Source organism: candidate division WOR-3 bacterium, from assembly GCA_039803925.1.
Taxonomy (GTDB): Bacteria; Hydrothermota; Hydrothermia; order Hydrothermales; family JAJRUZ01; genus JBCNVI01.
Window position 1 is genome coordinate 1 of record JBDRZL010000014.1, and the last position, 56374, is coordinate 56374.

At 31.4% G+C, this 56374-nt stretch carries 57 protein-coding genes, 2 tRNA genes and 1 rRNA gene; 27 read left to right on the plus strand and 33 right to left on the minus strand.

Annotation, left to right across the window (positions count from 1 at the left end; all coding sequences use genetic code 11):
- Nucleotides 1–175 precede the first annotated feature (175 nt).
- Nucleotides 176–400, minus strand: coding sequence for a hypothetical protein (locus ABIN17_06465; GenBank protein ID MEO0284693.1), 225 nt, complete (start codon nucleotides 398–400; stop codon nucleotides 176–178).
- A gap of 553 nt (nucleotides 401–953) precedes the next feature.
- On the opposite strand from ABIN17_06465, the gene iorA reads away from it, so the two are divergent.
- Nucleotides 954–2684 carry an indolepyruvate ferredoxin oxidoreductase subunit alpha gene (gene iorA / locus ABIN17_06470; protein MEO0284694.1) on the plus strand — a complete coding sequence of 577 codons (1731 nt, stop codon included), beginning with the start codon at nucleotides 954–956 and terminating at the stop codon, nucleotides 2682–2684.
- A gap of 1 nt (nucleotide 2685) precedes the next feature.
- Nucleotides 2686–3279 carry an indolepyruvate oxidoreductase subunit beta gene (locus ABIN17_06475; protein ID MEO0284695.1) on the plus strand — a complete coding sequence of 198 codons (594 nt, stop codon included), beginning with the start codon at nucleotides 2686–2688 and terminating at the stop codon, nucleotides 3277–3279.
- Between the two features lie 517 nt (nucleotides 3280–3796).
- On the opposite strand, the gene ABIN17_06480 is transcribed toward ABIN17_06475, so the two are convergent.
- From ABIN17_06480 to amrS, 7 genes are all read right to left on the minus strand, one after another.
- Nucleotides 3797–4555, minus strand: coding sequence for a CoA-transferase (locus ABIN17_06480; protein MEO0284696.1), 759 nt, complete (start codon nucleotides 4553–4555; stop codon nucleotides 3797–3799).
- Nucleotides 4556–4558: 3 nt separating this feature from the next.
- Nucleotides 4559–5545: a CoA-transferase gene (locus ABIN17_06485; protein MEO0284697.1), complete on the minus strand. Its 987-nt coding sequence runs from the start codon at nucleotides 5543–5545 to the stop codon at nucleotides 4559–4561.
- 30 nt (nucleotides 5546–5575) lie between these two features.
- Nucleotides 5576–6121 carry a translation initiation factor IF-3 gene (gene infC / locus ABIN17_06490; GenBank protein ID MEO0284698.1) on the minus strand — a complete coding sequence of 182 codons (546 nt, stop codon included), beginning with the start codon at nucleotides 6119–6121 and terminating at the stop codon, nucleotides 5576–5578.
- A 100-nt stretch (nucleotides 6122–6221) separates the two neighbouring features.
- Nucleotides 6222–8135 carry a threonine--tRNA ligase gene (gene thrS, locus ABIN17_06495; protein ID MEO0284699.1) on the minus strand — a complete coding sequence of 638 codons (1914 nt, stop codon included), beginning with the start codon at nucleotides 8133–8135 and terminating at the stop codon, nucleotides 6222–6224.
- An 85-nt stretch (nucleotides 8136–8220) separates the two neighbouring features.
- Entirely contained in the window at nucleotides 8221–9783 is a 1563-nt protein-coding gene (gene pruA / locus ABIN17_06500; GenBank protein MEO0284700.1) for an L-glutamate gamma-semialdehyde dehydrogenase, read from the minus strand.
- 118 nt (nucleotides 9784–9901) lie between these two features.
- Nucleotides 9902–10234: a hypothetical protein gene (locus ABIN17_06505; GenBank protein ID MEO0284701.1), complete on the minus strand. Its 333-nt coding sequence runs from the start codon at nucleotides 10232–10234 to the stop codon at nucleotides 9902–9904.
- A 24-nt stretch (nucleotides 10235–10258) separates the two neighbouring features.
- Nucleotides 10259–11545: an AmmeMemoRadiSam system radical SAM enzyme gene (gene amrS, locus ABIN17_06510; GenBank protein ID MEO0284702.1), complete on the minus strand. Its 1287-nt coding sequence runs from the start codon at nucleotides 11543–11545 to the stop codon at nucleotides 10259–10261.
- A 61-nt stretch (nucleotides 11546–11606) separates the two neighbouring features.
- Here amrS and ABIN17_06515 point away from each other — a divergent pair, with 61 nt between their 5' ends.
- Genes ABIN17_06515 through ABIN17_06530 form a run of 4 tightly spaced genes read left to right on the plus strand, consistent with a single transcriptional unit; the run spans nucleotide 11607 to nucleotide 15217 of the window.
- The gene (locus ABIN17_06515) at nucleotides 11607–12785 is read left to right on the plus strand and encodes an acetyl-CoA C-acetyltransferase (GenBank protein ID MEO0284703.1); all 1179 of its coding nucleotides are present in this window, start codon (nucleotides 11607–11609) and stop codon (nucleotides 12783–12785) included.
- Nucleotides 12786–12787: 2 nt separating this feature from the next.
- Nucleotides 12788–14038, plus strand: a complete 1251-nt coding sequence (locus tag ABIN17_06520) for a peptidylprolyl isomerase (GenBank protein ID MEO0284704.1) — start codon at nucleotides 12788–12790, stop codon at nucleotides 14036–14038.
- An 11-nt stretch (nucleotides 14039–14049) separates the two neighbouring features.
- Nucleotides 14050–14316, plus strand: a complete 267-nt coding sequence (locus ABIN17_06525) for a S4 domain-containing protein (protein ID MEO0284705.1) — start codon at nucleotides 14050–14052, stop codon at nucleotides 14314–14316.
- Entirely contained in the window at nucleotides 14309–15217 is a 909-nt protein-coding gene (locus tag ABIN17_06530) for a 4-hydroxythreonine-4-phosphate dehydrogenase PdxA (GenBank protein ID MEO0284706.1), read from the plus strand. Before ABIN17_06525 ends, ABIN17_06530 begins: the two co-directional genes overlap by 8 nt.
- A gap of 62 nt (nucleotides 15218–15279) precedes the next feature.
- Here ABIN17_06530 and ABIN17_06535 read toward each other — a convergent pair whose 3' ends face one another.
- Genes ABIN17_06535 through ABIN17_06545 form a run of 3 tightly spaced genes read right to left on the minus strand, consistent with a single transcriptional unit; the run spans nucleotide 15280 to nucleotide 17855 of the window.
- Nucleotides 15280–15813, minus strand: a complete 534-nt coding sequence (locus tag ABIN17_06535; GenBank protein ID MEO0284707.1) for a YbhB/YbcL family Raf kinase inhibitor-like protein — start codon at nucleotides 15811–15813, stop codon at nucleotides 15280–15282.
- A 22-nt stretch (nucleotides 15814–15835) separates the two neighbouring features.
- Complete coding sequence (gene era / locus ABIN17_06540; protein ID MEO0284708.1) at nucleotides 15836–16735, minus strand: GTPase Era; 900 nt, start codon at nucleotides 16733–16735, stop codon at nucleotides 15836–15838.
- Nucleotides 16713–17855, minus strand: a complete 1143-nt coding sequence (locus ABIN17_06545; GenBank protein MEO0284709.1) for a hypothetical protein — start codon at nucleotides 17853–17855, stop codon at nucleotides 16713–16715. Before ABIN17_06545 ends, era begins: the two co-directional genes overlap by 23 nt.
- 41 nt (nucleotides 17856–17896) lie before the next feature.
- Between ABIN17_06545 and ABIN17_06550 the strand changes: the two genes are divergently transcribed.
- From ABIN17_06550 to ABIN17_06590, 9 genes are all read left to right on the plus strand, one after another.
- Nucleotides 17897–18739, plus strand: a complete 843-nt coding sequence (locus ABIN17_06550) for a hypothetical protein (protein ID MEO0284710.1) — start codon at nucleotides 17897–17899, stop codon at nucleotides 18737–18739.
- Nucleotides 18729–20093: a hypothetical protein gene (locus tag ABIN17_06555; protein ID MEO0284711.1), complete on the plus strand. Its 1365-nt coding sequence runs from the start codon at nucleotides 18729–18731 to the stop codon at nucleotides 20091–20093. Before ABIN17_06550 ends, ABIN17_06555 begins: the two co-directional genes overlap by 11 nt.
- A gap of 2 nt (nucleotides 20094–20095) precedes the next feature.
- On the plus strand, nucleotides 20096–20662 hold the full coding sequence (locus ABIN17_06560; protein MEO0284712.1) for an ATP-binding protein: 567 nt from the start codon (nucleotides 20096–20098) through the stop codon (nucleotides 20660–20662).
- Between the two features lie 49 nt (nucleotides 20663–20711).
- Nucleotides 20712–21050 (plus strand): hypothetical protein, encoded by a 339-nt coding sequence (locus tag ABIN17_06565; protein ID MEO0284713.1) that lies wholly within the window; start codon nucleotides 20712–20714, stop codon nucleotides 21048–21050.
- A 3-nt stretch (nucleotides 21051–21053) separates the two neighbouring features.
- Nucleotides 21054–22949: a V-type ATPase 116kDa subunit family protein gene (locus ABIN17_06570; protein MEO0284714.1), complete on the plus strand. Its 1896-nt coding sequence runs from the start codon at nucleotides 21054–21056 to the stop codon at nucleotides 22947–22949.
- A gap of 148 nt (nucleotides 22950–23097) precedes the next feature.
- Nucleotides 23098–23292 carry an ATPase gene (locus tag ABIN17_06575; protein MEO0284715.1) on the plus strand — a complete coding sequence of 65 codons (195 nt, stop codon included), beginning with the start codon at nucleotides 23098–23100 and terminating at the stop codon, nucleotides 23290–23292.
- Nucleotides 23292–23867, plus strand: coding sequence for a V-type ATP synthase subunit E (locus tag ABIN17_06580; protein ID MEO0284716.1), 576 nt, complete (start codon nucleotides 23292–23294; stop codon nucleotides 23865–23867). The genes ABIN17_06575 and ABIN17_06580 overlap by 1 nt, the downstream gene beginning before the upstream one ends.
- A 1-nt stretch (nucleotide 23868) precedes the next feature.
- Complete coding sequence (locus ABIN17_06585) at nucleotides 23869–24891, plus strand: V-type ATPase subunit (GenBank protein MEO0284717.1); 1023 nt, start codon at nucleotides 23869–23871, stop codon at nucleotides 24889–24891.
- Nucleotides 24888–25226, plus strand: coding sequence for a V-type ATP synthase subunit F (locus ABIN17_06590; GenBank protein ID MEO0284718.1), 339 nt, complete (start codon nucleotides 24888–24890; stop codon nucleotides 25224–25226). The genes ABIN17_06585 and ABIN17_06590 overlap by 4 nt, the downstream gene beginning before the upstream one ends.
- Nucleotides 25227–25233: 7 nt before the next feature.
- Here ABIN17_06590 and ABIN17_06595 read toward each other — a convergent pair whose 3' ends face one another.
- The 14 genes from ABIN17_06595 to ABIN17_06660 form a co-directional block, all read right to left on the minus strand.
- Nucleotides 25234–25755, minus strand: coding sequence for a hypothetical protein (locus ABIN17_06595; GenBank protein ID MEO0284719.1), 522 nt, complete (start codon nucleotides 25753–25755; stop codon nucleotides 25234–25236).
- Between the two features lie 20 nt (nucleotides 25756–25775).
- Nucleotides 25776–26306 (minus strand): hypothetical protein, encoded by a 531-nt coding sequence (locus tag ABIN17_06600; GenBank protein MEO0284720.1) that lies wholly within the window; start codon nucleotides 26304–26306, stop codon nucleotides 25776–25778.
- 40 nt (nucleotides 26307–26346) lie between these two features.
- Nucleotides 26347–27234, minus strand: coding sequence for a hypothetical protein (locus ABIN17_06605; protein MEO0284721.1), 888 nt, complete (start codon nucleotides 27232–27234; stop codon nucleotides 26347–26349).
- 15 nt (nucleotides 27235–27249) lie between these two features.
- Nucleotides 27250–27711 carry a hypothetical protein gene (locus tag ABIN17_06610; protein MEO0284722.1) on the minus strand — a complete coding sequence of 154 codons (462 nt, stop codon included), beginning with the start codon at nucleotides 27709–27711 and terminating at the stop codon, nucleotides 27250–27252.
- A 261-nt stretch (nucleotides 27712–27972) separates the two neighbouring features.
- Nucleotides 27973–31014: ribosomal RNA gene (locus tag ABIN17_06615) — 23S ribosomal RNA — on the minus strand.
- 96 nt (nucleotides 31015–31110) lie between these two features.
- Nucleotides 31111–33600, minus strand: coding sequence for a DNA polymerase I (locus ABIN17_06620; protein ID MEO0284723.1), 2490 nt, complete (start codon nucleotides 33598–33600; stop codon nucleotides 31111–31113).
- Between the two features lie 70 nt (nucleotides 33601–33670).
- Nucleotides 33671–33745, minus strand: a tRNA-Asp gene (locus tag ABIN17_06625).
- A 50-nt stretch (nucleotides 33746–33795) separates the two neighbouring features.
- Nucleotides 33796–34911 (minus strand): SufD family Fe-S cluster assembly protein, encoded by a 1116-nt coding sequence (locus ABIN17_06630; protein ID MEO0284724.1) that lies wholly within the window; start codon nucleotides 34909–34911, stop codon nucleotides 33796–33798.
- 30 nt (nucleotides 34912–34941) lie between these two features.
- Entirely contained in the window at nucleotides 34942–35706 is a 765-nt protein-coding gene (sufC, locus tag ABIN17_06635) for a Fe-S cluster assembly ATPase SufC (protein ID MEO0284725.1), read from the minus strand.
- A 13-nt stretch (nucleotides 35707–35719) separates the two neighbouring features.
- A complete protein-coding gene (sufB, locus tag ABIN17_06640; protein ID MEO0284726.1) occupies nucleotides 35720–37123 on the minus strand; it encodes a Fe-S cluster assembly protein SufB in 1404 nt (467 codons plus the stop codon).
- Between the two features lie 56 nt (nucleotides 37124–37179).
- On the minus strand, nucleotides 37180–38262 hold the full coding sequence (locus ABIN17_06645; GenBank protein ID MEO0284727.1) for a hypothetical protein: 1083 nt from the start codon (nucleotides 38260–38262) through the stop codon (nucleotides 37180–37182).
- Nucleotides 38247–39185, minus strand: a complete 939-nt coding sequence (miaA, locus tag ABIN17_06650; protein MEO0284728.1) for a tRNA (adenosine(37)-N6)-dimethylallyltransferase MiaA — start codon at nucleotides 39183–39185, stop codon at nucleotides 38247–38249. Before miaA ends, ABIN17_06645 begins: the two co-directional genes overlap by 16 nt.
- Nucleotides 39175–40809, minus strand: coding sequence for a DNA mismatch repair endonuclease MutL (gene mutL, locus ABIN17_06655; protein MEO0284729.1), 1635 nt, complete (start codon nucleotides 40807–40809; stop codon nucleotides 39175–39177). The genes miaA and mutL overlap by 11 nt, the downstream gene beginning before the upstream one ends.
- A gap of 126 nt (nucleotides 40810–40935) precedes the next feature.
- Nucleotides 40936–41781: a hypothetical protein gene (locus ABIN17_06660; protein MEO0284730.1), complete on the minus strand. Its 846-nt coding sequence runs from the start codon at nucleotides 41779–41781 to the stop codon at nucleotides 40936–40938.
- A gap of 82 nt (nucleotides 41782–41863) precedes the next feature.
- Here ABIN17_06660 and ABIN17_06665 point away from each other — a divergent pair, with 82 nt between their 5' ends.
- The 6 genes from ABIN17_06665 to ABIN17_06690 all read left to right on the plus strand — a co-directional run bounded on the left by ABIN17_06665 (nucleotide 41864) and on the right by ABIN17_06690 (nucleotide 46261).
- Nucleotides 41864–42736, plus strand: a complete 873-nt coding sequence (locus ABIN17_06665) for a mycobacterial-type methylenetetrahydrofolate reductase (GenBank protein ID MEO0284731.1) — start codon at nucleotides 41864–41866, stop codon at nucleotides 42734–42736.
- Entirely contained in the window at nucleotides 42733–43653 is a 921-nt protein-coding gene (locus tag ABIN17_06670) for a hypothetical protein (protein MEO0284732.1), read from the plus strand. The genes ABIN17_06665 and ABIN17_06670 overlap by 4 nt, the downstream gene beginning before the upstream one ends.
- The gene (locus tag ABIN17_06675; protein MEO0284733.1) at nucleotides 43654–44808 is read left to right on the plus strand and encodes a hypothetical protein; all 1155 of its coding nucleotides are present in this window, start codon (nucleotides 43654–43656) and stop codon (nucleotides 44806–44808) included.
- A 9-nt stretch (nucleotides 44809–44817) separates the two neighbouring features.
- On the plus strand, nucleotides 44818–44949 hold the full coding sequence (locus tag ABIN17_06680) for a hypothetical protein (GenBank protein MEO0284734.1): 132 nt from the start codon (nucleotides 44818–44820) through the stop codon (nucleotides 44947–44949).
- A 26-nt stretch (nucleotides 44950–44975) separates the two neighbouring features.
- A complete protein-coding gene (locus tag ABIN17_06685) occupies nucleotides 44976–45614 on the plus strand; it encodes a class I SAM-dependent methyltransferase (GenBank protein MEO0284735.1) in 639 nt (212 codons plus the stop codon).
- A 74-nt stretch (nucleotides 45615–45688) separates the two neighbouring features.
- Nucleotides 45689–46261 carry a PD-(D/E)XK nuclease family protein gene (locus ABIN17_06690; protein ID MEO0284736.1) on the plus strand — a complete coding sequence of 191 codons (573 nt, stop codon included), beginning with the start codon at nucleotides 45689–45691 and terminating at the stop codon, nucleotides 46259–46261.
- Between the two features lie 5 nt (nucleotides 46262–46266).
- Here ABIN17_06690 and ABIN17_06695 read toward each other — a convergent pair whose 3' ends face one another.
- The 7 genes from ABIN17_06695 to ABIN17_06725 are packed head-to-tail and all read right to left on the minus strand — an operon-like array spanning nucleotide 46267 to nucleotide 50321.
- The gene (locus ABIN17_06695) at nucleotides 46267–46638 is read right to left on the minus strand and encodes a DUF5683 domain-containing protein (protein MEO0284737.1); all 372 of its coding nucleotides are present in this window, start codon (nucleotides 46636–46638) and stop codon (nucleotides 46267–46269) included.
- Nucleotides 46635–47366: a tRNA pseudouridine synthase A gene (locus tag ABIN17_06700; protein ID MEO0284738.1), complete on the minus strand. Its 732-nt coding sequence runs from the start codon at nucleotides 47364–47366 to the stop codon at nucleotides 46635–46637. The genes ABIN17_06695 and ABIN17_06700 overlap by 4 nt, the downstream gene beginning before the upstream one ends.
- Nucleotides 47363–48049: a twin-arginine translocase subunit TatC gene (tatC, locus tag ABIN17_06705; protein MEO0284739.1), complete on the minus strand. Its 687-nt coding sequence runs from the start codon at nucleotides 48047–48049 to the stop codon at nucleotides 47363–47365. The genes ABIN17_06700 and tatC overlap by 4 nt, the downstream gene beginning before the upstream one ends.
- On the minus strand, nucleotides 48049–48666 hold the full coding sequence (locus ABIN17_06710) for a DUF4159 domain-containing protein (protein MEO0284740.1): 618 nt from the start codon (nucleotides 48664–48666) through the stop codon (nucleotides 48049–48051). The genes tatC and ABIN17_06710 overlap by 1 nt, the downstream gene beginning before the upstream one ends.
- A complete protein-coding gene (locus tag ABIN17_06715) occupies nucleotides 48651–49178 on the minus strand; it encodes an HAD-IIIA family hydrolase (GenBank protein MEO0284741.1) in 528 nt (175 codons plus the stop codon). Before ABIN17_06715 ends, ABIN17_06710 begins: the two co-directional genes overlap by 16 nt.
- Nucleotides 49175–49762 (minus strand): RdgB/HAM1 family non-canonical purine NTP pyrophosphatase, encoded by a 588-nt coding sequence (rdgB, locus tag ABIN17_06720; protein MEO0284742.1) that lies wholly within the window; start codon nucleotides 49760–49762, stop codon nucleotides 49175–49177. The genes ABIN17_06715 and rdgB overlap by 4 nt, the downstream gene beginning before the upstream one ends.
- A gap of 4 nt (nucleotides 49763–49766) precedes the next feature.
- A complete protein-coding gene (locus ABIN17_06725; protein MEO0284743.1) occupies nucleotides 49767–50321 on the minus strand; it encodes an SPOR domain-containing protein in 555 nt (184 codons plus the stop codon).
- Between the two features lie 71 nt (nucleotides 50322–50392).
- On the opposite strand from ABIN17_06725, the gene ABIN17_06730 reads away from it, so the two are divergent.
- From ABIN17_06730 to ABIN17_06740, 3 genes are all read left to right on the plus strand, one after another.
- Nucleotides 50393–50836 carry a hypothetical protein gene (locus tag ABIN17_06730; protein ID MEO0284744.1) on the plus strand — a complete coding sequence of 148 codons (444 nt, stop codon included), beginning with the start codon at nucleotides 50393–50395 and terminating at the stop codon, nucleotides 50834–50836.
- 190 nt (nucleotides 50837–51026) lie between these two features.
- A tRNA-Met gene (locus ABIN17_06735) sits at nucleotides 51027–51098 on the plus strand.
- Between the two features lie 13 nt (nucleotides 51099–51111).
- Nucleotides 51112–52320 (plus strand): aspartate aminotransferase family protein, encoded by a 1209-nt coding sequence (locus tag ABIN17_06740; GenBank protein MEO0284745.1) that lies wholly within the window; start codon nucleotides 51112–51114, stop codon nucleotides 52318–52320.
- Here ABIN17_06740 and ABIN17_06745 read toward each other — a convergent pair.
- A complete protein-coding gene (locus ABIN17_06745) occupies nucleotides 52300–53823 on the minus strand; it encodes an ATP-dependent DNA ligase (GenBank protein ID MEO0284746.1) in 1524 nt (507 codons plus the stop codon). The genes ABIN17_06740 and ABIN17_06745 overlap by 21 nt on opposite strands.
- A 112-nt stretch (nucleotides 53824–53935) precedes the next feature.
- On the opposite strand from ABIN17_06745, the gene ABIN17_06750 reads away from it, so the two are divergent.
- From ABIN17_06750 to ABIN17_06760, 3 genes are read left to right on the plus strand one after another with little or no spacing between them, the layout of a single operon-like run.
- Nucleotides 53936–54415, plus strand: a complete 480-nt coding sequence (locus ABIN17_06750; protein MEO0284747.1) for a cytochrome P460 family protein — start codon at nucleotides 53936–53938, stop codon at nucleotides 54413–54415.
- A gap of 24 nt (nucleotides 54416–54439) precedes the next feature.
- The gene (locus ABIN17_06755; GenBank protein ID MEO0284748.1) at nucleotides 54440–55006 is read left to right on the plus strand and encodes a helix-turn-helix domain-containing protein; all 567 of its coding nucleotides are present in this window, start codon (nucleotides 54440–54442) and stop codon (nucleotides 55004–55006) included.
- A 41-nt stretch (nucleotides 55007–55047) separates the two neighbouring features.
- The gene (locus tag ABIN17_06760; GenBank protein MEO0284749.1) at nucleotides 55048–56244 is read left to right on the plus strand and encodes a T9SS type A sorting domain-containing protein; all 1197 of its coding nucleotides are present in this window, start codon (nucleotides 55048–55050) and stop codon (nucleotides 56242–56244) included.
- Nucleotides 56245–56374 lie beyond the last annotated feature (130 nt).

The window sequence follows — 56374 nt, forward strand, 5'->3', positions numbered from 1 at the left end:
TTTAATCCAAAATTTAAAAATAGATTTTTGATTACCCATAATTATTGGGAAAATAAAGAAAATAATTTTTTAATTTTAAATTCTCTTGGATTCAAGATTAAACTACATTTCTTTTTCTAAAGAAGAAAATAGAAAAGTATTAGAAATTATTAGACATTTAAGATAATTCAATTAATTAAACTCTTTTAATAACTTCTGATAGGAGTATTTCAAGTCTCTTATTCCCTTCGTCAATCATTCTCTGTGTCTCCATTATAAATTTTTCAAGTCTCTTATTCCCTTCATCAATCATTCTTTGTGTTGCTTCAATCATCTTCTTCGCCCTTTCATCCTCTTTTTGTATAAGTTTGTTTGTAAAATAAGATAAAATAAAGGGTTGAATTAAAGCAAGAGCTCCCAAAATAAATGCAAGAATATTTATTGTTTCGGCTGTAATATTTTAATTTTAAAATAAAGATTTATTTAGGGTCAAAAACTAAAAATTTTTTAATCATAAAAAAATTCAAGATGCTTAAAAAAAGGCTTTTTAAATTGTTATATATAATAAGACCCTTATAAATTGGTTAAATAAAGATCAGGGAAATATAAGGGTGCTGAATTTGAACTAAACCCTAAAATACTATATGATAATTTTTTTTTTCATTATTATGTCTCTTGTTACATGGATATTTAAATATTATTAGTTTTAAGCAAAAATATGAACAATTCTTGCTACGGATAGGCTACAAAATGTCTTTTTGTATCTTATTAGACTGGGTTAATAATGAAAAGAAATAAAGTTTCAAATGTTGTAGGGATCTTCGTGATTTTACTCTGTCTATTTACCTATCCCTTTTTAGATGCTAACTTCCACAAATACTCTATTTTAAACTAAATTGAAATTTGAAAATCAAAAATCTTTCCTTTATTATTTATACTACTAACTTTTTTATTGCAAAAGATGGAGGGGAATTGTGAAAAATAAATTATTTTTATCAGGTAATGAAGCACTTGCAAGAGGTGCCTGGGAATCTGGTGTAAGTGTTGCTGCCAGTTACCCGGGAACTCCCTCTACTGAAATTCTTGAAAATCTCGCAAAATATAAGGAAATTGAGGCGGAATGGTCAACAAATGAAAAGGTGGCTTTTGAAGTAGCATTAGGGGCAGCAATAGGAGGAAAAAGAGCAATAGTATCAATGAAACATGTAGGTCTTAATGTTGCTGCTGACCCTTTATTCTCCTCTGCCTATTCAGGTATTAATGCTGGATTTGTAATTGTTACCTGTGATGACCCTGGAATGCATTCCTCTCAGAATGAACAGGATAACAGAAGATACGCCAAATTTGCAAAAATACCCCTACTTGAACCTTCTAACCCCCAGGAAGCTTATGATTTTGTTAAAATTGCCTTTGAATTATCTGAAAAATTTGAAATTCCTGTTTTAGTTAGATTAACAACAAGGGTCTCCCATACAAAGGGAATTGTTTTTGTAAATGAAAGAAAAGAGATTCCTTTAAAGGATTATACAAAAAATTTTTCAAAGTTTGTTCTTCTTCCAGCAAACGCAAAAAATCGGCATAAAATTCTTGAAGAAAAAATTTTAGAATTAAAAAAACTCTCCTCAAAAATTGAAATAAACAGAATTGAAAAGGGTAAAAATAGTCTCGGTATTGTTACTTCAGGTGTTTCATATAATTATGCAAAAGAAGTATTTGAAGATGCATGGTTCTTAAAACTTGGGATGGTTTTTCCTTTTCCTGAAGAACTTTTTAAAGAATTTTACAAAAATGTTAAAGAAGTTATAGTTGTTGAAGAAAATGAACCATTTATTGAAGAGGAAATAAAAATCCTTGGATTCAAAGCTGAAGGGAAAAAATATTTTCCTATTTTAGACGAACTTTCCTGTGATATTATTAGAAAGGGATACAAAAATGAAGAATTACCTCACCCAGAAAACTTTGAAACTGTTAAAAGACCACCCCAACTCTGCCCAGGTTGCCCTCATACAGGTATTTTTTATTCTCTTTCAAGGTTAAAAGTAACTGTTTTAGGTGATATTGGATGTTATACCCTTGGAGCACTCCCTCCACATAACGCAATGGATACATGCATCTGTATGGGGGCATCAATTGGAAATGCTATTGGTTTTGAAAAAGCAGGAAAAGAGAAAATAGTGGCTGTCATAGGTGATTCAACATTCCTTCATTCTGGTATAACAGGTTTAATTGACGCAGTTTACAATAAGGGGAAAATGACCCTTATAATTCTTGATAATAGAACAACAGCAATGACAGGTCATCAGGACCACCCTGGAACAGGAATAACTGCAAAGGGAGAGAAAACAAAAGAAATTAATATCTATGACATTGTAAAAGCAATAGGAGTTGAGGAAATTTATGAAGTTGATTCTTACAATTTAAAGGAAACATTAAAAACCATTAAAAAAGCTGTTGAAAGTAAAAATTTAAATGTTATAATTTCAAAAAGACCCTGTGCCCTCTTAAAGGAAGTAAGAGAAAATTTTTCAAAAAAACCTAAAATGAAAATTGATGAAGAAAAGTGCCTTGGTGAAAAATGTAAGGCATGTATAAGACTTGGATGCCCTGCAATCTCAGCTTTAAATGGTAAAATTTCTATATCACCCCTTTTATGTGTAGGATGTGAAGTCTGTAAAGAAATTTGTCCTAAGGGGGCTATAAGTTAAAATGGAAAAGAAAGAATTCAATATAATAATATGCGGTGTCGGAGGTCAGGGAATTTTACTTGCTTCTGAGATACTTGCTCTTACAGCAATGGAATCTGGATTCGATATTAAAAAAAGTGAAGTCCATGGAATGTCTCAAAGAGGAGGAAGTGTATTCTCTCATGTAAGGATTGGGGAAAAAGTTTATTCACCAATTATTGAAAAGGGCAAAGGAGATATCTTACTTTCCTTTGAAAAAGCTGAAACCTTAAGATGGGTTCATTATTTAAAAAGGGATGAACCCTTAATAATAATGAGTGATTTAGAAATTATACCACCACTTGTTTCTCTTGGGCTTACAAGTTATCCAAAGGATGTTGAAAAAAAACTTAAAAGTATTTCTTCCAAACTTTTCATAATTCCTGCAAAAAAAATATCAGAAGAACTTAAAGATATAAGAGTATTAAATATATTTTTTCTCGGGTTTCTTTCCAATTTTTTACCCTTTGAAATAAAAACATGGGAAGAAATAATTAAAAGTAAAGTTCCAGAAAACAAACTTGAAATAAATTTAGCTACCTTTAAAAAGGGTAGAGAGTTTTTAAATAACTTTTAGTAGTTTTCAAATTTTTATAAAATAGGGAAAGGTTGGAATTAAATTTAAAATTTTATTTTATTGTGCAGGTTCTCCTTCAATTTCTACTGTAAGAGTAACAACTGTAAACGAGCTCGTAAAGAAAGAAATTAAATAATCTATAAAACTTACATAACTTTTTGCCTTAACATTTTTTAAATTATATTTCTGAATTATATCTTCAGGTGAGTTATCTGTGAAGGGAAATAAACCACATAAAGTATACCAACCTCTTTGTGAGGTTTCAATTTAACCGGTTCTACCTCCCTATTAATTTTACTTCTTTTTTTGGTGATGCAACATATTTAACACTATAAAAGGCTATAAACCTAAAAAAACTAAAATTAATCTTTTCATCTATCACCTTCATCCTTAATATAAGAAATATTTCGCAGGCTAAAGCCTGCGCCTACCCTTTTTCTAACATTTATTTCCTTGATCTTATAATTCTATGGTGCCTACAACCTTTAGGGTGTGAAATATTTCGCTTCTTGATATTTCAAATGTAATATCTTTCTTTATCCACTTCCTCTCTTAATATTCTAAGTTCCTCCTCAGTTGGCTCAGGTGTCACCTCAAGGGGTTCCTTTACAAGGAGTTCAAAACCTGTATTTTCTTTAACCTCTTCAAGCATAACACCTGGATGAAGAGAAATAACACGCATTCTCTTTGTTTCTTCATCAAAATCAAGAAGAGCTAAATCTGTCACAACTCTATAAGGACCTGTTCCTTCTGGTAAACCACTTTCCTCTCTTTTTCCTTTTCCTCCTAAATATCCGGGGGTTGTTATAAAATCAACTTTTTCAACAAATCTCTTTTTTTCATGTTTCATTATAATAATTGTTCTCCAGCAAAGGGAACCTACATCATTTCCTCCTCCACTACCGGGCAATCTTACCTTTGGTCTTGAATAATCTCCTATAACCGTTGTGTTTAAATTTCCGTAAGGATCAATTTGAGCACCACCTAAAAACCCATAATCAATAAAACCCCTTTGAGCAGATTCCATAATATCACAAATTCCAGTTGCTGCAAGTGCTCTATAAAAAGTTCTTCCCTCACCAACTGCTCTTGGTAATTTTTTTAAGTTAGCCCCAATTCCTCCAAATTCAAATATTGGAATAATATGGGGAGCATGAAGTTTTTGAGCTAAAGAAGCTGCAAGCATCGGAATACCTGTTCCTATAAAACATGTAGAGTAATCTTCCATTAACCTTGCTGCAACACAAATCATAAGTTCAGTTTTTGAATATTTCATCTTTTACCTCCCCATTTTTTCATATTTTAATTTCATCAATTTTTCAATTCCAATTTTTTCAAGGTATTCCTTATGATTTTTAACAGAATATACATACTCATCCATATATTTTTTTGTCCCTTCCTCTGTTTCGCACATCCTTAAAAACATCTTTAAATGTTCTTCATCCCTTTCATATAAATAAACCATCTCACCTGGATGGGAACCAAAAGGGGCATAAACAACAGCATCAGTAAGAAAATAGGGAATGATTGTTTTTTCTGGATACCTTCTTATTTCGTCAGTTGAAACAATCTCTTCTGTGCTTATTATGAGCCTTTTTGAAGCTCTTGCCATTTCAAAGGCAAATCCAGAAATACCTTCTATAACACAGTTACCATATTTATCAGCCTTATGAACATGTATAATTCCCACATCAAGAATTAATGCAGGTAATAGACATAACTTTATACCTGTAAAAGGACACTTTATTACTTTTGCTGCTGAATATTTGAAGGTATCACTGCCAAGCATACTTCTAATAGGGATAAAGGGAACACCCATAGCAGCAGCTTTAAATCTCCAGGCCATTGCAGCATTAGACCATTCAACAATTTTTACTTTTCCATTTTCAGCAGCCCTTCGGAATATAGGTGATAAACCTAATACTTCATAACCTATATATGTTACATCCATTGCAGTTACAAGATCTGCTGCCAAAAGGTAATCTATTTCAAGTAATCCCTGACCTGCAAGACGCAAATCCTTTTTCCCCTGTCTTACAATTTCCCTTATTATTGAAAGGGGAGCTCTGACAGTTCCATAAAGTTCAACTCCTATATAATCTCCATCTTTTATAAATTGACTAACAGCCTCCTTCTCATCCATTACTTTTTCAACTAAAGCTCTCCTTTTTTTCTCTCTTACAAATTTCCTAAATTCCTCCACATCCGGTTTTTGTATTAATTCACCAATTCCCTCTTCTACAATTTCAATTGTTTTATTTCCCATTTTCCACCTCCTGATTTTTTAATTATACAATTATTTCTTTTTTGGTTTCATTATAACAACAATTTGCCTATCTCCCACTTTTTTAATTTCCCCCTCAGGTTCTGCAAAATCCTTTACTTTTTCAAAGAACTTTTCCATTATTGCCTTACCCTGAGTATCAACTAAAACTATCTCCCTCCCCTTAAAAAATAACCTAACCTTTACCTTATGACCAGTTTCTATAAATTCTCGCATCTTCTTAATTTTAAGCTGAAGATCATGTTCACTTGTGGATGGTCTGAATGAAATCTCTTTTTCTTCTGCAGTTTTTGTATGTTTCTTCTTTTTTTTCATTTCATATTTGAATTTTCCATAATCAAGTATTTTACAAAGTGGTGGATTGTCTGTTGGAACTATCTCAACAAGGTCAAGACCCTTTTCATAAGCAAGTTCAAGAGCTTCCCTTGTCGGCATTACCCCTAAAAACTTTCCATTCTCATCAACAACCTTTATCTCTTTTACCTTTATTTCTTCATTTATCCTATAAGGCTCTCTATCTCTTGCAACCGGACCTCTTGGATACCATTTTCTTCCCATAAAATAAAAATAATTTTTTGAAGGAATTGAACCTAATTAAGAAATTTTTTCGAACTTTAATCAAAAAGAAAATAAAGAAAATTTTTTAAGGAAATAGAACCTAACTATTTTCAAGTTCTCCTTTGATTCTTGAAATAAATTCTTCAATACTCATTGAACCCAACTCCCCTTCCCCATGTTTTCTGACTGACACTGTTTTATTCTCCTCTTCTTTTTTTCCAACAACAAGAATATATGGAACTTTTTCAATTTCTGCCTTTCTGATTTTATATCCAATTTTTTCATTTTCATAATCAATTTTACACCTTAAACCCTCTTTTTTTAAAATATCTTCAATTTTTCTTGCATAATCAAAGATTTTTTCACTTAAAGGTAAAATTCTTACCTGCTCAGGAGAAAGCCATAAAGGGAAATTTCCCTCATATTGTTCAATTAAAACACCAAAAAATCTTTCAAAGGAACCAAGTAGTGCCCTGTGTATCATATAGGGTTTTTTATCCTTTCCATCACTATCTCTAAAAGTTAAATCAAATCTTTGAGGTAAATTGAAATCAAATTGAATTGTTGTACATTGCCATTCTCTTCCTATAGCATCCCTTATTAAAATATCAATTTTCGGGCCATAAAAAGCACCTTCACCTTCTGCAATCTCAAATTTAAGAGAAGCTTCTTTTGCTGCTTTTATAAGAGATTCTGTCGCCAAATCCCACATCTGGGGTGTTCCCACATACTGCTCAGGTCTTGTGGAAATATAAACCTTATAATCCTTAAAACCAAACTTTGAAAGAACAAATAAGGCAAAATCAATGACTCCTTTTATTTCATCTTCAACTTGATAGGGTGTACAGAATATATGGGCATCATCTTGAGTAAATCCTCTTACCCTTGTTAAACCATGTAAAACACCACTTCTTTCATATCTATAAACTGTTCCAAACTCAAACAATCTAAGGGGTAAATCTCTGTAACTCCTTAATTCATTTTTATAAATCTGAATATGAAAGGGACAGTTCATCGGTTTTATAAAATAAGAACCCTCTTCAGAAAATTCCATTTCAGGATACATGTTCTCTCTATAAAAATTAAGATGCCCTGATATTTCCCATAATTTACTTTTACCAACATGAGGAGTATAAACAGGAAGATAACCTCTTTTTAAATGTTCTCTAAAAAGAAAATTTTCTATTTCTCTCCTTATAAATGCACCTTTTGGAAGCCATAAAATAAGACCTGCCCCAACATCCTCTGAAGAAATAAAAAGCGAAAGTTCTTTTCCCAGTTTTCTATGATCCCTTTTTTTTGCTTCTTCAATTTTATTTAAATAATCCTTTAAAAGCTCTTCTTGAGGAAAAGAAATCCCGTAAATTCTTTGAAGAACCGGACCTTTTTCATTTTTTCTCCAGTAAGAGGATGAAGAGGAAAGAATTTTAAAGGACTTAATAAGACCAGTCCTTACAAGATGTGGACCTGTACATAAATCAATAAAATCACCCTGTTTATAACAACTCACTATATCATCTTTGATTTCATTTATAAGCTCAATCTTAAAATCCTCACCTCTTTCTTTAAAAATTTTAAGAGCCTCTTCCTTTTTTATTTCAATTCTCTCGACTTTTAAATCTCTCTCAATGATTTCTTTTGCTCTTTTTTCAATCTTTTCAAGGTCTTCTGGAGTAAAGGTTTTGTCACCCATAAAAAAATCATAGTGAAATCCATTCTCAATGGGAGGTCCTATTGTTAATTTTGCAAAAGGAAAAAGTTCCTTAACTGCCTGAGCCATCACATGCGAAGAAGTGTGCCAAAAAGTCTCTCTTCCTAAAGGGTGTTCAAAATCAACAAGTTTTATCTCTTTTTCAGTCCCTTTAATTATGTAACTTAAATCCTTTGGATTTCCGTCAACTATAGCAGCAAGAAAATTTTCATCTTTAACAAAATCAATAATTCTCTTTCCTTTATTTTCTCTTATTATTTTTTCATCTAAAATTTTTTTATTTCCTCTCTCAATCTTTTCCATGACGTGAAATCAATAAATAATAAATCATCTTCATATTATAATTTTAAAAACTAAACTTTTTCAACAATATTTTTATAAGTATCCTTTAAAAGCTAATCCTTTCTGAAACACTTTTTCCCTGTAAGAAAAGTAATAGATAATCCCTTCCACCTGCCTTTGAATCCGTTCCTGACATATTAAATCCACCAAAGGGATGAACATCAACAAGAGCACCTGTGCATTTTCTGTTAATATATAAATTACCAACAAAAAACTCTTCCTTTGCCTTTATTATGTTCTTTCTATTTAAAGAGAAAACTGAACCTGTTAATCCATAATCAGAGTTGTTTGCAATCCTTATAGCATCGTCAAAATCCTTTGCTTTTATAACAGAAAGAAGAGGACCGAAAATTTCCTCCTGAGCTATCCTTGCATTTTCATCAACATCATAAAATATTGTTGGCTCTATGTAAAAACCTTCCTCTAAATCTGCTTTTTTACCCCCAGTTAACAATTTACCTTCCTTTTTTCCTATCTCAATGTAACTAAGTATCTTTTTCTCAGAGGACTCATTTATAACAGGTCCCATAAAGTAATTTTCCTTTGCTGGACCTATCTTTATCTTTTTTGTTTCCTCTTTAAGCATTTCAATAACCTTATCATAAACATCCTGATGAACTATAAGTCTTGAACAGGCAGAACACTTTTGACCTTGAAAACCAAAGGCTGAAACAATGGTCCATTTTACTGCATCGAGAAGATCTGCTTCACTATCAATAATTATTGCATCCTTACCTCCCATTTCTGCTATTACCCTCTTTAACCACTTCTGACCCGGCTGAACCTTTGAAGCAAGTTCATAAATATAAGAGCCCACCTCCCTTGAACCTGTAAAGGCAATAAACCTGGTTTTAGGATGAGCAACAAGAGGGTCACCCACCTTAGAACCTGAACCAGTAAGGAAATTGAGAACACCTTTCGGGAGACCTGCTTCATACATGAGTTCTACAAATTTATAGGCAATTAAAGGTGCATCAGAAGAAGGCTTCAAAATAACACAATTACCTGTAACAATTGCAGCAGTTGTCATTCCAAGAGTAATAGCAAGGGGAAAATTCCAAGGCGGAATTACTACTCCAACACCAAGGGGAATATAAAAATATTCTGGAATTTCACCCTCAAAAGGTGTTAAAGGCTGAAATTCTCCGTACCTTACAGCCTCTCTTGCATAGAATTCAAGATAATCTATAGCTTCTGCTGTATCAGCATCTGCTTCAGCATAATTTTTTCCTACTTCAAGAACCATCGTAGCAGAAAATTCGTGTTTCCTTTTTCTTAAAAGATAAGCAGCCCTCAAAAGAATGCTTGCCCTTTCTTTTGCAGGAATTCTTTTCCATTCTTCAAAAGCTTTCCAGGCAACTTCAAGTGCCTTTTCAATGTGTTCCTTTTCAGCAATTGAAAATTCTCCAATTACTTCGTCTTTTTTAGAAGGATTTATACTTTTAAATGTTTCTTTTGTATAAATTTTCTCTCCTCCGATTATTAATGGATATTTTTTTCCAAATTCTGATTCTATTTTTTTAATTTCATTTTGAAAAATTTCAATATTTTCCTTTTTAGTAAAATCGGTAAAAGGTTCGTTTTTAAAGGGTTTAACATTAAAATTCATTTTATTCCTCCTTTAAGATGATTTAAGAAAAGAAAGAAGGAATTGAACCTTAAAGATAAATTTTATTCAATTAAAACATTAACTTTCAAGATTTATTATGAATTAATAAAGTTAATCGCTATTTTTTACCTTTCTCTTTACCCTTTTTAGCTGGATACTTCATTTTGTAATAAGAATGTTTAAGCCAGGGTTTTTCCTCCTCTGTTTCTATTACTACATAATCATATATCTCAATATCCTTCGGTTTTTCAATCACTTCTACCCATTTCCCTCCTTGAAAAATTATATAAACATTTCTTTCCGGATGGTAATATATTTCAAGTGAAGGATAATACCAGTAAACAATTTTTTTTCTTAAACCGTAAGCCTTAGCATGAGGTGGTGGACCATGATGCTCATAAACTGTTACACACGATAAAGTTATAAATAAAATTAAAAATAAAATTCTCATTTAAATATTTTATTCCAAAATTAATTAACTTTCAAGAATTTTAAAAAAACCTCTGATATTTTCACCGCAATTAAAACACTTTCCATTTATGATCCTGTTTTCAATAATATCAAAAATATACCTTTTTATCAACAAAGTTCCACATTTATGACAATAAGTATTTTCGTATCTATGACCTGGAACATTACCTATATAAACATAATAAAGACCTTCCTCCTTTGCTATATCCCTTAAAATTTCAAGCCTTTTTACGGATGTTGGCGGTGCATCAAATTTATAAGCAGGGAAATATCTTGTTAAATGATAAGGAATATCTTCTCCTATTTCGTCTCTTATTCTCCTTGCAATTTCCCTTATATCCTCTTCCCTGTCATTATAGCCTTCTATAACAAGGGTTATAATTTCAACCCAGAGCCCCTTTTCTTTTGCAATTTTTATATTTCTCCAGATCTTTTCTAAATCAGCACCACAGTATCTTTTAACAAATTCTCTGTTACCCTTTATATCAAAGTTAATAGCATCAAGACCTGAATCTATAAGCAAATTTAAAGCTTTTTCTGTCATATAACCATTTGAAACAAAAGTATTGTAATAATTTTTCTTTTTTGCAAGCTTAAACAAATCAAGAGAATACTCAAGTAAAAGAGTTGGTTCATTGAAAGAAATACTTGTCCCTTCACATTTAAATTTTTCCATTAAATCAATAAATTTTTCTGGAGAAATAAATTTACCTTTTCCGATATTATATGGAGCCTTACTTATCTCATAATTCTGACACCAGGGACATAAAAAATTACAAGACCAGGATGAAGCTGTTAAGGCTTTTGTTCCAGGGTAAAAATGAAAGAAGGGCTTCTTTTCAATTGGATTTACACATATAGAAGAAATATCACCATAAATAAGTGTATATACTTTACCTTCAACATTCATTCTTGTTTTACAGAAACCAACATCTCCCCTTTTCAATTTACATCTCCTTTCACAAACAAGGCATATCGTATAATCACCTCTAAATTCGTATATGCTTTCTTTCACCCTCTTTTCATTAATTATCTTAATTGGACTTATATCAATTGTCTCAAAAATTGGATAGAAAGAAACTCTATCACCTTCTTTTATTTCCCTATCTAAAAAAGAATTTTCACCATTTACAAGAATAAGGTGAACCTCTCTTTCTTTTATTCCAAAAATTTTTAAAATATCCCTTACCTTTTTCCCTTCTTCTATTTCAATTTCAAACTCTCTTTTTCTTAAATCCAAAGGAAGATAATCACTTAACTCTTCATAAAACCTTACCTTTACTTTTATCATTAAAATATATTAAAATAAAGTTTTATCAGGTTCAAACCCATGAAAATTCCATAAATTTAAAATGAAAGAAATCTTTATTGTTTCAGCTGTTAGAACACCAGTAGGAAAAATACTCGGTAATTTATCTTCTTTTTCTGCAACAGACCTTGGGGGTATGGTAATTAAAGAAGCAGTTAAAAGGGCAAATATTCCAAAGGAAAAAATTGATGAAGTTATAATGGGCTGTGTATTACCAGCAGGGCTCGGACAAGCACCCGCAAGAATAGCAGCAATAAAAGCTGGTTTAAACCCAGAAATTCCCTCCTTTACCATCAATAAAGTATGTGGTTCAGGTCTCAAAGCTATTATGCTTGGAGTTCAAGCAATAAAAGCAGGTGATATAGAAATTGCTGTATGTGGCGGGATGGAATCAATGACAAATGCACCTCATCTTACTTATTTGAGGGCAGGAATAAAATATGGAGAAGCTAAATTAATTGATCATATGGTTTATGATGGATTATGGTGTTCTTTTAATGACAAGCATATGGGTAATCTTGCTGAATATACTGCAAAAAAGGCAGGAATAAAAAGAGAAGAACAGGATAAATTTGCCTATGAAAGCCACATGAAAGCTGTAAAAGCTCATAAGGAAGGCAAATTTAAAGAAGAAATTTTACCAATAAGTATTAAAACAAAGGAAGGTGAAAAGATAATAGATAGGGATGAATCTGTAAGAGAGGATACTTCCCTTGAAAAACTTGCTGCTTTAAAGCCTGTTTTTGAAAAGGATGGAACAGTCACAGCTGGTAATGCACCTGGTCTAAATGATGGTGCTGCCTGTGTTATAGTAGCTTCAGAAAAAATGGTAAAGGAATTAAATTTAAAACCTCTTGCAAGGGTAATTAGCTATTCTTCAAATTTTGTTGAACCAAAAGATTTATTTTTTGCTCCAATAGGAGCTATTAAAAAATTAACTGAAAAATCTGGATTAAAAAATCCCAATGACTTTGATTTGATGGAGATTAATGAGGCTTTTGCAGCTCAAATTCTTGCTGATATAAAAGCCCTTGATCTTGATATAAATAAAATAAATGTTCATGGAGGAGCCATTGCAATAGGACATCCAATAGGAGCTTCGGGAGCAAGAATTCTTGTGACTCTCATTTATGCTCTCAAACATTATAATAAAAAGAAGGGATTTGCCGCTTTATGTCTCGGAGGCGGTGGTGCTGTTGGGTTATCAATTGAAATAGTTTAAGAATGATAAAAATTTTAATATTATTTTTTTCTCAGATTCCAGTTTATAGTGACCGAATAATAGCAATTGTTGATAAAAAGCCAATTCTTGAAAGTGAACTTAAAGAGATGGTTGATTTTTTCAAAATTTTAAAACCTGAAATTGAAAAGGAGGAAGAAGAAAATTTAAGAAAAAAAATTTTAGAACAGTTAATAGAAAATGAATTAATTCTTTATGAAGCCAAAAAGGATACTACAATAAAGGTTACCCAGGAAGAAGTTGAAAGTTTTATAGAAAATGAAATCAAAAGAATAAAAGAGGAGTTGGGAGACTCTATTTTTAAAGAGGAACTGAAAAAAGAGGGATTAAATGAAGAAAAGTTAAGGGTAAAATACAGAGAACAGGTTGAAAGAAATCTTTATATTCAGAAATATATATCAAAATATATAGCACCAAAAATCAATATAACTCCTACTGAACTTGAAAATTTTTATAAAAAATACATAGACTCAATTCCTGAACTTCCTGAAGGATTTGAACTTTCCCATATATTTATTGCGATAAGACCTTCTGAAAAAATTATTGAGAATGCCAGAAAAAGAGCAGATGAAGTTTTTAAGGAACTTAAATCCGGAAGTGATTTTGGCTATATTGCTTTAAAATACTCTGATGATAAAGCAACTGCTGTAAATGGAGGAGATATAGGTTTTATTCAAAGGGGAACTTTTCCACCTGAAATAGAAGAAAAAATATTTTCCTATAAAAAGGGAGAAATAATAGAACCAATTCAGGGTGACCTTGGATTTTTCATCTTTCAGGTTGTTGATAAAAAAGAAGATAAAATCAGGTTAAGACAGATTGTTATTGCTACCCTGCCATCTAAGGAAGATACATTAAGAGCAAAAGAAAAAGCAAAAGAGGCATTTTTATTTGCAAAAGAAAAGGGATTTGAGGAGGCAGTAAAAAAATATTCAGAAGACCCTTTAACAAAAGATAGAAAGGGTTACCTTGGATTTGTTCCCATAGATAGATTAAGGGAAGAGGTAAGAAGCTCCCTTTTAAAGGCTGAAAATGGTGAAATTTTAGGACCCTTTTATCTTGATTTTGGTTATCATATTTTTAAAAGAATTTCCTATAACAAAGGAGGAAAACCTTCCTTTGATGAAGTAAAATTCATGATGCAGAATCTTTTATTTCAAAAGAAAGTTCAGGAATTACTGAAAAAGAAGGCATCTGAAATAAAAAATAAGGTTTATGTTGAAATATTTTATTAATAATTTTAAATTTGCGAATAGATAAGTTAATACAGATTTTAAAATTTATAAAGAGCAGAAATTATGCAAATTTAGCTTGTAGAAAGGGTTATGTTTATGCTAATGGAAAAATTGTAAAGGCTTCTTATAGAGTAAAAAAAGGGGATAAAATCAAAATAGATTTAGTTGATAGATGCATTGAATTTGAAGTGCTTGATTTACCACAGAAAAATTTTAAAAAAGAGGAACTTGAAAATTTCATAAGAATCATAAATTACACTTATAAAAAGAATGCATAAAATTTTTATTGCACCAGGTGACCCTTTTGGTGTTGGACCTGAAATTTTAATAAAATCTTTATCAAAAATTAAATTAACTTCTTTTGAGATTATAATAGGATCAGATCCTGATTTTTTTATTAAAAAAACAAAGGAGTTTAAAATTAATTTAGATAATAAAAATATTTCTTTTGATGGAATCTATAAAATTAAAAAAGGGGAAAAAAATTATCCCACATTAAAAGGTGCAAAATTCAGTATAGAATCCTTAAACTGGGCAATAGAAAAAGTTAAAAAAGAAAAAGGTGTGCTTTTAACAGGTCCTGTTTCAAAGGAAATGATAAGAAAATTAATTCCAAATTTTCTTGGACAGACAGAGTACATATGTGAAAAAATAAATAAAGATCCTTCTGAAGTAATAATGAGTTTTTATTTTAAAGATAAATTTCTGGGACTTTTTACACAGCATATACCTTTAAAGGAAGTATTTAAGTTTATTGACCCTGCCTTTTATTTAAAAAGATTAAGAGTTTTTAAAAGGGAAATTAAAAAAATTATCAGAAAAAATCCTAAGATAGCACTTTTATCACTGAACCCCCATGGTGAAGAATTTGGAGAGGAAGAAAAATTTTTAAAAAATTATATAAAATTCAAAAAAAATTTAAAAGGTTTTTTTCCTTCAGATTCTTTTTTTGGATACTCCCTTTATAAAGATTTTGATGCTATATTTGCTTTTTACCATGACCAAGGGACAATTCCTTCAAAAATTTTAGGACCTTCAGTGCACCTCTCTCTTGGATTACCCTTTTTAAGAATTTCTCCTGACCACGGACCCGCCTATAATATGAAAGGAAAAGCAAATTATAAATCCATTCTAAATTGTTTTAAATTTATTAAAAAATATTTTACTCTCTTTGAATAACTTTTTAAAGTAACCTATCTTTCTTTACCAGCCGCTTTTAAGTCAAAATCTAATAGAAATTTTTATTTAGTTCTCTTATATTTTCCCATCAACTCTCCGTATCCGATTATATGCCCCTCCATTGCTTTTAGAACTTCTTTTTTTGTAGCACCTGGTTTTAAGTCAAGGGTAGTGTCAAGGGCGTATAATTTAAAAAAATATCTGTGAGTTCCATAAGGCGGGCAAGGTCCCCCATAACCAAGTTTATTCCAGCTATTTTTACCATGTACTGCTCCATTTTCAAGTTTTTCAAGAGGTTGAATACCTGGGGATAATTTCTTAACATCCTTAGGTATATTAAAAAGTATCCAGTGATCCCATGTTCCCATTGGTGCATCAGGATCATCACATATAAGAACAAAGCTTTTTGTTTCTTCAGGAATTTTTTCCCATTCAAGAGGTGGTGAAATATTTTCACCATCACAAGTATATTTGACTGGAATCATTTCACCATAACCAAATTCTGAACTTTTTATAATTATTTCAGGATAAACTTGTTTAGAAGTTTTTTTTGATAAACCCCCAAAAATAAATATAGGAATAAAAAAATGCATCATTTAAAACCTCCTTTAAAAAATTTTAACTTATATACCCTATTTTTTTCAAAAAATTAAGGTCACTCCTCCAACCTTCTTTTACCTTTACCCATATATCTAAATAAACACTTTTAAGAAGTTTTTTCTCTATATCCTTTCTCGCCAAGGTTCCTACCTTCTTGATTTTCTCTCCACCTTTTCCTATTATAATTCCCTTTTGAGATTCCTTTTCCACATAGATTATAGCCTTTATGTAAACCCTCTTTTCTTCTTCCCTCCACTCCTCAATTTCAACAGCAGAAGAATAGGGAATTTCTTCACCGTAAAGATTAAAAATCTTTTCCCTTATTAATTCTGCAACAAAGAATCTTTCAGGTTTATCGGAAATTTCCTCATCTTCATAAAACTTTTCTCCATAGGGTAATAAATCAACAATTGCCCTTTCTACAATATCTATTCCATCTCCTTGTGATGCTGAGATAGGAATTATTTCTTTAAAAATATTCTCTTTACTATATATATCAATAACAGGTAATAACTCATTTTTGTTTATTGTGTCAATTTTATTAATAATAAGTATAGAAGGTTTCCCTGAACTTTTAATCATATCAATTAGCTTCCTTTCAATACTCCCTATTTCAGGAACAGGCTCAACCATTAAAAGAATAACATCTGCATCCTCTATAACCTTTTTTACCTCTTCAACCATTGTCTTATGTAATTCATACTTAATTTTATCAAGCATACCCGGAGTATCATAGAAACATATTTGATATTTTGGAGTTGTTTTTATTCCCAGTATATTTACCCTTGTTGTCTGGGGTTTTGGAGTGATTATAGAAACGAATTCTCCTATCAAAGCATTTAATAGGGTAGATTTACCTACATTTGGTCTTCCAACTATTGAAACAAATCCAGATTTAAAATCTTTTCTGGATTCCAAATTTCACCTCCTTTTTTAAGGGAAAAATTTCCTTTTCCACATAATTATACTGTATATAAATGCAGTATTTTTTATTGTTAATATAACCTCCCTTAAATTTATTTACCATAAATTTATCTTTTATAAAATATATACCTTCTGGTTCAAATACAAAATGCCTGTAAGTGATTTTAAATTTTAAAAAAAACAGGTCAATATTATCACTGAAATTTTGGTATTTAATAAAAATTCTATTTAAAAATACAAATTCAAAAGAAGTTAATTCTAAGTTACTTGTCTTTTTTTTATAAAAATTATTACCTTCAAGAAAAAAAGCATCAAAGTAATCCTCAAAGAATTTTTTATAACTTATATTTAACAAAATCCTTTCAAAAATTATTTCCATTTGTGAATAAAAAAGTGAATTTATTTGGCTTTCCGTATTTTCAAAAATAAATGGAATTGTTTCAAAAATAACCTCATGTTCTCTTATTGAGTTAAAAAAATTCACTTTTTTCAAAAAACCCGTTTTAAAGGAAACATTTTTATTTAAATAGAGTATATTAAAAGAAGGGGAAATTTTGTTTTTATTTAAGTATAAATAAAAGGGCAAATAAAAACTTTTTATTTCGGGCATAAAATAAATGTAGTAAATAAATTTTTTCAAAAATTTGATCCCAAAACCTTCTTTTAAATTTTCAAAATATAAATCCCCTACGAGCTCTTCATCAAAGGTTAAAAATTCCTTAAATTTTTTTTCATAAAATAAGGGGAATTTTACATTAAAAAAGAATTTTAATTTTTCAAAATTAATCAAATAATTAAATTTAATATCCTGAAAATACTCTGTGTAATTATTAGCCTTCCTGAAAAACCCATCTAAACTTATAGTTGTATCAACTGTTTTTTTAAATAGAACAAAACGAAAATTAAAAGAATTAAATTCCCTGTAATTATAATAAGAGAAAAAGAAATCAAGGAAGGGAAATCTTTTATTAGCTTCAAAGTCAATAGAATTTAAAAAATTTAAATTGAATTTTAGGCTTTTGTTTAAAATCTGAATGTTTTTCAATCTATTTGAATAATACTCATAAAGGGAGAAAAAGTCTTGAGTAAAAATTACAAAAATTAATATTTTCATAATTTTTTGAAGTTTTAAATATAATACTATAAAATTTTAATATGAGAAAAATAATTAAGATGTTATTCTTAATATTTATAGGGGGTAAGATATGGGGTGAAATTCTTATAATAGACGGAATAGGCGACGAAAACATAAATAATAAGATAAAAGAGGTATCTAAGGATAAGTTAGTTTTTATAAGACCAGAAGATTTTAAAAACAGTATTGATGGTTATAAATTGATAATCTTACTGGGAGACAGAGCTTTAGAATTCTACAAAAAAAACAACTGGGATAAACCCTGTGTAGTAGGGTATGTAAAAAATCCAATTTATGAGATTCCGATAACAGGTACAGGTTTAAGGTATGGACTCCCTCACACTCTTCTTTTTACAATAATTTCCTCATCTATGAAATGGGTAAAAAGAGTGGGAGTAATTTTTCCCTATGAATATTCTGAGTCAAACTATGTAGAGGAATTAAAGAGAATTTCAAAAACTTTCAATATAGATATAAAAATTGTTTTTGTTCAGGGAAAACAGGTTAAAAAAGCTTTTTCAGAATTATCCGGTATTGATCTTTTTTTACTTTTACCATGTGAATTTACTCTTGATGAAAATTCTGCAAGATACTTTATTGAAGAATTTACAAATCTTAAAATACCTGTTTTTGGATTTGAAAAAAAACATGCTGTAATGGGAGCTTTAATGAGTTATGATATTGAAAAAAATTATTTAATAGAATTTCTTAACATTATTAAGCTTGTATCTGAAGGAAAAGACCCTTCTACAATTCCAGTAAAATATCCTCAGAACTATGAGATTTACATAAAGAAAAAAACAAAAGATATACTTAAACTTGAGGTTGATAAATTAGCTCTTAAAAATGTAAATGAAATTTGAGGTATTAATTTTAAACTGTGTTAATTTGAAAAATGAAATGGAAGCTTTGAAATACATAAAGAATTTTCTTGAAAGGGAAGCCATTGATGCCACTATAAATATAAGAATGAATGGATATGAAATAACAGTTTCTCCATTTAATGATATTTTAATTAAAAAAAGTTTTGATGAAAGAGGTATAAAAACTTTTATAGAAGGAGAACTGGATAAAAAATATGAGGATTTAGTAACATTTCTTTTTTCATACTATATAAAAAAAAGAGAAGATGAGTTAAAAAACAAAATACAGAATTCTTTAAAAAAAGGTTTAGAGGAAGGTGAAAAATTATTATTTAAGCTTGAAGGATGGGAGAAAAATATACTTGAAACAGATCCCCTTTTCTTTCTTTTCTTGAATTATAAAAACCTCTCAAAAAATTTGGAAGAAAAAAAAGATCTTTATTACACTTTTTCTGATTTAAGCACTTTTACTTTTTTTAAGATTATTAATTGTGAAAGAGAGGAACATCTTAAAGAAATTCTTTACTATACATTAAGAAAGTTACTAATTGAGGATTTTGAGTATTTCTTTTTATTTTTTGAAGATGATATTTTGCCTATCAATTCCCTTTTCTCTTCTTTTTTTATGGATGATTTTTTTTATGATGATTTATGCAGGAATAAAATTAGGAAAAACATAAAACAAATTCAATACAAGAATAAAAAATTATACCTTTTTTATTCAAACCTTATAGAAAAAGAAATAGGAGTTTTAGGAGTATATACTAACAAGGAAATTAGCAGTGAAATGAATATTTTCTTTACCTATTTATCTACTATTACTCTTTATTTCTATTTAAAAAGAAATATAAAAATTGCATATAATTTTACAAAAAGGATTCTTCCTGTTATAAACATCAAAGCAGCAATTCTTAAATATAAAAGATATGATGAATTAATTGAAAATTTAACAAAACCTATTCATAAATTTAATATTGTAGAAACCGTAAAGGAGGTATTAAATATACTTGACTTTGAAATTGAAAGAAAAAAAATCAAGGTAAATATTGAAAAAGAGGAATTTATATGTGAGGGAGATAGAGAGCTTTTAAAAATTGCTTTACTAAACTTATTCAAATACTTAATTTCTTTTAACAGGATCAGGGGTTATATGAGCATTTACTTTAGAGAAGGTGAAATGCTGATTGAAGATTCTGGAATAGGATTAACAAAGAATGACCTTGAGCTAATTTTAGATCCCCAGGATATAAATGAACCATTATCCCTTTCTGGAATTATATTTAAAACCCTTGGTTATGATATTCAAATTGATGTAGAAAGGGGTATTGGAAATAGAATAAGAATAATTTTTTAATCATGTTACCCATTTATATGTACGAGTTTTTAAAGAGACTGGGCTTTCAAGAAAATCATGAAATAATAAAAAGAGAAATGGATCGGCTTTTAATTTTACAAAATATAATAGATGGTAAAATTATTCTAAATAATAGAAAAATAAATCTCTTTGATTTTATGAATAATTTTTTAGAAAGAGAAAAAGAAGATGGTATTGTTTTTGATTTAAATCTATTCTCTCCTCCTCAAACCTTAGAAATAACTACTGATTCAAACTACTTTGATATAATTTTGAAAGAATTGATAGACAATTCAAAGGTTTCCATATCCAAATCAGGTCTTATAAAAATAAATATAAACAAAAGAAATTACAATATTTTAGAAATAATTGACTCAGGAACAGGTATTCCGAAATCTGATATTAAAAAAATTTTTACTCCATTCTTTGTTACAAATTTTCATCTTTTTAAAGGACACCTTGGGATTGGGCTTTCAATAGTAAGTGGTTTATTAAAATTTATGGGTGCAAAAATTGAAATAAATTCAGAATATTCAAAGGGTACGAAAGTCACTCTCTATTTGATTTAAAGTTTATAAAAAATTTATAATTAACTTTTAAAAATTAAAATAAATCAACATGCATAATCACAAAATAAAAATAAGAGAAAATCTTTTTTACCTCTTGAAAGAAGAGGAGGAGAATTATCCTTTTATAGAAGAAAAATTAAGAGAAAAAGAAGAATTGATTAAAAGGGAAAAACTTGAAGGAGAAAGAAAACTAATTAAATTCAGAGAGGAAATGGAAAAGAAAAAGGAAGAATTGATAAAAAAAGGAATTTTAAAAATAGAGGAAGAATGTGAAAAAATTTATGAGGAGGGTAAGAAAAAGGCTAAAGAACTTATAGAAAATATTGAAAAATATAAGTGGGAAGCACTTAAAGTTTTTGAGGATGTAATTTTTAAAGGAGAAATCTAAAGTATGGCAACTTTAAGAATGAAAAAAGTTGAAATAATTGGTGAAAAGGAAAGACTTGATAAATTTTTAAGAAAATTACAAGAATTATCAGTTCTTCACATTGAGGATAAAGAACTTGAGGAAAGTATTGAATTTATAAAACCTGCTATTTCAGAAAAGGAAAAAGAAATCTTAAAAAAGATTGATAGAGCTATCGGTATGATTGAAGAAATAAGAAAGGAGGAGATGATTTCTTCCCATAAGATTGAAAAAAGAGAATTTAAAGACATTGAAGATTTATTTAACAATTTGGAGGAAATTTATTTAAAATATAAAAAAATAAAAGAAGAGGAAAAGAAGCTTATTGAAGAGAGAAATTTATATTTTTCCTTTACAAAAATACTTGAGGTTTTTGAAGAACTTATAGAAAAGGAGGAAATACATATACCTGAAAATTTTGAAGTTAAAGGCTTTCTTTTACCAAGGGAAGAACTTATTCTTTTATCAAGAATTAAGGAAAACTTTGAAAAGGATTATGGTGAAAAAGTAAAAATATTTGAGAGGGTTATAAAGGGAAATCAAATAGCAATTCTTATAATCTATTCTCCGGAAATAAAAGATGAGTTAAGAGAAAGGTTATGGAGGGAAGGTTTACCGGAAATAAGTTTACCAGAGGATATTGGAAAATTATCCTTTAAGGAAATGCTTAAATTTTTGAGAAATAAACTTGAAGAAATTCCCAAAAAATTTAAGGAGAATGAATTAAGAAAAAAAATATTTATTGATAAAAATTTAAATATCCTTTTTAACAGTTTCTATATATTGCAGGATATAAGGGATTTATTGAAAATAAAAGAAAAGGGCATATTTGTTACAAGATACTTTTTTTATTTAGAGGGATTCTTACCTGAAAAGGATATAGAATCTTTGAGAGAAATTGTAAAAGAAGAAAATGTTTATTTAAAGGAGACAAATCCTATGAAAGAAGAGTATAAGAGAGTTCCTGTAATACTAAAAAACCCTTCTTTCTTTAAAAATTTTGAGCCTTTTATAGAATTTTTCTCATTACCTGTATATAGAACTTTTGACCCAACATCAGTTTTGGCAATTTTCTTTCCGGTATATTTTGGATTCATGCTTGGTGATATTGGTTACGGTTTTCTGAGTTTTCTGCTTTTTCTTTTACTTTACTTAAAGTTTAATAAAAATGAATTTATAAAGAGGATAAGTTTTGCTTATATTTTGGCAAGTATTTTTACAATTTTATTTGGTTTATTGTATATGGAGATGTTTGGCGATTTGCTTGAAAAAATTGGGTTTAAACCGATTTTTCATAGAGTTCATGATGCTAATACATATCTTTTAATTGCAATTAGTTTTGGTTCATTTCAGGTTATACTTGGTTTTATTCTTGGTATTTATAATGCTTTAAATCTTGGGCACGGAAAGCATGCAATAGGTGTTTTTTCCATGTTATTGGGTCTTTTATCACTTCTTTTACTTGCTGGAACAAGTCTTAAGATACTTCCAGATTATTTATCATCAATTCTTCTTATTTTTCTATTTTTATTTATGATAATGTCCTTTAAGTTTCATGGTCCTGCAGCACCAATTGAAATATTTTCTGCTTTTGGTCATATACTTTCCTTTGCAAGGCTTATGGCTATAGGACTATCTTCTGCAATAATAGCAGTGATAGCAAATAAATTTGTAAGTATACTTCCGTCCATAATTATAGGAATCTTAGTAATGTTTTTATTTCATGTTCTTGCTTTTATACTCGGAATTTTTGACCCGACAATTCAGGGATTAAGGCTTCAATTTGTTGAATTTTTTACAAAATTTTATGAAGCAGGTGGAAGGGAATATAAACCTTTATTTAAAAGATTAAAAGGGGTTCCACTCCCAGAAATAAAATAAAATTATGGAGGTAAAAATGAAAAAACTAAAATTCCTTATGTATACAATATTCTTCATGGTAATCTCATCAGCAATTCTTTTGGCAGAGGAAGTAGCTCATGCTGCACAGGAAGCAGGTGGAGATGACTTTTCAAAACTACTCGCTCATATAGGTGTTGCTCTTGCTGTTGGTATACCTGGTCTTGGAACAGGTTGGGCTCAATCAAGAATTGGTGCAGCAGGTGCAGGAACAATTGCTGAAAGACCTGAAACAGCCATATGGATTATAATAATGCTCGCGATACCTGAAACAACAGTTATACTTGGATTTGTTATAGCCTTTATGCTTATGGGTAAAATTTAATGACTCTTAAGGAATTTGTAAAGGGAAAAATAAATAAAATAATTGAGGAGATTGAAAAGGAGACTTTTTTAGAAATAAAAAAAATTAGAGAAGATTTGGAAAAGGAAAAAGAAACTATAGGGGAAAGAATGTTAAAAGAAGTAGAAAATTTTTTAAAAATTGAGAGAGCTAAAAGGATAGCTGAAGTAAAGCTTAAAGCACTAAATGAAGTTTTGTTATCAAGAAATACTATTTATGAAAGACTTTTAGATATTTTAAAAGAGGATATAGAAAGGAGAAGGAAAAATGGAACCTACAGAGAATTTTTTGAAAAGCTTTTTTTAGAAGCTCTTACAGATTATGGTGAAAGAGAAGGAAAAATTATCTGTTCTCCACAAGATTACGAATATACAAGGGAGCTTGTTGAAAAAATGGAACTACAATTTGAAATTCAAAAAGATGAAAGTATATTTGCAGGTGTTATAATAGAGCGGAAAGATGGTAAAATAAGGGTTTTAAATACTCTTGAATCAAGATTAAAAAAAGCAGAACCATATTTAATGCAGAAACTTTTTAATCAGATTTTTAAAATTTAGTATGGATGATTTTGGGTATATAAATGCAAGGATAAGGGCAAAGAAGGAAAAACTTTTAAAAAGACAGGAAATTGAAGAATTGCTACAGGCTGAAAATTTTGAAAAGTTTGTTGAAAACCTTCAAAAAACGGAATACTCAAGGGATATTGAAAGGGGAGAAATTGATTTAGAAAAGGTATTAAGGGGAATTAACAAAAACTTTTCAGATACAATTAAAGGTATAATGGAATTTTCTTCAGGAAATCCGAAAGAGCTTCTTTATATTCTCCTTTCAAGGTTTGTTGTGGCAAATATAAGAGCAATTATAAGAGGGAAAATGAGGAATATTAAGCCTGAGGATATTGAAACAGCACTTTTTCCTGTTCTTGAATTGGATGAACCAAAATTAAAGGCTCTTCTTTCAAAGGAAGAAACCTCAGAAGTTCTTGAATTACTTTTAACTTTTAGAATTCCCCTTCCTTTTGTTATAACAAGTAAATTGATCAAAAAAGTGAGGGAAAAGGATATTGAATTTGTTGAAAATTATTTAGAAAGTTCATATTATAGTTATGCATTTAGCAAGGTAAAAAGGGGAGATGGCGATAAAGAATTTATAAGGTATATGTTAAATTCTTGGGTTGATCTTAAAAATATAGTAGGTATTTTGCTCTATTTAAAATACGGCATAAGCCCCCTCGGTAAAATTGAACTTCTTCCTTATGGGTTTTTAACTGAGAATCAGAGGAAAGCCCTTTTAAAGGCTCAGAGTTTAAAGGAAATTTCAGAAATTTTGTTTTCTACGAAATACAGAGAACTTTCAAAGTTAATAACAGAGGGAGATATTATAGGTTTTGAAAAGCGTTTTGAGGAGGTATTGAGTTTATGGGCAATAAAGGGTTTTTTAAAGGACCCTTTATCAATTGCTATACCACTTGCTTATATAATTTCAAAATACAATGAGGTTGTAAATTTGAGAATTATTGCCTTTGGAAAGTATCATGGTTTAGAAACCTATGAAATAAGGAAGGAGATACTTTTAATATGAAGGAAAGAGAAAAAGAGATTAAGGTTCTTGCTTTAACGGAGGAAGGTTATGATGCTGGTTTTAGACTCGCGGGTTGTATTACAAGGAAGGTAAAGGATGAAAAGGAGCTTTCTAAAATTTTGGAACATTTTATTGAGAACGGTGAGTTTGGAGTGATACTTGTAGAGGAATCTTTATATCAGAAGATAGAGGAGAGAAAAAGGAAAAAGTATGAAGAATTATCTTTTCCTTTAATAGTTGGTCTAAATTTAAAACCTGAAGGTAGACTTGATCCGGCTGAACACATAAGGGAGTTAACGAAAAGGGCAATAGGTTACAGTTTAAAGATAAAGTAAATTTTTATTATTTTGAAAAAGTTCCTAATTCTATAAGAATTATATAAAAGCGGTCGCGTAAAAAGAAGTATCTGTATCTTTCAGAAAGTGGAATATTTATAGGATAATCCTGATAGGAAAGGGCAATAAAAAAATCTTTTGATGGAATTTTGTATCTAAGCTGTATTAATGGAAATGAAAATAAGAATCTGGTATAAAGATTTGGAATATTGAGTGGATAAGGAGAGTAAGCACTTACATATGTAAAGTTTCCTATACCACTTCCTATTTTCAGTTTTTCATTAAAAAAAGTTTTTGATAATTCAAAGGAAGATATAAATTCAAAGGCGAATTCAGGAGATTTATCTGAGATTTTTTCTATAACTCCTCCGCTTCTAATTAAGAGTGAACCTCCCATGATAAATTGTCTCAAAGGTTTTTCAATTTTTATTCCATAAAAGGGGGAATTAATAGGCTTTTCTGGCCAATAAAAAGGTGTAAAATTTATCCAGAAGTTTAAAGAAGTAAAAAGAATTAGGATAAAGTTCATATTATTCCTCCTTTATATATTTACAGGGAAAAGCCCCATTTTAGTAATATTAAATTAAAGAATGGGTAAGGTGGTGTATTTCCTTTTCCTTTAATAAATGTGCAAAACTTATATGTGATTCCAAGGACAATGGGTGTATTTTGAAATTTATGTTGTATATTGAGAGATAATGGTGTAAAAAAGAAGAAATTTTTAATAACTGGAGGATAATATTCTGTGGGAAATTTATATATGAAATTGCCTCCTCCGATAGATAGTTCAATTTTCTCATTAAAAAATTTTTTTGAAATTTCAAAAAGAATAATATATTCAAAACTCCAGAATGAAGTAAGAGTGAAAGTATCTTTTATGGTTGTATCTCTTATTACTTTACCTTTAACTTTTGAGGATGTTTCAAAAAATCTTGCCATAATTGAGCTTCCTATATAAAATTTTTTGACAGGAAATTCAAAACCGATTCCCCAGAAAGGTGAATTGGCATATAGGTTTGGGGAATATATAGAGTATTCATTCCAGAAGTTTATAGAAAGAAATAAATATATAATAAACATTTTGGGGTTTTTTTAGGGAGGGGGAATTGAACTCCAAATTTTAAGGACTCCAATTCTGGTAAAAATAGGGCTTAATTAAAGCACCACCTACATCTTCACTTGGAATTTGCCACATTCCAGGCACCCCTCCCTGTGTCCACTCAAAAAGTCCATAAACAAGCACAGCGCCGATAAAATCATCATCATTCCAACCCCAATCTTCTTCCCACACTTCAATATATACTCCATACCACCGCCATGATTCCGGTCCGTTAAACCTAAAAAGCGATTTGCCCCTCCAATCATATCCCCATATTCCCACGCGTTCAGGTGTTTGATACCATCTATTTAGATAGTCCACGCCCGGAAATTTAGTGTATGTCGGTTCCCATACCTGATCCCACACATTATATGTATAAATTTCCATTGGCCCCGTTTCGCATCGTTGACTAATATACATACCCCTCATTAAAAGTCTCACAGTATTCTCTTTTATAATAACCTGACTATTATTTTCCCCTATATTTGAACCATAACCAGTTTCCACTGGAGATTCCTCCACCCGATATTGGTAAATGCTACTTTCAGGAGGTTCTGGTGATACAAAAAGAATGGGATAATTTGGTAGGTTAAAAAGATCTATATATATTTTTTCTCCTTTAGAATTAAAACCTAATAGTGTATCCCACTCTGTATCATCTTTCAGAGTAGTCCAATAAGTAACATAAGGGGAAATTTTAGCAGGATTTTTTATCCAGGTTGAGTAATACAAAGTATCTAAAAATTGAAGTGATACTGTAGGATAATGTTTTACTAAACCACCTATACACTCTTCTAAATAACCGGAAACTAAAGACATTTTTTTCAGTATTGTTTCCCCTGTCGATGTAACACTCTGAATATAGTCAGAAAAATATAAAGAATGTTCTTTATAAGGCGAAGATGTCATATAATCTGAAAGAATTTAACGATTCTCTTCATTCAGTAAAGCCATTGCAAGCGCTTGTGAAACTGCTGAAAGTGTGTCCTCAAGTGTAGGTTGGGGAACACGAACTTCACAAGCAATAGGTCTTCCAAAAGGGTCGTATTTACATTGAATTACTTCAATCTTTTGAAAACTAAAAGGAGAAGAATTTAATAAAGAAACCATAGATGGTTCAATTTCCATAATAGTATCAGGTTGAATAACTCCTAAAAGTACACTTTCAAGAAGAAGACCGAGTGTTTGTCTAAAAGGACCAGTAACCTTTGATTCTATGAAAGGGATTACATCATTTGTAAGTTTATTCTGAGCAGAATTATAATTTTCTCTTTCTACCATATTTTTCACGACATCAACTTTATTTATAAAGGCATTTCTTGTTGCCTCAGGATCAAAGTTACCATACCCATTCCTTACCCATCTCAATATTGTATTTATGCACATAAGCGAAAATGCACTTCCCTATAAGGATCTCCACTATAGGTTTCTCCTGTAATAAAAGTAAGGTAATGAAATACATAATCTTTTAACACCATATTTTGTGGCAGTGAGCTTTTAATTTGAATTTCTGGAAATGTTTTTCTTCTGACAGCTGGAGAATAAAATTAAACTTATTAAAACCTCTATAAAAAAGTTATAATCTTTTAAATTTATTTTTTTTCATTTCATTCCCATTTCTTCTAATTTTTAAAATTAATGGGAAGGGTTTTGAAGGCGAACGGTCGATTAGGACCGCTCGGCTCAATCCCTTACGGGACTTACACCTGCGGCCTATCAACCCGGTAGTCTTCCGGGGACCTTCAGGGGCACCTCATCTTGGGGTGCGCTTCCCGCTTAGATGCCTTCAGCGGTTATCGCTTAGAGGCATGGCTACCCAGCTATGCCCCGGGCGGGACAGCTGGTACACCAGAGGCCTCCCCACCCCGGTCCTCTCGTACTAGGGGCAGCACCCCTCAAGTGCCCTCCGCCCGCGGTGGATAGGGACCGACCTGTCTTACGACGGTCTGAACCCAGCTCACGTAGCCCTTTAATGGGCGAACAGACCAACCCTTGGGAGCTTTTTCACCCCCAGGATGGGCTGAGCCGACATCGAGGTGCCGAACCGGGCCGTCGATATGAACTCTCGGGCCCGACTAGCCTGTTATCCCCGGGGTACCCTTTATCCGCTGAGCGACGGCCTTTCCACACAGGACCGCCGGATCACTAGGCCCCGCTTTCGCGCCTGCTCGGCCTGTCGGCCTCACAGTCAGCCCCCCTTCTGCCCTTACACTCAGCAGCCGGTACCGTCCGGCCTGAGGGGAGCTTTGGGCGCCTCCGTTACCTTTTAGGAGGCATCCGCCCCAGACAGACTGCCCACCTGACCTTGTTCCTCCCTGCGATCCAGCAGGTGAGGTTAGAGTTTCGACATAAAAAGGGTGGTATTTCACCGGTGGCTCCACCTGCCCTGACGAGCAGGCTTCATAGCCTCCCACCTATCCTACACATTTTATGTCAAAACTCAGGGCCAGGCTGCAGTAAGGGTCCACGGGGTCTTTCTGTCCCTCCGCGGGTAGGTGGCATCTTCACCACCACTACAACTTCGCCGGGCCCCTCGCTGAGACAGCGCCCCAGTCGTTGCGCCATTCGTGCGGGTCGGAACTTACCCGACAAGGAATTTCGCTACCTTAGGACCGTTATAGTTACGGCCGCCGTTTACCGGGGCTTCGGTTCAGAGCTACCTCCCTGGTTTTACCCAGGGGCTCACCCTTCCCCTTAACCTTCCGGCACTGGGCAGGCTTCAGGCCCCATACTTCCTCTTACGAGTTAGCGGAGCCCTGTGTTTTTGTTAAACAGTCGCCAGGGCCGATTACCTGCGACCTCTTTCCGCTACTTGCCCGCGAAGGAGCTTTCACGTACTCGAGGCCCCCCTTCTCCCGAAGTTACGGGGTTAACTTGCCGAGTTCCTTAGCGAGGGCTCACCCGCGCGCCTTAGCACATTTATGCCCGCCTACCTGTGTCGGTTTGCGGTACGGTCACCCTGGCTTCATAACCTGCGAGGTTATTTCTTGGCAGTGTGGGAACACCCAGTTCCCGGGGTTACCCCCGGTCCCCATCACCCCTCAGGCTCCAGGCCGGGATTTCCCTCGGCCCTTCACAGCCCTAAAGGCTTAGACCCGGTAATCCGTTACCGGGCTGGGCTATCCCTCCTGCGTCACCCCCCAGGCTCCACCAGGGTGGCAGGGGAATATTAACCCCTTTCCCATCCCCTACGCCTTTCGGCCTCAGGTTAGGGACCGGCTAACCCTGGGCGGACGAACCTTCCCCAGGAAACCTTAGGCTTACGGCGTCCCCGATTTCCACGGGGATTATCGCTACTGATGCCCGGATTCTCACTTCCCAGCAGTCCACCCTGGTTTACACCAGAGCTTCAACCCGATGGGAAAGCTCCCCTACCGCTCCGGGATTTAACTCCCGGAACCCGCAGCTTCGGTGGCAGGCTTAAGCCCCGATACATTTTAGGCGCAGAGGCGCTCGGCTGGTGAGCTGTTACGCACTCTTTAAATGATGGCTGCTTCTAAGCCAACATCCCAGCTGTCTTAGCGCCTCCACCTCCTTTCACACTTAGCCTGCTCTTAGGGACCTTAGCCGGCGGTCTGGGTTGTTCCCCTCTCGCGGATGGAGCTTATCCCCCACCCGCTGACTCCCGGGAAGCATCTGGCAGTATTCGGAGTTTGGTTGGGTTCAGGGTTTCCCCCTACCCCATCCAGTGCTCTACCCCTGCCAGACTCATTCCCGAGGCTATACCTGGATATATTTCGGGGAGAACGAGCTATCACCGGGTTCGGTTAGCTTTTCACTCCTACCCACAGGTCATCCGAGGACTTTTCAACGTCCACCGGTTCGGGCCTCCACTCTCTGTTAAGAGAGCTTCACCCTGCCCATGGGTAGATCACCCGGCTTCGCGTCTGCACCCACTGACTTAGCGCCCTTTTCGGACTCGGTTTCCCTCCGGCTTCCCCCGTTTTACCGGGGTTAACCTCGCCAGTGAGTGCAACTCCCGGGCTCATTAGGCAAAAGGCACGCCGTAAGATCAGAAGGGACCCAAATCCTGGCAAAGCCAGGACTAAAGGCACCCCCTTCCAACCCTCCGACTGATTGTAGGCGCCTGGTTTCAGGTTCTATTTCACTCCCCTCACCGGGGTTCTTTTCACCTTTCCCTCACGGTACTTAGTACACTATCGGTTGCCGGGACGTATTTAGCCTTGGAGGGTGGTCCCCCCTGATTCCCACAGGGTTCCACGTGCCCCGTGGTACTCGGGAACATAGCCCAGAGAGTCCCTCCCCTTTCGCCTACGGGGCTGTCACCCTCTATGGCTCCACTTTCCAGAGGATTCGGCTAAGGAAGAGATTTGTAACTCTCCGACCCATCCGTGGCTGGGTCCGGCTATGTCCCACAACCCCAATCCGACCAACACCCACGGGCTTTTACAGCCGGATTGGTTTAGGCTCCTCCCCGTTCGCTCGCCGCTACTAAGGGAATCTCATTTTGATTTCTTTTCCTCCGGGTACTGAGATGTTTCACTTCCCCGGGTTCGCCTCCCCTGAAAAATCAGGGGATGATCCCGGTTTACCGGGATCAGGTTACCCCATTCGGGAATCCCGGGATCAAAGGCTGCTTGCGCCTCCCCCGGGCTTTTCGCAGCTTGCCACGCCCTTCATCGCCGCCCGACACCGAGGCATCCACCAGACGCCCTTACTACCTTCAAAACCCTTCCCAACCTAATTTTCAAATAACAGTGTAAAATATCATCCCCAAAATTAGGGTATTATAATTATACAATTTTTTATCCCATTTGTCAAGCATCATTCCCTCTTCGCATCAAACCAGTTTCTACCTACCCCCACCTTTACTTCAAGTGGCACTTTTAAATTATAAACTTTTTCCATACAATTTTTCAATACAATCAAAAAATCATCTACTTTTTCCTCTTTAACCTCAAAAATTAGCTCATCATGCAACTGTAAAACAAGTTTTATATCTTTTGAATTTTTAATCACTTCTTTATATATGTTTATCATGGCAAGTTTTATAATATCTGCAGCTGAACCCTGAACAGGAGTATTTACTGCCATTCTTTCACCCTGCTCCCTTACTTCCCTCTTTGGATGAAATAATTCAAAAATCTTTCTCTTTCTCCCGAATATTGTCCTCACCTCCCCTTTTTCTGTTGCTTCTCTTATAGTATAATCAATCCATTCTTTAACCTTGGGATATGCTCTAAAATAATCCCTTATAACCTCTTCTGCTTCCTCATAAGAAATAGATAGTTCCTTTGATAAACCATAAGGAGATAATCCATAAAATATCCCAAAATTAATAGTTTTTGCTTTTCTTCTGTCTTCTTCTGTAATTGAAACTTTACCCAAGATATTCTTGGCAGTTTCAGCATGAATATCTCTTCCTTTTATAAACGCTTCTATCATATTTTCATCACCGGAAAGATGAGCAAGAATCCTGAGCTCTATCTGTGAATAATCAGCTACAACAATCTTAAAACCTTGAGGAGCAATAAATGCCCTTCTTATATTTCTTCCTATCTCTGACCTTATAGGTATTGTCTGAAGATTTGGATTTACGCAAGTTATTCTACCTGTCTGTGTTCCTATCTGTTTAAAAGTAGCATATATTCTACCTGTCTCAGGGTCTATAAGTGATTTCAAAGGTGTTACGTAAGTTGATAAAATCTTAAATAATTCACGATATTCAAGTATTTTTCTGGGAACAATATGTTCCTTTGCAAGTTCTTGCAAAACAGCTTGGTCTGTTGAATACCCTGTTTTTGTTCTCTTTTTGGGCTTTAATTTAAGTTTTTCAAATAAAATTTTTCTTAGCTTAAAAGGTGAATTTAAATTGAATCTTGTTCCACAGATACTGAATATTTCCTCCTGAATAAGTTTTAATTTTCTAAGAATATCAAACTCAAGATCTGTAAATATTTTTCTATCAATTAAAACACCCGAAAGTTCCATCTCTGCCAACACTCTTGTTAAAGGATTTTCAATTTTAAAATAAACCCCATCAAGTTCCTCCCTGAAAATCTCTTCCATTAATTTTGGAATTATCCTCTTTATCACATAAAGAATTTCAACTTCCCTTTTTGAAGGTAAATCTGATAATCTTTTACCAAGAAATTCAAGAGTAATGGTTTCTTCATCTGGATCGGGTTTTTCAGGATACATAAGTTGATAGATTATTATTGGATCATAAACCTTTGCCCTCACATCAATTCCTTTTTTTAAAGTTCTCTTATAAAACTTTTTTGCATCAGGAACAAAAATCTCATTATTTTCATTAATTACAATATCCTTAAAATCTTCATCTTTTATTTTAAAAGCCTCTTCATAAAATCCCACTATATATCCATCTCTCAAATGCACTGCAATTGGGAACCTATTAACTTTTTCATAATCTTCCTTTAATTTTATATCAGGTAAATAGGTAGAAAATTTTTTCATCAGAGTTCTGAACTCAAACATTCGGAAAATTTCAAATAATTTTTCTAAATCTGGTTCCTTTACTTTAAGTTCCTCCATATCTAAGTATATAGGTACATCAAGTTCAAGGTTTATAAGTTTTTTATTAACCTCTATTATATCCCTGTTATTTTTTATAATTTCTACAACATTTTTATCTGATATTCTCGAAGGTTCTTCTAAAATTTCTTCAAGAGAATATTTTTCAAGAATTTCTTTAGCTCTTTTTTCACCTATTCCTGGGACACCAGGAATATTATCTATTGAATCCCCTATTAAGCTAAAATAATCTGAAAGTTTTTCCGGGGGAAGTCCATATTTCTCCTTAACCCTTTGAGGGTTATAAAGAATCTCTTCTTTTGGTCTTGTATCAAGGACCCAAATATTTTCATTTACTATCTGCAAAATATCCTTATCCGATGTCTGAATTAATACTTTAAAACCCTCTCTCTCTGCTTTTTTAGCAATAGTGGCTATAACATCATCTGCTTCATATCCTTCAATTTCAAAAATTTTTATTTTTAATGCCTTTCCAAGCTCCTTTATCCATATTAAACTGAAAGTGAGTTCATCCGGTGCTTTTGGTCTTGTTGCCTTATATGCTGAATAAATTTCGTGCCTCTTTGTTTTTCCCTTTGCATCAAAAACAAGAGCAGCATGAGTGGGTTTATATTCTTCAAGAAGCCTTAAAAAAGAATTTGTAAAAGCAAAAATAGCAGAAGTATTCTCCCCCTTTGAATTTCTTAATGGATTTTTTTCAAAAGCAAAAAAGGCTCTATAAGCAAGGGATGTCGCATCAACAAGTAAAAGCAGGGACATTCTGAATAAATTATATTAAAAAATTATTGAATTTATCACTTTTAAAGGAAATTTAATAAAAAAAAATTAACGGGGACGACGGGACTTGAACCCGCGGCCTCCGGCTCGACAGGCCGGCGTTCTAGCCAAGCTGAACTACGTCCCCGTTAATATTAATTATATATTCAAAACTAAATATTTTTCAATATTTTAATTTTATACTTTTATCAAAGATAAATAGTCTTTTACCCTTTCTTTAAAACCTTCTTCCGCACCATCTAAATTGGAAAGTAAATAAGATTCAACATACATCCTTACAGCTTCTTCCCTACTTAATCCCCTGGAAATCATATAAAAAAGTTTCTCCTCAGAAAGAGGACCAGAATTTACTGAATGAGTGCATCTTAAATCATTTGAAAGAATTTCAAGAGAAGGAACAGGAAGAAAACTTGCACTACTTGAAAGCAAAAGGGCATCACCCTCAACAAAAGCATTTATTTTCTTTAAATTTTCCTCAACCCTTGCAAGACCATAAAAACAAACAGTGGATTCATCAAACAAAATACCCCTTGAATATTCTTCACCACTTGTATAACTTTTCCTAAATATAAGGTCATTCCTTAAACTTAAAAAATTTTTCTTTTCCCCTACAAAAACATCCTTAACAAGGGCTTTCGCACCTTCACCTTCAACAAAAATATACTTATCAACCTTTGAATAAGGATTTCTGAAATAAGCAGAAAATATTTCTGTTTCAGAATCCCTTCCCAGAAACAAAAATAAAGAATTAAAAAGGTAGGAAATATTAGAATTATGAAAATTATATAATTTTAACTTTGAAGAATCATCAAGAAGAAAAATAAAAAGATTATGTGAAAAAAAGTTCCCTTCATTTTCCTGATTAATTTTAAGTTCTAAATAAGAGGAATTAAGTTTAAAAATATAAGTCTGAAAACTGTAAGTAGAATTTAAAGGAGAAACTGAACTTAAATCAAATTTTTTTTCTCTATTATTTAATTCAAGAAAAAAACCTCCTGTGGGAAAAATAAAATGAGTGGCAATCAGTCTATCCTTTTTCAATTCAAAAACCTTTAAAAAGAGATCATAAGCAACTTTATTATCAAGAAAATCGGGAAATAGAAGAATACCATCTAAATCTGATAATTCGTCTCTTATAAGAATATCTTCTTTTACTTTTAAATAATCTCCAAAAGGAATATTTCTTAAATCTGTATACCTCTCACTTGGAAGAGGAAGATCCTTTAAACTACTAAAGACCTCTTCCCTTTTCTTTAAATATTCAAAGTTTTTAATTTTTATTTCTGTTAACATAGAATTTACCTTATTTTAGAATTTTAAATTTTAAATATTAGAATTCTCAAAAACTTTGTATCCAGTTTTCTCAACCTCCTGAACAATCTCAAATCCACCTTCTTTTACAATTTTCCCATTTACCATTACATAAACCTTATCAGGTTTTACATAATTTAAAATCCTCTGATAATGGGTAATAAGTAAAGCGCCAAAATCAGGTGATCTCATCAAATCAATAGCCTTTGCCACAATACGAATTGAATCAATGTCAAGACCTGAATCAACCTCATCAAGAACTGCAAATTCTGGTTTTAAAAGAAGCATCTGTAAAACCTCAGCCCTCTTCTTTTCACCTCCTGAAAAACCAACATTCAAATCCCTTTCAGCAAAATTATCATCAAAACCCAGAAGTTCCAGTTTCTTTTTTAATTCCTTTTTATATTCCAGAAAATTCCTTGGGTAAGACTCCCCATTTTTCTTTTTCTCTTTAAGAGCAAGAATACTTCTCCATACGAAATGCTGAAAAGTTATTCCTTTTATTTCATAAGGATACTGAAATCCAAGAAAAAGGCCAAGCGAAGCCCTTTCATCAGCTTTAAGTTCTAAAATATTTCTACCCTTAAAAATTATTTCTCCTTTTGTAACCTTATATTTGGGATGACCCATAAGAACAAACCCAAGGGTTGTCTTACCAGAACCGTTTGGTCCCATTATCGCATGAATTTTTCCCTTTTCAAGAAAAAGATTTAAACCTTTTAAAATTTCTTTATCTTCAACAGATACATGAAGATCTTTTATTAAAATACCTTCCATTTTTGCCTCCTTTTTAACCAATTGAACCTTCCATTTCAAGTTGAATCAATCTATTTAATTCAACCGCATACTCCATGGGAAGCTCTTTTGTAAGGGGTTCAATAAAACCAAGAACAATTAGGGCAAGGGCTTCTGACTCCGGAATACCCCTTGAAGTTAAATAAAAAATCTCTTCCTCAGATATTCTACCAATACTTGCCTCATGACCCAAATCAACCTCTTCCTCCTTAATCTCCATATAAGGATAAGTATCAGACCTTGATTTTTCATCAAGAATCAAAGCATCACAATTTACATTTGACCTTACTCCCTTTGCTCCTTTTATAATTCTTACAAGCCCCCTATAGGTTGTCCTTCCACCGTCTTTGCTTACACTTTTTGAAATAATCCTGCTTGAAGTATAAGGCGCAAGATGAATTGCCTTTGCTCCTGTATCCTGATGCTGACCTTTTCCTGCATATGCTACTGAAATTATTTCAGCTCTTGCTCCTTTTTCCTTCATTATAACACATGGATACTTCATTGTAACCCTTGAACCCATATTACCATCAACCCATTCTACAACTGCATCCTGATAAGCAATAGCTCTTTTTGTAACAAGATTGTAAATATTGTTAGCCCAGTTTTGAATTGTGGTATACCTGACCCTTGAACCCTTTTTTGCTATAATTTCAACAACAGCAGCATGCAATGAATAAGAAGAATACATAGGCGCAGTGCAACCTTCAATATAATGGACAAAGGAACCTTCATCAGCAATAATTAGAGTCCTTTCAAATTGACCCATGCTTGCAGCATTAATCCTAAAATATGCCTGCAAAGGAAATTCAACATGAACACCAGGTGGAACATAAATAAAACTTCCACCACTCCAGACTGCTGAATTGAGTGCAGCAAACTTATTATCAGTTGGGGGAACAACTTTACCAAAATACTCTTTAAAAAATTCAGGATACTTTTTTAGAGCAGTATCTGTATCAAGAAAAATAACACCCTTTTTTTCAAGATCTTTTCTTATGTTATGATAAACAACTTCAGAATCATACTGCGCTCCAACTCCTGCAAGAAACTTTCTCTCTGCCTCAGGAATTCCAAGTTTTTCAAAGGTATTCTTTATGTATTCAGGAACATCCTCCCAGGAAGTACCCTTTCTATCAGTCGGCCTCACATAATAAGATATTTCATCAAAGTTAATACCTTTTAGATCTGCACCCCATAAGGGCATTGGCTTTTTTAAAAAAATTTCAAAAGATCTTAACCTGAATTCTCTCATCCAATCAGGCTCACCTTTTATAGAACTTATATCCTCTACAACTTTCTTGGTTAATCCCTTGGGTGCAGTATAAAGATAATCAACTTCATCTCTAAAATCATACTTCTTTAAATCTATAGTTAAAACATCTTTTAAATTTTCCATTTTGTTTCCTCCTTGTATAAATAAAATATACAGTTAAATTTAAAATTATTCAAGATTTAAACCTTTTCAAAATTTTTTGCTAAAACTGCTAAGGAACGAAAGTAAAAAGGATATTTTTTATCATTAATAACTTCTATATATTTTTCAGCCTTTTTAAAATTTTTGAATTCTATCAGAGTAAGAATCTTTAAAAGAAGATATAAACCCTTTTCCTCATAACTTGAATTTTCAAGTTCTTTTTCAGCTAAATCATAAAGTTCTTCTGCTTCATTTTTATCCCCGTAAAATCCCTTTATGTAAGCAAGCCATGAAAGAGCAAGACCTCTTAAAGTTTTCTCCTCAAAAGGTAAGTAATTTAAAATTCTCCATGACCTTCTCTCCACTTTTTTAAATTCCTCCGCATCCACTGAAAGAGGATTTGAAAGTTTTAATCTCACTTCTATGGAAAGTCTCGGTGCTCTTAAATTTAAAAGGGTTTCCTCAAGAATTTTTTCAAGTTCTATTGTCTCATCTTTTTTTCCTTCTTCAAACAAAAGAAGTGCCTTTTCAAATAAAACATAAGCATAAAGAAGTTTTGACCTTTCTGTGTATTCTCTAAATAAAATTTTAAGCATATCATTTGCTCTTGTCCATTCACCCCTTATCCTTGCAATCTTTGCTCTCCATAATGTTGCCCAGCCTTCCTCTTCAATTAAACTTGTCCCCCTGAAACTGATCTCACTTTCTGTAAAATGTCTCTCAGCCCTATCATAATCACCTTCTATAAACAATATTTTACCAAGAGAAAAATTGATCTTCCCCCTTTCCTCATCTGTTAAACCTTTCTGGTTTAATACTTCATTCAATATTTTCTTCGCCTTTTCAAACTGGCCTTTTTCCCTATATAACCTTGCCTTAAGCCTTTTAATAGAATTCAAAATTGAAACACTACCATCTCTCTCTATTATTTTTTCACACTCTTTAAGAATTTTTTCTGCTTTATTATAGTCCTTCAAATCAAGAAGAACACTTATATAATCAGGATAAATCTCAATATATTCACCCCTTGTAAGTTCAATAATTCTCTCAAGAATATCTTTTGTCTCTCTTAAAAGACCCTTTTTGTAAGCCCTTTTTGCCTCTTTTATAAGTCCTTCCATATTTCCTCCTTTAAAATTTTTTTAATTTTCTCTTTAACATCATCCATTTTTTCATCTTCCATTTTATAAAAAAAAGGATTAATATTAAGATAATTTTTAAAAAAATTCAACTGTCTCTTTGTATATTCATAGGTTCTTTTCTTAGCAAGATTCACCGCCTCTTTCAAATCTTCTATTTTGCCCATTATATATAATATAAGTTCCTTATATCCATGCGCATCAAGAGATTTATACTTTAAATCATACCCTCTATTTAATAAATTCTCAACTTCTTTTAAAAAACCCTTTTCCATCATTTCATCAAACCTCTTATTAATCCGCTCCCTCCTTTTTTCCCTTTCCCAGTATATGGCAAAATAATATGGAACTATTTTCTTTTCACCCTTTCTTTTATATAACTCTGACGGTTTTTCTCCTGTAAGTTCATAAATCTCTATTGCCCTTTCAATCCTCACTCTATCATTTGGATGTATTTTTAAAGCCCTTTCAGGATCAATTTTTTTCAACAATTCATAAAGCTTTAATGTTTCTTCCTTTTTTAACTTTTCCCTCAATTCAGAAGGAACAGGTGGTAAAGAAATAAAATCTTCAAAAAGAGCCTTTAAATAAAGTGTAGAACCTCCCACAACAAAAAATCTTTCACCTCTTTTATAAAGCTCAACAATTATTTTTTCTGCATCTCTTGCATAATCCCCTGCACTGTAATATTCATCAGGATACTTTATATCAATCATAAAGTATTCAACTTCCCTTCTCATCTCCTCTGTTGGTTTTGCTGTTCCTATATCCATTAATTTATAAACTTTCTTTGAATCACAAAGAATTATTTTTGTTCCAAGCTCTTTTGCCAATTCAAAAGCCAATTTATTTTTTCCTGAACCAGTATGTCCTATTAATGCAAAAACCCTTATTTTATCTTCCAAATTTTTTATCAAGTTCATCCTTAGTAATTTGGATCATGACAGGTCTTCCATGGGGACAGAAAAAGGGATCATCAAGAGAAAAAAGTTCTATTAGAATATTTGTCATTTCTTCCTTTCTTAAAATATCACCTTTTTTTATGGCACTCTTACAGCTAATCTCTTTATAAACATTTAAGGGGTCAAGCTTTTTTTCCTTTTTTATTGAATTAATTATTTCTATAAAATTTTCCTTTGAAAACTTTTTAATAAAATCGGGCAAACCCTCAATCTGAATCTCCGTGGCTCTTATTTCTCTTATCTCAAAACCAATATTCTCCAAAACAGGTTTTATTTCCTTAAAAGTAGAAAACTCTGTAGGAGAAAGCTTCAAAAGAATTGGAAAGGCTATATAATTTGTTTTAAATTTTCTTGAACTTAATATCCTTTCATAAATAATTTTCTCATGGGCTGTATGCTGATCTATTATTAGTAAACCTTTTTCAAACTTTACAACTATATAAGTGTTTTCAAATTGCCATATATCCTCATAAATTAAAGGCTCCTTCTTATCTTCTCTTTTTTGCATTTCACCAAATTCAAGCTGTTTAACATCTTCCTTAAATTTATCCCCACCTAATTTTATAAGAAGTTCCATTTTTTTATCACTTGTACTTTTTTCCTTAACAGTGCCCCTTACTATATTTACAATCCTAAAAGGAAAACCAAGTTTGGGTGAAAACTTAACCTGTAACTTCTGAGGATGAATATTAAAATCAACTTCTTCAGGGTTTATAAAAAGAAAAAGAAATACATCAGGTGATTTAAACCTATCTGTATAAATATTAGAAAAGGCTCTAATAAAAGAATTGTCAAAAAAAGGTCTTCTGTTAACAAAAAAAAATCTTTGAGGAGATTCCTTTAAAAATTCTGGTCTTGATAAAAATAAAGTAAAGGAAAAATTCTTTTTACTTTCTTCAATCTCAACCAATTCCTTTAAAAATTCCTCACCAAAAATTGAAGAGATTCTTTCTTTAAAACTATTAACAGAAGGTAAATTAAATATTGTTTCCCTTTCATCTTTTAAAAGAAATTCCACTTCGGGATTTGAAAGAGCATACTTCATTACAACTTCTATAATTTTTTTTAATTCCTGACTCCCAGTTTTTAAAAATTTCCTTCTCGCAGGAACAGAATAAAAAAGTTCCCTCACCGTGACAGTTGTACCCTTTGGATGAGCACAGGGTTTTAAATATTTCTTTTCTCCACCATCTATAAAAATCTCATTACCCTCAAAATTTATATTTATAGAACTTTTAATGATAACCCTTGAAACTTTTGAAATGGCAAAAAGTGCCTCCCCTCTAAATCCATAAGTTGTTATTCTTTTTAAATCCTCTGGCTTTTCTATTTTACTTGATGTAAAAGGTAAAAAACAGAGAGAAAGATCCTCTTCATCCATTCCCTCTCCATCATCTTTTACCTCTATCAACCTTTTTCCACCATCCTCAACAAAAATCTCAATTTTTTTAGCACCTGCATCAAGGGAATTCTCAATCAATTCTTTTACAACTGAAGATGGATCATCTATTACTTCACCTGCTCTTATTTTATAAATTAATTCTTTTTCTAATCTCCTTATTTTCATAATTTTTAAGATTTTTATTTTTTTAAATTTTAAAACACTTCATTAACTAAATACTAATAGCTAAAATCCCAAAACAATTTTAACTTTACCTCCTTTTTTATTTTATATGTAAGCACTTTAAGTCTTTTACCTTCTAAAAATTCTTGGATTTATGGTTATACCAAACCCGAATCTTGGAGAAAATCTCGGAGAACCACCTAAAAAGTGCTCAAGCTTTGTTAAAGCAAAATTTACAGAAATAAGAGGACTTACATACCTTCCTCCAACATTAAAATCCCTTCCATCAAAATCAAGTAAAATATGGAAATTTTTACTAATAATATAATATGCACCCCAGAAAACACCAAAAGTAATATCATGCTTTGTCTTACCACCAGTTAAAATATCAAAATTAAAATACTTTGAACGAGAACCATACCCTACAAATCTTCCCCTACCAAGACCAAATGTGCCAACAATTTTATAAGTAAAATGTTTTGAAAAAACAAGGAACAAAGAAAAGTTTTCTAAATTTCTCCTGTAATCTCCTTCCTTCCAATCCTCCCAGTAATAGGAATTATCATCATTATATCCACCTTCAGGTGGATTTGAGCCAGTTGAACTTATATATTTTCTGTATGTAATATCATAAATACCCACTGCAACAGCTGGTGTAACACCTATTTCAGGCATTATCCTGTAAATTAAATCAATAGCATAATCACTTAAGGTATAAACTTTTAAAGTAAAAAAGAAATTTCCTAAGGACATTGTTCCATACATATCAAAATCAAAGGGCTTTGATGGATCATAATTCTTGATTTCATAACCTGACTTAATCTCCCTCCTTAATCCAAAATGCGCATAAAGAGAAAACTCAGAATAAAAGGGTGTAGAAGGCAAAATAGCTGTTGGAATATCAATCTGAGAAAAGGAATTCTGAAACTCTCCGTATATTAAAGCCCAAACCAAAAATAAAGTTAACTTTTTCATTTTACTTTTTTTAAAATAAGGATTTGAACCTTTTTTATTATAAGATAAATTTTTTTATTTGTCAAGTATTATAATAATAAGGATGAAAGAAAAAATAATCTTTGAAGTTATCCCGCCTCCCTTTGATTGGAATGAAGAAAAAATTCTAAATTTTTCTGAAAAAATTAAAAGAATAATGAAGGAAAACAGAATAAAGTTTTTAAATATTCCTGAAGTTATAGATGAAAAAACAAGGGAAAAAGAAAGAAGTGTTCCCTATAAAGAAAAAATTGATAATTTAGAATTTTCAGAATATCTTAAAAACAATTTTAATTTTGAACCAATAATAAATAAAATTTGTGTCAGAATAAGCAAAAAGGAATTTGAAGAATGGGTTAAAAAAGTATACAAAAAAGGAATAAGATACATTGTTTTAGTTGGCGGAGAGTCAAGTAAAATAAAATACCCTGGATATTCGGTTATAGAAGCCGCAAAATTCATTAAAAAAAATTTTCCTGATATAAAACTTGGAGGAATAACCATATTTACAAGAAATAAGGAACCTTACCGAATTCTTGAAAAAATGAAAGCAGGTATAGACTTTTTTGTATCTCAAATTATATTTGAAACAAGCAATATGAAACAGGTTTTAATACACTTATGGAGACTCACTAAACTTGAAAATATAAAATTCCCTGATATATACATTTCCTTTGCCCCAGCACAAAAAATAAGGGATATAGAATTTATGAAATGGCTGGGAGTAGAATTTCCTACTGCAATAAATTTTTACATAACAGAAAAGGAGAGAAAAGTTGAATCAAGGACTTTTGAAGTCATTGAGAGAATGCTTGATGAGATATTTGATTTTGCTAACAAGGAAAGGTTAAACTTGGGTTTTAATGTTGAACATGTTATGTACTCAAATCTTGAACTTTCCGAAAATATAATAAAAAAAATTAAAGAGAGAATATGAAAATAATATTACATGGAAATTACCCAAGAAGTGAAAAACTTGTTGAAGCTACAAGAGACTTTGAAAGAGGAAGAATTAAGGAAGAAGAATTAAAAAAATATTTTAAAGAAGATATTTTAAATATAATTAAACTCCAAAAAAACTGGGATTATATCTTTAACGGTCATTTTTATTTTCAGGATTTATTAAGACCATTTTCTGAACTTGTTTATGAGGTTGAAATTGACGGGCTCAAAAGATTTTATGAAACAAATTTCTTCATGAGAAAGCTCATCTTTAAAAAATTTGAAATAAAAGAAAATAAAAAATTTTTTGAACACTACCTTTTATGTGATGGTCTTTTTAATAAAAAAGAAAATCTTACATTTACCTTTCCCTTTTTATTTTTTTTCCAAGAATTTTCTGAAAATATCAAATTAAAAGAAATAGGAGAATTACTATTAAAGGTAGTTAAAGAATTAAATGAATGGGGAAACAAACTTTTAATTTTTTATGAACCCACTTTTGGCTTTAAAAATATAAATGAAGAAGAAAAAGAAATTTCTTTATGGTTTTTAAAAGAATTAAAAAAATTTAAAAATTTAAAATTTGCTTTACATAGTTTTTTCTTTGATGTAAGTAATGATTTGGATTTTATTTTCTCCTTGGATTTTGACGGATACGGATTTGATTTTTATAATAACTCAAGAGATTTTATTTTGAAAAACTTTCCGGAAAATAAATTACTTCTTGCAGGAATAATAAATACAGATTCTACACTAATAGAAAAAAAAGAATTTATTGAAGAATTTATTGAAAAATCAATCAATTATGTAAAAGAAGAAAATATTTATGTAACCACAAACTGGTCTCCTGAATTTCTTCCAAGAGAGATTATGGATAAAAAAATAAAAAATTTAATTAAAGGAGAAAATTAAATGAAAATTTTAACTCATGAGATTGGTTCCCTTGCTAAACCCTCTTTCAGAGTTAAAGCTTTCAGAAAAATAAAACTTACAGATTCTGATATAGAAGAAGCAGAAAAATGGGGACATTTTCTTGAAATTGATGAAAGGAAAGAGTTAATTGATATCCTTTCAAAGAGAGAAAACTTTACAGAAGAGGAAAAAGAAAAAATACTCCACTTTTCTTCCCTTTATGCTATAAGACTTCTTGAAAAGGCAGGACTTGACCTTGTTTATGATGGAGAGCAGCATAGAGTGGAAATGTATGAGTATCCCGTAAAACACATAAGAGGATTTGAATTTAAAGGTCATGTTAGAAGTTTTGATAACAAATATTACAGGAAAGCTTCCTGTGTCTCAATCCCTACTTTAGTATCTCCCTATCATGATGAAGAATTTGAAAGAATAAAAAAATTAGCAAAAAAACCTGTTAAAATTCCTGTAACAGGAGCATATACAATAGTGGACTGGTCTTATGATGAGTACTTTTTAAGAAATATAAAACCAGGTGAGGGTGATATAAGAGAAAAAAGAAAAAAAGCAAGAAAGGAATTTTTACTTTCAATTGCCAAAAATTGTATTTATCCTGTTTTAAAATCCCTTTACGAAAAAGGAGCAAAATACTTACAGATAGATGAACCAGCAGCAACTACAAAAAGGGATGAGATAGATTTATTTGTATTAACAATGAAGGAAAGTATAGGTGATTTAAAAGGAAAGGTATTTTTTGGAACTCATATATGTTTCTCAGATTACTCTCTTTTATTTCCAAAAATTTTGGAACTTGAAGGAATACTTAATGAGGTTCATTTTGAATATGCAAACAGAGATACAAGGGAAATAGGTATTAATCCTGAAAAAAGAAGGGGTTATGAAATACTTAAAGAATTTAAAAATACAAAATTTATTGTTGGACTCGGAACAATTGATGTTCATACTGATTTTATTGAACCACCTGAACTCATAAGGGATAGAATTTTATATGCCCTTGATATTATAAAGGACCCTGATAGAATATATGTTGCACCAGATTGTGGTTTAAGAACAAGAACATGGGATATAGCCTTTAAAAAACTCAGGAATATGGTGGAAGGAAAATACCTTGCTGAGAAAGAAGCAAGAATTTAACTTAAAAAGATGGATATTTTAAAAATTTATAATATTTTAAAAAAAATAGAAGAAATAAATCCGAGGTTTGTCATTGAAAATATTTTTGAAGAAAAATTTGAAAAATTAATTACATTAAAAGAAATAGATAAAAAAAAATAGAAAAAGCTTTAAAAATCATTGAATTAATTAAAAAAGGCGAAAGACCTGAGTATATTTTCAAAAAATGTTTATTTTTAAATGAAGAATTTTATATAGAAAAAAAGGTTTTGATTCCAAGAGAAGAAACATCCCTTTTAGTCAATTATTTAAAGGAGCTTAAAGAAAAAAAATTAAAACCTGAAATCATTATTGATTTTGGAACAGGAACAGGAATTTTGGCAATATGGGCAAAAAGAATATTCCCTTTTTCCTATGTTTTAGCTGTTGATTTTTTAAAAAAAGCATGTAGATGTGCCAAAATAAATAGTAGAAAAAAAAGTGCAAAGATAAAAGTAATAAGGACAAAAAGTTTTAAAATTTTCAAGAAAGAAAAAATTGATTTAATTATTACAAACCCACCTTATCTTTCAGAAGAGGAATATAAAAAATATGGACCATTTAAAGGTGAATCAAAAATTTCCCTTTTTGGCGGGAAAAAAGGTTATGAAACTTTTTTGAAATGGTTAAAGGAAGGCTTTGAAGTTTTAAAAAATGGAGGTATTTTTATAAGTGAGATTTCAGAATTCTGGAATAAGGAAATTCTTTTAAGTTTTAAAAAATATTTAGTAGAGGAAATAAAAGATTTTTTTAATAAAAATAGGATTTGGATTTTTAAGAAGTTTTAAATTATTATTTTTAAATGCACCTTATATCACCATCAAGGATATACCTTTATGTTAGTTGTCCAAGGTGCTTTTATTTGGAGGTAAAAAAAGGAATAAAAAGACCAGTTGAATTTTTCCCGAGGATTCCTTCCCTTCTTGATAAAATTTTTAAAGAAATTGCTGAAGAATTTAAGGAAAAAGATCTCCCTTATTACTTTAAGAGATTTGGATTAAAGGGAAAACTCAAAAAAATAAAACTTGAAGATAAAAAAATAGAAAATACGGATTTAATCTTAAGGGGAATACCTGATGAGATCATTGAAAATGAAGAAAAAAAAATTTTACCTCTTGATTACAAAACTTCTTCAAAATTTCCTGATAAACTTCCAATTCCTGTCCAAATTCAACTTGATAGTTATTCTTTGCTTATTAGATTAAACAATTTTGAAACTAATGAAAAGGCTTTCGTTTTTTATTTTGTCCCTTATTATTCAAGGAATGAAAAGAGAATTAGATGGGATACAAAACTTTATGAATATTCAGTAAATTTAAAAAGGCTAAAGAAATTTATAATTGAAATAGATAAAACCTTAAGAGAGGACAAATTACCCGAACCTTCCAAAAGTTGCCACTTCTGTAAATATGTTGAAGATGTTAAGAATCTATAAAAAATTTAAAATTTTTTCTCTATTAAAAAAATAAACTTTTCTTCCTTTATGTTAATTCCCATCAAACTTGTATCCCTTTCAAATTTATAAAGGTGTGCAGAAACATACGCATCTAATATGTTAAAAGCCCATAAGGAAAAGGAAAGAATGAAATTATAAGAAAACCTGTATAGGGCACTTTGACTTTTCTCAATGTAGGGATAATCCCTTAATAATTCTCTCAAAAGGAAAACTTCTCCACAAAAGAAAAAAGCACCTTTAATATAATTTCCTGTATAAACCTGACCGAAACCAGGTAAAAGAGCGCTCATCCATGCTGCTTTTACTGGATTTTTATTCTCTGTTAAAATTAAAAATAAAAATAAAAATTTTATCAATAAAAAACCTCCATTAAAAATAACCCTTGTGGGGGTGCTATAATTAAAGTGTCAGGAACATTTTCAAGGACTCTCTTAAAACCATCAAGATCATTCCTTGAAGCAAAATATACCATCTGGCCAACAAGACTTCTAACAAGTTTATTTAAAAATCTCTTTGCATAAAAATATAAAAAAATTTTTTTACCCTTTCTTTCTGCATAACACTTTTCAATTTTCAAAAAACCGTTTCCCTCAGGTAAGGGAGAAAAGGGAGAAAAATCTCTTTCAATCTCTGTTAGTTTAGTCATTTTATAGAATAAATTATAATTCAATTTAAAATTAATTTCCCAGGCATATAGTCTTTCAAGAGGGGACCTTTCAAGGAGAATTGTGTATCTATAGAGTTTTGCTTTTGCGGATCTTCTTGCATGAAATTTATTACTAACAATTTCAATTTCTTTTACATAAATATCTCTTGGTAAAATTGCATTCATAGCTTTTCTTAATTTTTCCCTATCACCTTCAAATCTTTCATAAAATATTTTTTTAGGTGCATCAAAGTGAGCTACCTGACCCAAAGCATGAACTCCCCTATCTGTCCTTGAAGCTCCCTGAATTAAACCTTTTGCACAGATAAGTTTTTTTGTAACTTCATCAAGAACACCCTGAACTGTTCTAAAACCTTTTTGAACTTGCCAACCGTAAAAATTTGTTCCATCATATTCCAATTTAATTTTAAACCTCATTTTTTTAATTTTTTTGCAAAAAATATAGAAAGTTCAAAAAGTAAAACAATAGGTATTGCTAAAATACTCATTGTTATAAAATCAGTTGAAGGTGTAAAAAGAGCTGCAAGAATAAAAATTAAAACAATAACTTCCCTTCTTTTCGATTTTAATAATTTATAATCGAGAATATTAAGTTTAACAAGAATTAAAATTAAGATTGGTAATTCAAAAAGGAGACCTGTGAAAATTGTAACATATAAAAGGAAATTCACAATATCTGAAATATGCATAAGTGGTAACATTACATTTCCTGCAAAGGAAAGAAGAACTTTGATACCAAGAGGATAAATAACAAATATTGAAAAGAAGAAACCCACATAGAAAAGGAAGGGAGATAAAATTATAAAGGGTTTAATGTTTTTAATTTCATTTTCATAAAGACCTGGTTTAATAAATGCCCATAATTCATAAATCAAAAAGGGTATGGTAAAGAATATTCCCGATAAAAGAGAAACCTTCAATCTTACAATAAAAGCTTCCTGTGGAGAAAAAAAGTAAATTTCTCCGATTGGTTTTTTTATAAAATCTATAATTTTCAAAGAGAAAACAAAGGATATTAAAGTAAAGATAAATAGATAAATTATAACTCTTATGATTCTTATTCTTAATTCTTCTAGATGCTCAAGGAAAGATTCCTCCATCAGTAAGTTATTGCGTAAAGAAAAATGTTAATACCCATTTTAATTGCCTCTTCCCTTATTTCAGGTGGATCTCCATAAACATCTGTCCATCCGTCGGATATGTTTGAGTTATAAGTATAAAAGAGACATAATCTATCACCTATAAAAATTCCGTAACCCTTTGGTGGGCCTTCATAATGCTCGTGAATTTTTGGAAGACCTTTTTCAAATTTATAAAAAATATTATAAATAGCATGGTCAAAGGGAACCTCTTTAAGTTCTTTTTCAGGGAAAATTTTTTTAATTTCTCCTCTTATATATTTATCCATTCCATAATCATCATCAATATAAAGAAATCCACCTGATTCAAGGTATTCCCTTAAATTTTTAGCATCCATTTCTGAAAGTTCTACTTTTCCATGACCTGTCATAAAAAGGAGAGGATAATTCCTTATTCTTCTATCACCAACATCAAGAACTACCTCTTGCTCTATCATATTTATTCCAGTTCTTTTTTCAATTTCCTTTGAAAGATTAGGAATAATTTCAGGGTCATTATACCAGTCTCCTCCTCCTTCATATTTAAGCCTGACGATCTGGAGTTCAAGTATTGAAAATAAAATTAGAAAAAGGAACATATATATTCTAATGCATCCTTAAAATTTTTTGCTATAAAGCTCGGTTTCAAAGTCAATGGGTACCTTGTTTTTATATAAATTGTTATCATTCCCAGTTTATATCCAAATTCAATATCACTATCCTTATCTCCTATCATAAATTTTTTTTCATAATCAAAGGGAAATTCCTTTTTCCATAATCTATAAAAATATAAACCCGGTTTCCTGCAAGAACACATTTCTATAGGTAAATGGGGACAAAAGTAATATTTTAAAATTTTAACCCTTTTTAAATATAAAAACTGATCAAGTCTTTCATTATTTCTTTTAACATCTATTTCCTTATAGTAACCTTTATTTATTCCAGACTGATTTGAAAAAACAAAAAAGTGAAAATTTAATTTTTTTAATTTATGAAGACCTTCTATAACATAATCATTTAATTTTAACTTAAAGGGATCACCAAGAGTTCCATAGTCCCTATCTTCTATTAGAACCCCGTCTCTATCAAGAAAAAGCAAGTTTCTTTTCACAAAATTTTTAAAAGAAATTCTTTTAACTCTTTAAGAGCTTTTCCCCTGTGAGAAATTTCATTCTTTTTTTCTAAACTTAATTCAGCAAAAGTTCTACCAAGGGGTGGATAAAGAAATAAAGGGTCATAACCAAAACCCGAAGCACCCCTTTCTTCATAGGTAATAAAACCTTCCACTTCTCCTCTGAATTTGAAAAAATTACTTTTATCAAGAAAAAAATAAATTACACATATAAATTTAGCTTTTCTTTTTTCAAATGGAACACCTTCAAGCATTTTTAAAATTAATTTTCTATTTTCTTCATCTTTACCTGAATCTGAAAATCTTTTTGAATAAATTCCAGGAAGGTTATCAAGATAATAAACAACAAGACCAGAATCTTCACCAATTGTTGGCATTCCTGAGATTAAATTTCCGTATTTTGCTTTAATAAAGGCGTTTTCATCAAAACTTCTCCCCTTTTCCTTAAATCCCTTTTCTATCCCAAAATCCCTTAAAGTTAGTATTTCTATATTTAATTCTTTTAAAAATTCTAAATATTCTCTTCTTTTACCCTGATTTGAAGTAGAAAGGAGTATTTTCAAAAAATTATCTCTTGGGTGTCACCTCTGTTTCTGCAATCCAGGCATCATAATAACCGAGGCTTCTTAACCTCATTTTCATTCTTTCAGCCTCTTCTCTTGAAATAAAATCACCCACTCTTACTTTATAATAAGGTGGAATATATTCAACATAAACCTTATATTCTCCTTTAAGTCTTGCCTCTGCTTCTTTTGCGAATTTTTCAGCTTTTTCTTTATTTCCTGGTTTTGAAGCATCAACAGCAAGAATCTGAACCCTGTAACCAAAAACTTTTGAAGGTGAAGGCTGAGGTGGAGGAGTTTCCTTTTTGGATGTGGGTGCAATAACAACTTCACCTTCTTCAACAGTTTCAGGTGCAGGGGATGGAGCAGGTGTTTCCTCTTCTGTGATAACCACTGTTTCTTCTCCTTTCTTTTCTTCTGGAGCAGGTTTCTTTTCTTCTTCTTCTCCAATAATTACAATCTCACTTTCTGTCTCTGCAGGTGTTGCTGGCTGAGCAGCTTGAGGTGCACAGAAATAATATAGACTAATAAAGAGCAAGAAATAAATTAACTTCTTCATATTTTTATATAATTCCTCCTTTGCTTTAAGGATTTGAACCATCTTATTATTATAAATTTAAAATAATAAAAATGCAAAAATATTTAATTTATACAAAGGGGAAAAGTTTTACTGTTTATTTTCTAACTTCAGGAGGAGACTTTGAGGATTATGTAATTGGAGGAATTTCCTATCCTTACAGATTCAATGCTAAGGATTTATTATTAAGTTACAGTTTTGAGGGTTCACCCTTTGATTACAAAGTAACTCTTGGTTTTCATGAATATAGAGACGAAATAATAAGTGTAAATGGATATCCTGAAGATAAGGTAATATGGAACAGAGTAAGAGGTTTTCATTTAAATATTTCAATGGCTCAAACTTCAAAGGCATGGAGATCAGTATGTTATGGTATAGGTGGAACTTTTGGGTGGTTCAGGGATGAAGATTTAAAAAATGAAAAGGGGGTGCTTATTCCTGATAAAAAGGAGGGTCATGAATATCACTTAAATTTTCAAAGAATGATTTTCATATAGGATTTCTAATTCCTACTTACAATCTTGAATTTGACCCCTATTTTGTTTATCAAATTAATTTTGAACACATTGTTTTATCCCTTTATTTAAGAGCCAATATGTTAAGAAAAGGGGGAGGTATAGGTTTAAGTTTGGGTGTGAAATAAAAGTTTGAAGGGAAAGGTTTATATTCTTTATAATAAAAATTTAAGGCGGCGTAGCTCAGAGGCAGAGCAGGGGTTTCATAAGCCCTGTGTCGGCGGTTCGAATCCGCCCGCCGCCACTTTCTCTTAAAATTGTTCAAATTCGAATCAGCTACTTCCTTATCCCTTAAAACTGGCGGAATAAATTTAATTCTCAAAAAAGCAAAAGGTGACCTTGTATGGGATAAAAATAATAAAAAATATTATGACTTTACATCCTTTTTTGGCGTTTCTCTTTTTGGACACTTCAATCCCTTTATAATTAAAAAAGTTAAAGAATACTTTAAAATTAAACCTCACTCAATGGCGGATCTCTTTCCTTATGAAAAAAGAGAAAAATTATCAGAAGAAATTGTTAAATTTTTTAAAAACAAAGATTTGCTCTGCACCTTTGGAATATCAGGAACTGATGCAATTGAAATAGCAATTAAAACTGCCTTTTTATATACAAAAAGAGAAAAAATAATTTCCTTCAAAAATTCATACCACGGGCTTTCAATGTTCAACCTCTCTATTACAAATATTTATCATTTTAAAAAACCCTTTGAAAAATTTTTAAAAAATTACTCAATAGAAATTAAATATCCTGAAAGAGAAGAGGAAATTGAAGATCTTGAAAGGAATTTAAAAAGTCTAAACTCAAAAGAAATTGCTGGAATTATTTTAGAACCCATACAGGGAAGAGGTGGAATAAAAGTTCCCCCCAAAAATTTTATTAAAATTCTCTATGAATATGCTAAACTTAATGATATTATATTAATAATTGATGAGGTTTTTTCAGGTTTTGCAAGAACAGGTAAAGATTTCTGCTTTCAATATGAAATAGATTTCCCTGATATTTTGTGCCTCGGGAAAGCACTCGGAGGCGGATTCCCAATTTCTGCCTGTGTGGGAAAAAAAGAAATTATGAAAGTTTGGGAAATAAAAGGAGATCCCCTTTATGCAACAACCTTTTTAACCCATCCTTTATCAATAATATCATCCCTTGCCTTTTTAGAACTTTATAAAAAAGAAAATCCTTTAAAAATAGTAAAGGGAAAGGAGAAAATTTTTAAAGAACTACTTAAAAAATTAGAAAATAAAAGGGAAATTAAGGAAATAAGGGGAAAAGGAATTTTATGGGGGATAGAATTTAAGGACGAAAAACTATCTTTAAATTTATGGAAAAAATTAATAAAAAAAGGATTTTTAACACTTCTTGAAGGTGAAAAACACAATGTTTTAACTTTTGTCCCTTCTTTATATTTTTCAGAAAAAAAACTAAAAAAAATTATAGATTTTTTAGATATTTCTCTCCATTAAAAAAATTCTTCTTATCTCTTTTATATCTGCAATATCATGGGCACTTTTATCAAATCTGAACCTTTTAACCCTTGCAAACCTTAAGGAAAATCCTGAATTATAAACCTTACTTTCAATTACCTCATCAAAGGCAACTTCAACTACATAAAAGGGTTTAACCTTAATCATCCATCCAAAATTTTTTTCTGTTAAAGGAGGAAGATTTTTAGTAAGGAAAATCAAATCTTCTTCTTTTAGACCTTTAAAAGTTTTACCGAGATCAAGAAAATTTTTCCTTTCTTCATCAAGACAGGAAAGATGAAGATTTGATAAAAATCCCCTTCTTTTACCATGACCCCATTCAGCACCTGTTATAACAAGGTCAAGAGTATAAAATTTTTTCCATTTAAACCAGTATTTTCCTCTTTTTCCGTATGTATAAGGGCTCACAGGATCCTTGATAATTAAACCCTCATTCCCTTTTTCAATTGACTTTAAGAAAAAATTTTCTGCTTCATCCTTTTTATCAGTTATGATATAGGGCATTTTGATTTTTTCAGGAATTATCTCCTCAAGAATTTTCTTTCTTTCCTTAAGGGGGTAATCAAGTAAAAACTCTCCATCCACATAAAGAATATCAAAGACAAAGGGAGAAATATTTTCACTTTCAACATATTTTTTACCGAACTCCTTCATAAAATCCTGAAAGGGAATAGAGATTCCCTTTTCATTTAAAATAACTCCTTCAGCATCCAGAATAAAATCTCTTTTAAATACCTTAAAAAATTCTGTTAGATTTTTTAATTTAAATGTTATATCTTTTAAATTTCTTGAAAATATCTTTATTTTATCCCTTTCCTTATGAATCTGGAGTCTTGCTCCATCAAGTTTGAATTCAAGTAAAAAATTTTTTCCCTTTTTAAAAAGTCTTAAAGGATCTTCTTCAATTTCTGCGAGCATAGGTGAAAGGGGCTCAAAAATTTTGGGGTTAAATTCTTTAAAAATTAAATTACCCTTTTCAAAAATTTCATAAACAAGTTCTAAGATATTTCCTCTTTTAAGTAATTTTTCTCCTTCTTTAATATCAATTCTCTTTGCCTTTAAAAGGGCTTTAAAAATAATTTTTTCCTTTGCACCCTGCCTTACTTCTCCAATTAAATAATCAACAAAAAATGCTCTTTCTTTTTCATTTAAGTTTTTGAAAAAATCCTTTAAAAGATAAAACCTTTGACTTAAAGAACCTTCCCCTTTAATAAAGCTCAATTTTTTGATAAATTCCTCTATTTCCTTTAGTTCTATTTCCCTTACAGAAAAATCCTTTATTGAAGCTAAAACTTCCCTTAAGAGGGAGTAACCTACATTCAATTTCCCATAAAGGGGGATTCCTGAGAGAAGTGAAAAAGAAATTTTAATTTCCTCTAAACTTAATTTTTCAAAAAAATCAGATAAAATAAATATTTTATCCTTTAAAGAACTTTTTTCCTTAACTTTTTCATAAATATGAATAATTTCTGAAAAATACATAAAAAATTTTTATCCTAAAAACTTGAAATTTTCAAATTAATATTGTATAATTTAGTTGGTATTACCAACTATTTTAGGGTTCAATCCCCTAATATTAAAAGAGGAGGTTATAATGAAGGATTTAATTTTAAAGGCTATGATGAGCACATCCTTTTTTGTGCTCATCTCCTCAACAAAAACTTACTATCCTGAAAATTACAGAAACTGGTTCCATGTTAAAACTCTAATTCTTGAAGAAGGTCATCCACTATTTGAAGCCTTTGGAGGTATTCACCATGTATATGCAAATGAAAAGGCTTACAAAGCTCTCTTAAATAATGAAAAAGTTTTCCCTGAGGGTTCTGTATTTGTTTTTGACCTTCTTGAAGTGGTTAAAGAAAATAATTCAGTGGCAGAGGGAAAAAGGAAGGTTCTTGCCTATATGAAAAAGCATGGTAAAAAATTATTTGCAGAAACCGGCAACTGGGAATTTGCTGCCTTTGCAGAAGGAGACCCTTCAAAACAGATTGTTAAGGATGCTAAAAGGGAATGTTTCAGTTGTCACGCCTCTCAGAAGGAAAAAGATTATATTTTCAGTGGTTGGAGAAAATAAAAAATCTTTTCCTATAATTTCTCTTTGGAAAATTTAGATTTTAAAATCCTTTCCGGTCTTGAAAGAGTATCTGAAATTATGAAAGTTTTTTTAAGGAGGGAAAGTTCTAAATTTAAATTAAGTCCGACTCAGGTTCAAATCCTGCTTTCCCTCCTTTCTGAAGGGAATTTAAAAATAAAAAACTTGGAGAAAATTACTTCCCTTGATAAAACCACCCTTTCTAAGTCAATAAAAAATTTACAGAAAAAAAACTTTATTGAAAAAACTCAATCAGAATTAGACAGAAGAGAAAAAATCCTTAAGATTAAAGAAAATAAAAAAGAGAGCATAAAGAATTTCTCATTAAGTATAAATCTATTCAAAAAAGTATTAAAAAATTTTTCTGAAAAAGAAAAAGAAATTATTTTAAAGTTTATTTTTGATTTTATAGATTACTCCATTGATATGGGTCTTATAGGTTTACAGAAAATGTGTTCAAAATGTATCTATTTTAAAATTAAAAATAATAGATTTTACTGCAAATTTCTTAATAGGGAACTTAAAATAAGAGATTTAAAGATAAACTGTTCTGATTTTGTAAGTATTACATAAAAAATTCGGGTTCAATTCCTTTTTAAAAAAAGAGGTAAAAAATGAAATTTTTAAGATTTTTAATATCAATAGGTTTAACATCTTATCTTTATTCCCAGACTTTACAGGATGCTCTTGATAATTATGATCTCAATTTCATAACAGGAGGTAATGCAAACTGGTTCTATCAAACAAACTATTATTATTACGATAATGATGCTGCACAGAGTGGTACCATTACCCATAATCAGTTAACCTTTCTAAAAACAACCATCCAATCACCCTGTAGCTTAAAATTCTACTGGAGAGTTTCCTCAGAAGCAAACTATGATTTTTTAAGTTTTGTTAGAAAATATGCAGCCTCCCAACTATATGATAGAATTTCAGGAACAACTGGGAACTGGATACAGAAAAAAATAGTGATATTAAGCCCTGGAACAGACACAATGGTATGGACATATTCCAAAGATGGTTCGGGTTCTTCAGGACAGGATGCTGGATGGGTTGATTATGTGAGATATTTTCCAATAAACAACAACTTAGTAACACTTCAGGAAGCACTCGATAACACAAACTTAACCTTTTACAGTGATGGTAGTGCTCCCTGGATAGGCGAGACATGTTTCAGCTATGACGGTCAGGATGCTGCGATAAGTGGAAGAATACCCCACAACGGTTTCTCCCGTTTATATACAAATGTAGTAGGACCCTGTAGCTTAAAATTCTACTGGAGAGTTTCCTCAGAAGCAAACTATGACAGACTTTACTTTTTAAAGGATGATACTTTAAAAGATTTTATTTCAGGAACAACAGGAGGCTGGGTATTAAAAAGATTCATAATCAATGCCTCAGGGAATCACAGTATTAAATGGGTTTACTCAAAAGATGGTACAAACTCAAATGGTTCGGACTGCGCCTGGGTTGATAAATTTGAATATTTCCCCATAGGAACTGAGATATCAGAAAAAATTGATACTGAAAAATCTTACTTTGCAATTTACAATAATTTGGAAGGAGATTTAAAAATTAGGTTCTATGTTTCAGAAGAAGATACTAAGGATAAAATTGAATTGAGTCTATATAACATAACTGGAAGAAAAATGATTGATCTTTTATCGAAAAAGGAAATTAAACCAGGGGAATATATACTTAATTTCAATCTCTCAAAAGATAAAAATCTTTTAAAGAGAGGTTTTTACTTTTTGAAATTTACAACCTCTACAAAGAAATATACTAAGAAAATCTTAATTATAGAATAAATTTTTAAGATGTAGAATACCATAACAATATTGAATTTTTCTGGCTCAATAAGATCTTCAAAAGTGAATTTCTGCGAACCCTAAAGGGTGCGGCTACCATAAAATTATAGAACCTTTGTTTTTTGGAAAA

Excerpts from the sequence above, each read along its gene's own strand:
- ABIN17_06475 (MEO0284695.1), top strand. The coding sequence starts at position 2,686 with ATGGAAAAGAAAGAATTCAATATAATAATATGCGGTGTCGGAGGTCAG.
- ABIN17_06480 (MEO0284696.1), bottom strand. The coding sequence starts at position 4,555 with ATGAAATATTCAAAAACTGAACTTATGATTTGTGTTGCAGCAAGGTTA.
- ABIN17_06485 (MEO0284697.1), bottom strand. The coding sequence starts at position 5,545 with ATGGGAAATAAAACAATTGAAATTGTAGAAGAGGGAATTGGTGAATTA.
- infC (MEO0284698.1), bottom strand. The coding sequence starts at position 6,121 with ATGGGAAGAAAATGGTATCCAAGAGGTCCGGTTGCAAGAGATAGAGAG.
- thrS (MEO0284699.1), bottom strand. The coding sequence starts at position 8,135 with ATGGAAAAGATTGAGAGAGGAAATAAAAAAATTTTAGATGAAAAAATA.
- pruA (MEO0284700.1), bottom strand. The coding sequence starts at position 9,783 with ATGAATTTTAATGTTAAACCCTTTAAAAACGAACCTTTTACCGATTTT.
- ABIN17_06505 (MEO0284701.1), bottom strand. The coding sequence starts at position 10,234 with ATGAGAATTTTATTTTTAATTTTATTTATAACTTTATCGTGTGTAACA.
- amrS (MEO0284702.1), bottom strand. The coding sequence starts at position 11,545 with ATGATAAAAGTAAAGGTAAGGTTTTATGAAGAGTTAAGTGATTATCTT.
- ABIN17_06515 (MEO0284703.1), top strand. The coding sequence starts at position 11,607 with ATGAAAGAAATCTTTATTGTTTCAGCTGTTAGAACACCAGTAGGAAAA.
- ABIN17_06520 (MEO0284704.1), top strand. The coding sequence starts at position 12,788 with ATGATAAAAATTTTAATATTATTTTTTTCTCAGATTCCAGTTTATAGT.
- ABIN17_06530 (MEO0284706.1), top strand. The coding sequence starts at position 14,309 with ATGCATAAAATTTTTATTGCACCAGGTGACCCTTTTGGTGTTGGACCT.
- ABIN17_06535 (MEO0284707.1), bottom strand. The coding sequence starts at position 15,813 with ATGATGCATTTTTTTATTCCTATATTTATTTTTGGGGGTTTATCAAAA.
- ABIN17_06545 (MEO0284709.1), bottom strand. The coding sequence starts at position 17,855 with ATGAAAATATTAATTTTTGTAATTTTTACTCAAGACTTTTTCTCCCTT.
- ABIN17_06550 (MEO0284710.1), top strand. The coding sequence starts at position 17,897 with ATGAGAAAAATAATTAAGATGTTATTCTTAATATTTATAGGGGGTAAG.
- ABIN17_06555 (MEO0284711.1), top strand. The coding sequence starts at position 18,729 with ATGAAATTTGAGGTATTAATTTTAAACTGTGTTAATTTGAAAAATGAA.
- ABIN17_06560 (MEO0284712.1), top strand. The coding sequence starts at position 20,096 with ATGTTACCCATTTATATGTACGAGTTTTTAAAGAGACTGGGCTTTCAA.
- ABIN17_06565 (MEO0284713.1), top strand. The coding sequence starts at position 20,712 with ATGCATAATCACAAAATAAAAATAAGAGAAAATCTTTTTTACCTCTTG.
- ABIN17_06570 (MEO0284714.1), top strand. The coding sequence starts at position 21,054 with ATGGCAACTTTAAGAATGAAAAAAGTTGAAATAATTGGTGAAAAGGAA.
- ABIN17_06580 (MEO0284716.1), top strand. The coding sequence starts at position 23,292 with ATGACTCTTAAGGAATTTGTAAAGGGAAAAATAAATAAAATAATTGAG.
- ABIN17_06585 (MEO0284717.1), top strand. The coding sequence starts at position 23,869 with ATGGATGATTTTGGGTATATAAATGCAAGGATAAGGGCAAAGAAGGAA.
- ABIN17_06590 (MEO0284718.1), top strand. The coding sequence starts at position 24,888 with ATGAAGGAAAGAGAAAAAGAGATTAAGGTTCTTGCTTTAACGGAGGAA.
- ABIN17_06595 (MEO0284719.1), bottom strand. The coding sequence starts at position 25,755 with ATGAACTTTATCCTAATTCTTTTTACTTCTTTAAACTTCTGGATAAAT.
- ABIN17_06600 (MEO0284720.1), bottom strand. The coding sequence starts at position 26,306 with ATGTTTATTATATATTTATTTCTTTCTATAAACTTCTGGAATGAATAC.
- ABIN17_06605 (MEO0284721.1), bottom strand. The coding sequence starts at position 27,234 with ATGACATCTTCGCCTTATAAAGAACATTCTTTATATTTTTCTGACTAT.
- ABIN17_06610 (MEO0284722.1), bottom strand. The coding sequence starts at position 27,711 with ATGTGCATAAATACAATATTGAGATGGGTAAGGAATGGGTATGGTAAC.
- ABIN17_06620 (MEO0284723.1), bottom strand. The coding sequence starts at position 33,600 with ATGTCCCTGCTTTTACTTGTTGATGCGACATCCCTTGCTTATAGAGCC.
- ABIN17_06630 (MEO0284724.1), bottom strand. The coding sequence starts at position 34,911 with ATGTTAACAGAAATAAAAATTAAAAACTTTGAATATTTAAAGAAAAGG.
- sufC (MEO0284725.1), bottom strand. The coding sequence starts at position 35,706 with ATGGAAGGTATTTTAATAAAAGATCTTCATGTATCTGTTGAAGATAAA.
- sufB (MEO0284726.1), bottom strand. The coding sequence starts at position 37,123 with ATGGAAAATTTAAAAGATGTTTTAACTATAGATTTAAAGAAGTATGAT.
- ABIN17_06645 (MEO0284727.1), bottom strand. The coding sequence starts at position 38,262 with ATGGAAGGACTTATAAAAGAGGCAAAAAGGGCTTACAAAAAGGGTCTT.
- mutL (MEO0284729.1), bottom strand. The coding sequence starts at position 40,809 with ATGAAAATAAGGAGATTAGAAAAAGAATTAATTTATAAAATAAGAGCA.
- ABIN17_06660 (MEO0284730.1), bottom strand. The coding sequence starts at position 41,781 with ATGAAAAAGTTAACTTTATTTTTGGTTTGGGCTTTAATATACGGAGAG.
- ABIN17_06665 (MEO0284731.1), top strand. The coding sequence starts at position 41,864 with ATGAAAGAAAAAATAATCTTTGAAGTTATCCCGCCTCCCTTTGATTGG.
- ABIN17_06670 (MEO0284732.1), top strand. The coding sequence starts at position 42,733 with ATGAAAATAATATTACATGGAAATTACCCAAGAAGTGAAAAACTTGTT.
- ABIN17_06675 (MEO0284733.1), top strand. The coding sequence starts at position 43,654 with ATGAAAATTTTAACTCATGAGATTGGTTCCCTTGCTAAACCCTCTTTC.
- ABIN17_06680 (MEO0284734.1), top strand. The coding sequence starts at position 44,818 with ATGGATATTTTAAAAATTTATAATATTTTAAAAAAAATAGAAGAAATA.
- ABIN17_06700 (MEO0284738.1), bottom strand. The coding sequence starts at position 47,366 with ATGAGGTTTAAAATTAAATTGGAATATGATGGAACAAATTTTTACGGT.
- tatC (MEO0284739.1), bottom strand. The coding sequence starts at position 48,049 with ATGGAGGAATCTTTCCTTGAGCATCTAGAAGAATTAAGAATAAGAATC.
- ABIN17_06710 (MEO0284740.1), bottom strand. The coding sequence starts at position 48,666 with ATGTTCCTTTTTCTAATTTTATTTTCAATACTTGAACTCCAGATCGTC.
- ABIN17_06725 (MEO0284743.1), bottom strand. The coding sequence starts at position 50,321 with ATGAAGAAGTTAATTTATTTCTTGCTCTTTATTAGTCTATATTATTTC.
- ABIN17_06730 (MEO0284744.1), top strand. The coding sequence starts at position 50,393 with ATGCAAAAATATTTAATTTATACAAAGGGGAAAAGTTTTACTGTTTAT.
- ABIN17_06745 (MEO0284746.1), bottom strand. The coding sequence starts at position 53,823 with ATGTATTTTTCAGAAATTATTCATATTTATGAAAAAGTTAAGGAAAAA.
- ABIN17_06750 (MEO0284747.1), top strand. The coding sequence starts at position 53,936 with ATGAAGGATTTAATTTTAAAGGCTATGATGAGCACATCCTTTTTTGTG.
- ABIN17_06760 (MEO0284749.1), top strand. The coding sequence starts at position 55,048 with ATGAAATTTTTAAGATTTTTAATATCAATAGGTTTAACATCTTATCTT.